Raw genomic sequence first — 57671 nt, 5'->3', positions numbered from 1 at the left:
TGGGGAAAACCCCAGGTGAAGACTGCGAAGACCCTCATGGTGCGGACGGCGTCCGTCGCGGATTCTGGACGTAGCGGCGAAAGGGCCGGCACGACGGTCGTGCGAGAACTGCGACATCAACAGCAGGAAGTGGCGCCGGAGACGGCAGAACGGACGAAGAGACGATGGATACCGGATACGCACCACAGCCCCGCGCCTCCCGCGTGCCGGTGGGGCTGCGCGCCCCCTTCTCCGGGCGCACCTGGCGGGAGTTCCTCCACCTCATCCTCAACCTCCCGATGTCCGTCGTGATGTTCGCGTACGCGATAGTGGTGATGTCGCTCGGCGCCGGTCTCCTGATCACGTTCCTGGGCATCCCGGTGCTGGCGGCCGGGCTGTCCGGCAGCCGGGCCCTGGGCGCCCTGGAGCGGGGGCGCGCTCGGGCGCTGCTGGATCTGGACGTGGCCGCCCCGGAGCCGATCCGCCCCTCCAAGCCGGGCCTGATGGGGTGGGTCGGAGCCGTGCTGAAGAGCGGCGCCTCCTGGCGCCACCTCCTCTACGGCCTGCTGCACTTCCCGTGGGCGCTCTTCTCCTTCGTCTTCTCGGTGGTCTTCTGGACCGTGGGCTGGGCGCTGCTGGCATACCCGCTGTGGCAGTGGACCTTCCCCGCCTACCTCGGCCAGCCGGGCATCCAGCTGTGGGGCGACGGCACCGGCAACGGCGTCTATGTCGACGGTTCGACGGGGATGGCGTTCGTCAGCGGCTTCGGGCTGCTGCTCACGCTGGCCGGACCGTGGGTGATCCGCGGGCTGACGTCGGTGGACCGCCTCATGATCCACGGGCTGCTGGGCCCCTCCTCCCTCGCCACCCGGGTCTCGGAGCTGGAATCGGACCGCGGAGTGGTGGTCGACACCGCGGCGGCCGATCTGCGCCGGATCGAGCGTGATCTGCACGATGGCGCACAGGCCCGGCTCGTCGCCCTCGCCATGGACCTGGGCCTGGCCAAGGAGAAGCTGACGGAGGACCCCGCGGCGGCCGCGAAGATGGTGGACGAGGCGCACGGCGAGGTGAAGGTCGCGCTCCAGGAGCTGCGCGATCTGGCCCGCGGTATCCACCCGGCGATCCTGACCGACCGGGGGCTCGGCCCGGCGCTGTCGGCGCTCGCCGCGCGGTGCACGGTGCCCGTGAAGGTGACCGTGGACCTGGGCCACCGGCCGGCCGCGGCGATCGAGGGCATCGCGTACTTCACCGTCTCCGAGCTGCTGCAGAACATCTCGAAGCACGCCCAGGCCACCAGCGCGACGGTGGACGTCTGGCACACCGCGGACCGGATCATGGTGCTGGTGACGGACGACGGCCGGGGCGGCGCGAACACGGCGACGGGCAGCGGGCTGGCCGGCCTCTCCGAGCGGCTCGACTCGGTCGACGGCCTGCTGGTCGTGGACTCCCCGGTCGGCGGCCCGACCGCGATATCCGCCGAGCTGCCCTGGCGCGGCTAGGCACACCCGGCCAGAACCTCGGGGCCTGGACTCCCCGGAGGGTTCGTGGCCCGGGGCCGCCGGCCTCCAGGCTCTGCGCCTGGGGGCCGGCGGCCCCGGGCCGCCCCGCCTCGTCTCACCCCCTGTCCGTCCCCCCGCGTCTTCCCCACCCACCGGAACCGCGTCCGCCCACCCCGAATCCCGTCGGCCCGCAGCATCCCTGTCCAGATGCTGGGATGCTGGGGGTGACAGGGTGGGGATCGACAAAGCGTGGGGATTTCGAATCGTGGAGGACAAAGTGCGGGTGGTCATCGCCGAGGACTCGGTGCTTCTCCGGGAGGGCCTGACCCGGTTGCTGACCGACCGGGGGCACGATGTCGTGGCGGGTGTGGGCGACGCCGAAGCCCTGATCAAGGTGATCGGGGAGCTGGCGGACGAGGGTGCGCTGCCGGACGTGGTGGTAGCCGACGTGCGGATGCCGCCGACCCACACCGACGAGGGGGTGCGGGCCGCGATCCGGCTGCGCCGGGACCACCCGGGCCTGGGTGTGCTGGTGCTCTCGCAGTACGTCGAGGAGCAGTACGCGACGGAGCTGCTGGCCAATTCGAGCCGGGGCATCGGCTACCTCCTCAAGGACCGGGTGGCCGAGGTCCGGGAGTTCGTGGACGCCGTGGTCCGGGTCGCCCAGGGCGGCACCGCGCTGGACCCCGAGGTCGTGGCGCAGCTGCTCGGCCGCAGCCGGAAGCAGGATGTGCTGGCCAACCTGACGCCCCGGGAGCGGGAGGTGCTGGGACTGATGGCCGAGGGCCGGACGAACTCCGCGGTCGCCCGGCAGCTGGTGGTCAGCGATGGTGCGGTCGAGAAGCACGTCAGCAACATCTTCCTGAAACTGGGCCTGTCGCAGAGTGACGGGGATCACCGCCGGGTGCTCGCGGTGCTCACCTACCTCAACTCCTGACCGCTCGGCTCCTGACCGGCTGACACCCGGTCAGGCATGCGGACCGGGGCCGCATCCGCCGAGACCCAGGGCTTTGGTCGTAGAACCAATGACGGAGGCCGGAGCGCCGCGAAGACGAGCCGACGGGGGAGCGAATTTCGTGACAAAACGGTCCAGATCAATATCTCAAGCCGCCGTCCACCATATGGCCGCCCCAGGGAAGGCCCCCCTTACCCACGTACGATGGATCGGGGACAACCGGTCGGTGCGACACGTCCCGAGCCCTGCCTCCGTAGGGCCGCCGCACGCCTCTAGGGAGGTCTGAAGCAGTGACCAGCCAGGTCAGTAGCCCAGCCGAGCAGGCCGACGCAGCGCTCGTCGGGGAACAGCGCCATACCGGTGACGGCGGCCAAGGCAAAGAAGTCCGACGCCTGGACCGGGTCATCATCCGGTTCGCGGGTGACTCCGGTGACGGTATGCAGCTCACGGGCGACCGGTTCACCTCCGAGACGGCGTCGTTCGGCAATGACCTGTCGACGCTGCCGAACTTCCCCGCCGAGATCCGTGCCCCCGCCGGCACCCTCCCCGGCGTCTCCAGCTTCCAGCTGCACTTCGCCGACCACGACATCCTCACGCCCGGTGACGCGCCCAACGTCCTGGTGGCGATGAACCCGGCCGCGCTCAAGGCGAACCTGGCCGATGTGCCGCGCGGCGCGGAGATCATCATCAACACCGATGAGTTCACCAAGCGCCCGATGGCGAAGGTCGGCTACGCGACCAGCCCGCTGGAGGACGGCTCACTGGAGGCGTACAACGTCCACCCGGTGCCGCTGACGACGCTGACGATCGAGGCGCTCAAGGAGTTCGGGCTGTCGCGAAAGGAGGCCGAGCGCAGCAAGAACATGTTCGCGCTGGGTCTGCTGTCGTGGATGTACCACCGGCCGACCGAGGGCACCGAGAAGTTCCTGCGGTCGAAGTTCGCGAAGAAGCCGCAGATCGCCGAGGCGAACGTCACGGCCTTCCGGGCCGGCTGGAACTTCGGCGAGACCACGGAGGACTTCGCGGTCTCCTACGAGGTCGCCCCCGCGACGAAGGCGTTCCCGACCGGGACGTACCGGAACATCTCCGGCAATCTGGCGCTGTCTTACGGACTGGTCGCCGCCGGGCGGCAGGCGGAGCTGCCGGTCTACCTGGGCTCGTACCCGATCACCCCGGCCTCCGACATCCTGCACGAGCTGTCCAAGCACAAGAACTTCGGCGTGCGCACGTTCCAGGCGGAGGACGAGATCGCCGGGATCGGGGCGGCGCTGGGCGCGGCGTTCGGCGGCTCGCTGGCCGTGACGACCACGTCCGGTCCCGGTGTGGCGCTGAAGTCGGAGACGATCGGACTCGCGGTCAGCCTGGAACTGCCGCTGCTGATCGTGGACATCCAGCGTGGCGGTCCCTCGACGGGCCTGCCTACCAAGACCGAGCAGGCCGATCTGCTCCAGGCGATGTACGGGCGCAACGGCGAGGCGCCGGTGCCGATCGTGGCGCCGCGGACCCCGGCCGACTGCTTCGACGCGGCACTGGAAGCGACCCGTATCGCGCTGACCTACCGCACCCCCGTCTTCCTGCTGTCCGACGGCTATCTGGCCAACGGCTCCGAGCCGTGGCGGATTCCCGAGGTCGCCGAACTCCCCGATCTGCGCGTCCAGTTCGCCACCGCCCCGAACCACCAGCTGGCCGACGGCACCGAGGCGTTCTGGCCCTACAAGCGCGATGAGCGGACCCTGGCCCGCCCCTGGGCCGTCCCGGGCACGCCGGGCCTCGAACACCGCATCGGCGGCATCGAGAAGCAGGACGGCACCGGCAACATCTCCTACGACCCCGCCAACCACGACTTCATGGTGCGCACCCGCCAGGCGAAGATCGACGGCATCGACGTCCCGGACATCGAGGTCGACGACCCCGCCGACGAGTCCGGCGCGGGCGCCGACACCCTTGTCCTGGGCTGGGGTTCGACGTACGGGCCGATCACCGCCGCGGTCCGCCGGGTCCGGGGATCGGGCGAGCGGATCGCCCAGGCGCATCTGCGCCACCTCAACCCCTTCCCGCGGAATCTCGGCGCCGTCCTGAAGCGTTACGACAAGGTGGTCGTGCCGGAGATGAACCTCGGGCAGCTCGCCACGCTGCTGCGCGCCAAGTACCTGGTGGACGCGCGCTCGCACACCCAGGTCAGCGGAATGCCGTTCAAGGCCGAGCAGCTCGCGGAGGTCTTTAAGGAGGCCATCAATGACTGAGACGATCTCGGAGCGGCCCTCGCAGATCGAGGCGCTCTCCCTGGTGCCCAAGGCCGAGGCCAAGCAGTCCATGAAGGACTTCAAGTCCGATCAGGAAGTGCGCTGGTGCCCCGGTTGCGGTGACTACGCCGTCCTCGCCGCCGTACAGGGCTTCATGCCCGAGCTCGGCCTGGCGAAGGAGAACGTCGTCTTCGTCTCCGGTATCGGCTGCTCCTCCCGCTTCCCGTACTACATGAACACCTACGGGATGCACTCCATCCACGGCCGCGCCCCGGCCATCGCCACCGGTCTGGCCACCTCCCGGCGCGACCTGTCCGTCTGGGTCGTCACCGGCGACGGCGACGCGCTCTCCATCGGCGGCAACCACCTCATCCACGCCCTGCGCCGCAACGTCAACCTCAAGATCCTGCTCTTCAACAACCGGATCTACGGTCTGACCAAGGGCCAGTACAGCCCCACCTCCGAGGTCGGCAAGATCACCAAGTCGACGCCGATGGGCTCGCTGGACGCGCCGTTCAACCCCGTCTCGCTGGCCATCGGCGCCGAGGCGTCGTTCGTGGCCCGTACGGTCGACTCCGACCGCAAGCACCTCACCTCGGTGCTGCGCGAGGCCGCCGCCCACCCCGGCACGGCGCTGGTGGAGATCTACCAGAACTGCAACATCTTCAACGACGGCGCCTTCGAGGTCCTCAAGGACAAGGAGAAGGCCGAGGAAGCCGTCATCCGACTGGAGCACGGCAAGCCCATCCGCTTCGGCACCCCGGCCGAGGACGGCCTCGGCTCCAAGGGCGTGGTCCGCGACCCGGCCACCGGCGACCTCAGGGTCATCGACGTCCGGGCGGAGGGCGCCGACGGTGTGCTGGTGCACGACGCGCACAGCCCCTCACCGACCACCGCCTTCGCCCTCTCCCGCCTCGCCGACCCCGACACCCTCCACCACACCCCCATCGGTGTGCTGCGCAACGTCGAACGGCCGGTCTACGACACCCTGATGTCCGACCAGCTCGACGCCGCCGTCGAGCAGAAGGGCAAGGGCGACCTCGCCAACCTGCTGGCCGGCAACGACACCTGGACCGTCGTGGGCTGACGGCCTCCAGGCCGCTGGTCCCCCTGTGCGGGCCGTACGCGGGTGTCCGTACGCGAGCGTCATCCGACGCGGCGTACGGGCACCCGCGGTCGTTTTTCGAAGGGGCTGCCGGGGTCGGCCGGGCGGGAGAAGACGTAGGGCGTCCTCCGCCCCCGCGTTACTGTCATGACCGTATGCCGATACGGGCATGACAGCGGAGCCGTGCGGCGTTACCTTCGCAGGGCCGGCCTAGCACCATCTGGAGGGTCCCCTTGCAGCCTCGAAGCGACCAGCGCGCAGGTCTCGCCTACGGCTTCGCCGCTTACACCATGTGGGGCCTGCTGCCGCTCTACTGGCACCTGCTGGACGCCGCCTCACCGTCCGAGATCCTGGCCCACCGCATGGCCTGGTCGCTGCCGGTCGCCGTCGTCATCCTGGCCGTGCTGCGCCGCTGGAGCTGGATAGGCCCGCTGCTGCGGCAGCCACGCAGGCTCGCACTGATCCTGGTGTGCGCCGTCGTCATCTCGGCGAACTGGTTCCTCTACATCTGGGCGGTCAACTCCGGGCACGTCCTGGAAGCCTCGCTCGGCTACTTCATCAACCCGCTGGTCAGCATCGCCTTCGGCGTGCTGGTGCTGCGCGAGCGGCTGCGGCCGATGCAGTGGACGGCGGTGGGCGTCGGCACCCTCGCCGTGATCGTGATGACCCTCGCCTACGGCAAGGTGCCCTGGATCTCGCTCGGGCTGGCCTTCTCGTTCGCGACGTACGGACTGGTCAAGAAGGGCATCAAGCTCGACGGCATCGAGGGCTTCAGCGCCGAGACGGCACTCCAGGTACTGCCCGCGCTGGGCTTCCTGATCTTCCTCGGCACCCGCGGCGAGTCCGCGTTCACCTCCGGCGGGACCGGCCAGGCTCTGCTGCTCGCGGGCTGCGGTATCGCAACCGCGCTGCCGCTGATCTGCTTCGGCGCCTCGGCCGTACGGCTGCCGCTGACGACGATCGGGATGATGCAGTATCTGGCGCCGACCTTCCAGTTCATCCTGGGGCTGACGGTCTTCCACGAGGCGATGCCGGCCGAGCGCTGGGCCGGTTTCGCGCTGGTGTGGCTCGCGCTGGTGGTGCTGACCTGGGACGCGCTGCGGACCGCCCGGCGCGGGCGGGCGGCGCTGGCCGATGCCGGGACGCGGGCGGGCGAGGCGGTCGCCTCGGGTGCCCGCGCCGCGGCGGCGACGGCGGAGGCGACTTTGGAGACCGGCCCGGAGCCGGCAGCCGGGAAGTCGCCGGCCCCGGAGACGACGCTCGAACGCTGACCAGGGCCCTGGCGGATCAGAGCCTCGTAGGGCCCCGGACCGCGGCCTCGTGGGGTCGCCCCTCAAGGGCCCGGACCCCGGCCTCGTAGGGTCGCCTCTCAAGGGCCTGGACCGCGGCGTCGTAGGGCCACGGACCACGGCCTCGTAGAACCCGTACCACGGCCCCGTAGGGTCGCCCCTCAAGGGCCCGGACCCCGGCCTCGTAGGGTCGCCCCTCAAGACCGCGGTGTCGGAGGGCCCGGATCCCAAGAGCCCGGATCACGATCTCGCAGGGCCCGGAACCCGTCCGGCGGACATCCGGGCACCCGTACGCCCCGCCCCCTCCGCCAGAGCCCTGACCTCCGGGCTGCTGAACCTCGTACGGGAAAGCCTCGGTACGGAAAGCTTCGGTACCGGAAATCCCCGGCCCGCTGCCGATGGGCGGCGGGCCGGGGCGTGTCCTGGGCGTGTCCTGAGGGCCGGCGCGAGGCGGCCCCGGGAACGTCAGGAGTGGTAGTGCTCGACGATGGCGGTGGCGATGCCGTCCTTGACGGTGACGCGGACCTCTATGGCGTTCATCTTCGCGGCCTTCTCCAGCTGCGCGTGAGTGCAGGGCGAGGTGCCGTAGCCCTGGTCGTCCACGGTGACGTTGCCGTTGGCGACGCAGATCCCGGCCGCGCCGAGCACCTTGGTCTGCGGGCCGACGTAGAACGCCTGGGCCAGGCCGCTCTTCGGGGCGACGATCAGCTTCTCCTGCGTCAGGTATTCCAGGGTGCCCAGCCAGGTGCCGCTGACGCCCTTCTGCACGGCGGGGGCCTGGTGGGCCGTGGCGGCGGCCGGGGTGTGACCGGTGACGGGCGCGGCGTTGCCGGCGGTCGCGGTGAGACCGAGAGCCGCGACGGCGACGACGGAGGCAGCGACGACGCGGCGGGCCTGGCGGCGGTGGAACAGCGCGGTGGTGAAGGGCATGGGGGCGTTCTCCCTGGGACGTGTGGTGCGAGCGGGTGGCCGGAACGCGTGGTCAGCACGTTCGGAACCAGTGGTCGGAACGGGTGGCCGGACCCGGTGGTCAGGTCCTCGGTGACACCGCCCCAGCCTCCTGCGCACCGCTGTCGCCTCGCTAACGACCGGCTAACGGCGGCGCCGTCCGGGCCCGTCGGGCCCGCCGACGACAGGCGCGCCGGCCGGGCCTGGGCGACGATGGAAGGAGCAGATGCGGGCGGCGTACCAGCGGCGCGCGGCGACGGAGGGCGGCGCGGACCGGCACGGCGCGATCCCGGCACGGAGCGGAGCGGCGCCGCAGGCCCAGGCCCCTGCCGAGCCATGTCAGGAGGCCCCTGATGGATTACCCGGAGAGCTATGAGCTGGTGTTTCAGGCAGCCGCCGTGGAGGACGACGTGGTGATCGTGCGGCGTACCGACCGGGCCGGCGCGGGCGGCTATCCGATCTACGAGGACGAGTCGGGGATCGTCCGCGCGGAGATCAGCGACCGGGCGGAGGTGCGCATGCTGGCCAGCGGCGGCCACCAGGTGCTCCTCGCGCCGACGATGGCCAGGCCGCTCAGCGGGCCGGGCGCGCGCTGAGCCCCGCCCGCCTGTCCTGTCCGCCCGTCCCGCCGCGCTATGCCGTGATGTCGCGGGTGGTGAAGCGGGCCCAGGCCGCCGAGCCGAAGACGACGGTGTACAGGGCCTGGAGGCCGAGGTTCTTCTGCAGTTGGTCCCAGTAGACGGGGTCGCGGAGCAGGTCCGCGAAGGAGAGCCAGTAGTGCGGGAAGAGATACGGCTGGAGGGTGTGCAGCTGCGGGATGGTGTCCAGGATCTGCACGGTGATCAGCAGGCCGACGGTGGTCGCCATCGCCGCGATGCCGCTGGTGGTGAGCGTCGAGACGAACAGGCCGAGGGCGGCCACCCCGGTGAGCGAGAGCGCGACCACACCCGCGATGGCCAGCGCGCGCAGCAGCCCCTCGCCGAAGGACACGGTCGTACCGGAGAGCAGCGTGACCTCGCCCAGCGGGAAGAGCAGGGCGCCGACCGTCAGCGCCGACAGAGCCACGACCAGGGTGCCGACCAGGCAGAACAGCATCGTCGTGGCGTATTTGACCAGCAGCAGGCGGGTGCGTCCCGCGGGGGCGACGAGGAGGTAGCGGAGCGTCCCGGCATGGGCCTCACCGGCGATGGCGTCGCCCGCGAGCACGCCGATGGACATCGGCAGGAAGAACGGCAGCGTGACGGCGAGGGAGGTGAAGACGAGGAAGAGGCCGTTGTTGGTGACCTGGGAGATGAACGCCGGGCCGCCCCCGCCGCCCGCCGGACCGGCGCCGCCGGTCTCGATCTTCACGGCGATGCCGACCAGGACCGGTACGCCCGCGAGCACCGCCAGCAGCGCGAGGGTGCGCCAGCGGCGGAACGTCGTACCGATCTCGTTGCGCAGCAGGCCCAGTGACCACAGGGGCCGGGGCCGGCGCGGCGCCGTGTCAGCCCGCGACATCGAAACCCTCCCCGGTCAGCCGTACGAAGGCGTCCTCCAGTGAGGCGCGCTGGGTGCCGAAGGCGCGGACCCGGACGCCGGCGTGGACGAGCGCGGCGTTCAGCTCCGCCAGGTCCGGCCCGCCAGGCCCATCGGGCCCTTCCGATGCCCCCAATGTGCCCGGTGCGCCTGGTGTGCCCGCTCTGTCCGGTGGTCCGGCGGCGGGCGGCAGATCGCCGGTCACCAGGTCGCCGGCGCTCTGGAGGTCGGTCACACCGTGCTCCTTCAGCACGCGGACCGCGTCCGCCGGGTCGGGGGTCGTCACCGTCAGCCGGCCGCGGCCGGACGAACCGAGCACGGCGGCGGAGAGGGCGGCGACCGTGCCCTGGGTGATCAGTCGGCCGCGGGCCATCACCGCGGCGTGCGTACAGACCTGCTCGATCTCGTCGAGGAGGTGGGAGGAGAGGAAGACGGTGGTGCCGTCCGCCGCCAGCTCCCGGACGAGGGTGCGGATCTCCCGCATGCCCTGCGGGTCGAGGCCGTTGGTCGGCTCGTCCAGGACCAGCAGCTCACGGGGCTGGAGCAGGGCCGCGGCCAGTCCCAGGCGCTGCTTCATACCGAGGGAGTAGGCGCGCGTCTTCTTGCCGGCCACGGCGGCCAGGCCCACCCGCTCCAGCGCGCGGCCGGCCCGCTCGGCGCGGGTGCGGGGATCGGCGGTCGGGTCGGCGGCGTCCAGGCGCAGCAGATTGCCGCGGCCGGTGAGGTGACCGTAGAGGGCCGGGCCCTCGATCAGGGCGCCGACCCGGGGCAGCACCCGGCGGCCCGCGCCGGGCATCGGCAGACCGAGCACCCGCGCACTGCCCGCGGTCGGTTCGATCAGGCCCATCAGCATGCGGATGGTGGTCGTCTTGCCGGAGCCGTTGGGGCCCAGGAAGCCGAAGACGCTGCCGCGCGGTACGACGAGGTCCAGACCGTCGACGGCGAGCTGGCCGCCGCGGTACGCCTTGGTCAGCCCACTGATCTCGATCGCCGCGTCCCCGGCGGTCAGGGGCGCTCCGGGGTGCGCGGCGGACGGCTGTGGCATCGGCTCCCCCAAACGTCGTGCGTCGGTGCGACGCCGTGTATCCATGCGACGCCGCGTGTCGGTGCGGCGTCCGGTGCCGGTGGGACGTCGCGGGTCTGGGCGACACCGCGTATGCGGCGTGACGTCGGTTGTGCGTGACGTCACGCCGCACCGCGGTCCGGCGCCGGATGCCGCCCCGGATCCGGCCGGGGCGGCGGCCTCGGCCGTTTCCTCCACGGCCTCGTTACTTCGCGGCGTTGGCCGCGTCGACCAGTGCCTGCTTGTCGACGGCGCCGACGTAGACCGTGCCGTCATCCGTCATCAGGGCGTTGACCAGGCGGGTGCTGAAGACCCGGCCGGAGCCGAAGGAGCCGGTCACCTTGTCGCCGAGGCTGTCCAGGAACTTGCCGGCGTCACCGGCCGCGCCCTTGGCATCGGCGCCCTTGGCACCGGCGGAGGGCAGACCGGAACCGGCACCCTTGATCGTGGCGATGGACGTCCAGCCCTTGCCGCTGACGGTCAGACCGCCCAGACCCTTGAAGTCCTTCAGGTCCTGGCCCGGCTTGACCTCCTTGTGCGCCTTCGCCCGCTCCTTGTCGCCGTCGACGACCTGCGCGCCCTTGGGCGGTGTGAAGGCGAACGTGTGCGCCTCGGGCTTGGCGAAGTCGACGGTGGTGAAGCCCGCGTCGATCGCGGCCGCACCGCCGCTCTTCGGCGTGAGGGTGAACTTCAGCGGGACGCCGTTGGCGGCGTCCACCGAGATCCGGATCGAGCCGACCGTCGAGGCGCTCTGCTTCGGCTTGATGACCAGCTGGTAGGCGTCCCGGCCGGCGATCTTCGCGGTGCCGTCGACGGTGACCGACGTGGTGTCGCCCGCCGCCTTCAGGGCCTCCTTGGCGAGGTCCTGCGGGGTGGCCTGCTCCAGGCCCTTGGGCAGGCCCTGCGGCGCGCCGCCCTGGTGGCCCCGCTCGCCCTGGGGCGCCTTGCTGTGCAGGGCGGTGTTGCTGCCGCTGTCGTACGCCCAGACCTCGCCGCCGTTGTGGACGATGCTGTACTCGGCGGCCTTGTCGACGATCGAGAGCCGCTGCTTGTCGGGACCGTCGACGGCGACGCGCAGCGTGTGCGCACCGGACGCCAGCTCCATCAGCTTGCTCTGCGGGGCCGCGGACGCGCCGTCCTTGCCCTGCTCGCCGCCGCCCTTGCCCTGCTCGCCGCCGAACCCGCCCGCGCCGATGCCGCCCGGCAGCGACGGCAGGCCCAGGTCCGTGGTGATCCGGACCGTGCCGGACAGCTGCTGGGTGTCCGACTTGGCGATCTTGGCTATGAGCTCCTCCGCGGAGATCTTCGGCAGATCGGGGGAACCGGAGCCGGCGAACGCCGGGACCAGCCCGATCGTCGCCGCCGCGACCCCCGCCACCGCGACCGGTACGGCGTACCGCACCGCTTTACGGCGCTTCGAAGAGCGCCCCTCGCCCCCGTCGCCGATGACCTCTGCCGGTTCGTTCCGTGACATGTGCCCTACCTCCGTCGTGAATCGGCGGTTCTGCTTCGCACTCGTCCACCCCGCGGGCTCATTGTCACCCGACCGCCGTGCTGTGGTGATTCCCATCCCACCAAATCGGCGGGCGTACGGCGTCAGCCCGGGGAAGCAACTCGTCCTACTGCTGAGGGATGAGCTCGGGGCGCCGCAAGGTGGAGTCCGTACGGCGGGAGGTTGACCGCTCCCCTGAGAAATGCCCGCGCCACGACCCCTAAGGGGCGGAGAACCACCGGACCGCCGAAGTGTCAGCCTGCACAGTCCGCCGGTGTCCCGGACCGCCGAAATGTCGGGCCGTCGAGCTGCCGGACCGTCACCTCGAAGAGACGCACCGGCCGGACCGCCGGCCCCCGAAGAGCCACCGGCCAGGCCCCTGCCGCCAAGCCTCCGCCCGCCGAAGAGGCCCCGTCAGACCCGCCCGCACGACACGGGCGGCACCTGTCGCCGCCCGTACCGTCAGGCGCACCCGTCACCCCGCCCGGTGGACCACCGCGTCGCAGAGGCTCTCCAGGGCCGACTTGGCGAGGCAGGACGGCAGCGGCGCCAGCGTGGCGCGGGCCTCCTCGGCGTAGCGCACGGTGTCCCGGCGGGCCTGTTCGAGCGCCGGGTGGGCGCGCAGCAGGGCCAGCGCCTCGGCGTGCCGGGCGTCGTCGGTGAGATCGCCGGCCAGCAGCTCGCACAGCGCGCGGTCCTCGTCCGTACCGGCCGCGCTCTCGGCCCGCGCGCGCAGATGCAGCACCGGCAGCGTCGCGACGCCCTCCCGCAGGTCCGTGCCCGGCGTCTTGCCGGACTCGTGCGAATCGCTGGCGATGTCCAGGACGTCGTCGGCCAGCTGGAACGCCGTGCCCAGCCGCTCGCCGTACTGGGTGAGGATGTTGACGGTCGACTCGTCGGCGCCCGACATCATCGCGCCCAGCCGGCACGCGACGGCGACCAGCGAGCCGGTCTTGCCCGCGAGGACATCCAGATAGTGGTCGATGGGGTCGCGGCCGGCGTCCGGTCCCGCGGTCTCCAGGATCTGGCCGGTCACCAGGCGCTCGAACGCCTCCGCCTGGATCCGGACCGCCTCCGGCCCGAGGTCGGCGAGCATGTGCGAGGCGCGGGCGAAGAGGAAATCGCCGGTCAGGACGGCGACGGAGTTGTTCCAGCGGGCGTTGGCGCTGGCCACGCCGCGGCGCACATCGGCCTCGTCCATGACGTCGTCGTGGTAGAGCGTCGCCAGATGCGTCAGCTCCACGACGACGGCCGAGGGCACCACCCCGGGGCTGTGCGGATCACCGAAATGAGCGGCCAGCATCACCAGCAGCGGACGGAACCGCTTGCCGCCCGCGCGCACGAGATGCTGCGCGGATTCGGTGATGAACGGCACGTCGCTTTTGGTGGCCTCCAGCAGGCCCTCCTCCACAGCCGCCAACCCGGCCTGGACATCGGCCTCAAGAGCCTGGTCCCGCACGCTCAGCCCGAAGGGCCCGACGACGGTCACGAGGGGTACTCCTGTCTGCTGACGATCAAACGGAATGTCGATCTGTCGCTGTCTCCACCATTGGTCAGGGTATCCGGTCGCACTTGGATCACCGTGAGCGCCTGTCCCCCGAGCCACCCCATCGGTACGCCGACCGTTGGGCCGGTATGTTCTGCATCACCTCTTGGTGGTGGTTTGCGCTGCGAAAGACGGGAGAGCAGAAGCAAGCGCATCCCCAAGAGCACCAGGAGCAACACCTGTGACCGAAGCCCCGACCCCCCGCGCGGGCCATGCCTTCTTCGGCCATCCTCGCGGGCTGCTCACCCTCTTCGGTCTGGAGATGTGGGAGCGGTTCTCGTTCCTCGGCATGCAGGCCATTCTGGTCCTCTACTTCTCCGACCAGGTCGCGAGCGGCGGCCTGGGGATGGCCCAGAACACCGCCGCCTCGGTGACCGCCGCCTACGGCACCCTCGTCTACCTCGTCTCCGTCGCCGGCGGCTGGCTCGCCGACCGAATACTCGGCAGCTACCGCGCGGTGCTGTGGGGCGGCGCCCTCATCGCGCTCGGCCACTACGCGATGGCGGTGCCCGCCGCCGCCATGACCTGGGTCGGCCTCGGTCTGATCATCGCCGGTACGGGGCTGCTCAAACCGAACGTGTCGACGATGGTCGGCAAGCTCTACGCGACGGATGACGAGCGCCGCGACGCCGGCTTCGCGCTCTACTACATGGGCATCAACATCGGCGCCTTCCTCGGCCCGCTGATCACCGGCTGGCTGGGCCAGAAACAGGGCTGGCACCTGGGCTTCTCGGCCGCCGCGGTCGGTATGACGCTCGGTCTGGTCCAGTACGTCCTGGGCCGGCGCCGGCTGGCCGGCCGCCGGGACGGCGCCGAATTCGCGCTGCTGCCCAGCACCATGCGGCGCGCGGTGTGGCTGATCGTCTGCGGCACGCTGCTGGTCGCGGCCCTCGCCACCACCCTCGCGCTGACCGGTCTGCTCACCCTGCCCCGTACCGTCGACGCGCTCACCGTCCTCTCGGTGATCGCACCGGTCGTCTACTTCGCCGTGATGTTCAAGAGCCCGCAGGTCTCCGCCGAAGAACGCGGCCGGCTGCGCCCGTACATCGTGCTCTTCGCCGCCTCGGTCGTCTTCAACTTCATCCTCTTCCAGTCGTATTCGACGATGACGCTGCTGGCCGCGGACCACGCCCGCACCGACGTCCTCGGCTGGGACTTCCCCTCGACCTGGTACAACTCCGTGCTCGGCGTCGCCGAGGTGCTGCTCGCGCCGGTCGTCGCCGCCGTCTGGGTCAAACTGGGCCGCCGCCAGCCGCACGCCTCCCGCAAGATCGCCTACGGCGTGCTCCTCGGCGGCCTCTCCTTCCTGGTGATGGTCCCGGCCACCACCGGGCGCACCGGCGACTGGACGATGGCCGCCTGGTGGCTGGTCGGTTCGTACGTCCTGCTCGGGCTCGGCGACATCCTGCTGGAGACCACCGGCATGTCCGCGACGACCAAGCTCGCACCGGCCGCCTTCGCCAGCCAGACCATGGCGCTGTGGTTCCTCTCCCTCGCCCTCGCCAACGGCATCCAGGCGCAGGCCGTCAAGCTCTTCGGCGTACTGCCCAACGACCTCTACTTCGGCCTCAACGGCGCGTTCGCCGTGGTCGTGGGCCTGGCGGTGATCGCCGCCGGGCCGTGGCTGCGCCGCACCATGCACCCCGTCCGCTGACCCGCCCGCACCCGCCGCCCGCCGCCGTCCCTGGGACCCGCCTCATGCACATCCGGACCGACTTCCCCCACCAGACCTTCCGCGAGGACGTCCGCATCCCCCTGCCGGACGGTACGCAGCTGTACGCGCGGATCTGGCGCCCCTACGGCACCGAGCCGGTGCCCGCCCTCCTGGAGTACCTGCCCTACCGCCTCGGCGACTGGACGGCGCCCCGCGACGCCCAGCGCCACCCCTGGTACGCCGGGCACGGCTACGCCTCCGTACGCGTCGATGTGCGCGGCCACGGCAACTCCGAGGGGCGGCCCACCGACGAGTACTCCGAGACCGAGCTGGCCGACGGCCTCGCCGTCATCGACTGGCTCGCCGCCCAGCCGTGGTGCTCCGGCGACGTCGGCATGTTCGGCATCTCCTGGGGCGGCTTCAACAGCCTCCAGCTCGCCGCCCTCGCACCCGAACCGCTGAAGGCGGTCGTCACGGTCTGCTCCACCGACGACCGCTACGACAACGACGTGCACTACATGGGCGGTTCGGTGCTCGCCGTCGATATGCACGCCTGGGCCGCCACGATGCTCGCGTTCGCCTCCCGGCCGCCTGACCCGGCACACGTCGGCGACGGCTGGCGGGAGCAGTGGCGGGACCGCCTGGAGGCCGTCGAACCCCTCATCCACACCTGGCTCGCCCACCAGTCCCGCGACGCCTACTGGCGGCACGGCAGCGTCTGCGAGGACTACTCCACGGTCAAGGCCGCCGTCCTGGCCGTGGGCGGCTGGCACGATCCGTACCGCGACACCGTGCTGCGGCTGATCGAGCAGCTCCCCCGGCACGGCACCGCGCCGGTACGCGGGATCATCGGCCCCTGGTCGCACCAGTACCCCGACCGCGGGCTGCCGCCGGGCCCCGCGATCGGCTTCCTCCAGGAGACGCTGCGCTGGTGGGACCGGTGGCTCAAACCCGCCGCACGCCCGGCGGACGGGGGTGCCCGCGACGCCGGTGCCCGCGACGTCATGGACGAGCCGCTGCTGCGCGCCTGGATCAGCGAATCCCATCCGCCGGCCACCGTCTATCAGGAGTTGCCGGGCCGCTGGGTGGGTGACGCCGTCTGGCCCTCGCCGCGGGTGACGCCGACCACGTACCCACTGCCGGGCGACCGGCCTCGGCCGGTGCGCTCACCGCAGCACACCGGCGTGGACGCGGGCCGGTTCTTCCCGTTCGGCAACGACGCCGATCTGCCGCCCGACCAGCGCGAGGAGGACGGCCGCTCGGTCTGCTTCGACCTGCCGGAGCTGACCGAACGGACGGAGATCCTCGGCCGGGCGCGGGTCCGGCTGCGGCTGACCTCGCAGGTGCCGCGCGGCCAGGTCATCGCCCGGCTCTGCGATGTCGCCCCCGACGGCTCCTCGACCCTGGTCACCCGCGGCGTGCTCAACCTCCTCGCCCGGCACGGCCGGGACCGCGCCGTCGAATGGCCGCCGGGCGCCACCGAGGACGTCACCTTCGAACTGAACGGCATCGGGCACGCCTTCCCGCCGGGCCACCGCATCCGCCTGGCGCTGTCCTCCGCGTACTGGCCGTGGATCTGGCCGCACCCGGACGCCTCGGGCTGGACCGTCGACCCGGCGGCCTCCACCCTCGAACTCCCGGTCCGCGCACCCGGCTCCGACGGCCCGCCGGTCACCTTCGCACCCCCCGAGCAGGCCGAGCCGCTGGGCGTCGTCTTCCCGGCGGACCCCGGCCTGCGCCCGGAGCGGCGGGTGGTGCGCGATGTCGCCGCCGGGGAGTGGACGCTGGAGGTCGATCCGCGCTACGGCGGCACCCGGATCTACCCGGACGGCCTCGAATTCACCGAGGACGCCCAGGAGACGTACCGGATCCGCACCGACGACCCGACCGGAGCCACCACCCGCTCCGACTGGTCGGTCCGGCTGCACCGCCCGGCCCTCGGCTGGGACGTCCGCATCGCCACCCACTCCGAGATCACCGCGGACGAGGACGACTTCCACACCGTGAACGAGGTCGTCTGCCACGACGGTGACGAGGAGTTCTTCCGGCGCACCTGGCACCGCCGGATCCCGCGGACGGCCGGCTGAGCGCGGCGGCGGGGCCGAACCGGACCGGCCCCGCCGCTCACCCGTACGCCCGTGCCACCGCGTGCGCCAGCCTGGGGGACGCGAACGCGGTGCCGCAGACGAAGCGCATCACCGGGCCGAACGAGGCGGCCGCCGGCAGCCCGGTGAAGTACAGGCCCGGTACGGAGGAGCCGAAGCCGGCGTCCAGCAGCGGACCGCCGGCCCCCACCGCGATCCCGGTGCGCAGCCCCTGGCCCAGGAAGTCCAGCGCCGCCAGATCCATCCGGTAGCCGGTCGCGGCCAGCACATGGTCGGCGGCCAGTTCCGACAGTGCCGACGGTGCCGAGCGGTGCCCGGCCGCGCCGCGCAGCGTCAGCACCGGGCGGCCGTCGACGATCCGGGCCCGGACGATCCGCCGCCCCTGGGTGACCCGCACCCGGCCCACGAACCGGTCCCGCAGCCACCACGCGCCCAGCGGCCCCAGCACCCGCCGCACCAGGAACCGCCGGGCCGGCGCCGGCAACTGGCGGAAGGCCCCCGCGTGATACGTCAGCGCGTACAGCGACCAGGCGTTGCCGAACGGCGTGCGCGGGCGCAGCCGCGGCTGCCGGTCCGGCGGCGCCCCGAAGCCCACCGCCGCCCGCCCGCGCGCCACCACCCGTACGGACGCCGCGCCCTGCTCCGCCAGCAGCACCGCGCTCTCCAGCGCCGACTGCCCGGCGCCGACCACCACCACGTCCCGCCCGGCCAGCGCCGACAGGTCGTGGTGCTGCGCACTGTGCGAGACGGGCCCCGTGGCGGACGGCCCGGCCGGTACCGCGGCGGCCAGTTCGGCCGGCAGATGCGCGATCTGGCTCAGGCCGGTGGCGACGACCACCGCCCGCGCGGCGGCCACCTCACCGCTGTCCAGCTTCAGCTCGAAGGCCCCGGCCCGCCGGTCCACCGACACCACCCTGACCTGTTCCAGCTCCGGCACCAGCCGCTCCTGCACCCACCGTCCGTACCGGATGAACGTCCCGACGGGGATGACGTCCCAGTCGGACACATAGCGCCCCTCCCCCGTCGCCGCGCAGAAGTCGCCGAGGGTGTGCCCGGCCTGCGGGGTGTCGATGCTGGAGGCGGCGGGCGTCGACTTGAGCAGCATGCCCGCGGGCATCTGCTCCCGCCAGCTCACCATCGGCCGCCCGAAGACCCGCACCGGCAGGCCGCGCGCCCGCAGATGCGCGGCCGTCGACAGGCCGTACGGGCCCGCCCCGATGACTGCTACCGGTGCTGTCGGAGTGCTCACTTCGGTCCCTCCCCGAGTGATGGCTCAGCGCTGCGCCGCACCGCCGCCCGCGCGGTCCGGGCCCGCCCGGCGGCCGGTCCGCCGCAGCTGCGCCAGATGCCGGACACCCGGCCCGGCGCAGCGCGCGAGCATCGTGAAGAACGGCAGCGGGTCGTCGCCCGCGAACCAGGCCAGTTCCGTGCCCGCCGCGCGCGCCGGCGCGTGCGGCGTCGTCCCCCCGCTGCGCCGGTAGGCGAGCAGCGCGGGCAGATCGATGTTCTCCACGACGAAGCGGTGCCCGGCCCGCTGTTCGCCCTCCGGGACGGCGCGCCCGGTCAGGTCCAGATGCTGCGCGCGGACGACGTCCACCCCCGCCTCGCTCTCGAAGAGCCGGAACTGCGCGCCCATCCGCGGATTGAAGTCCAGCAGTTTGTACCGGCCGTCGCGGCGGTCGAACCGCCAGTCCAGGTCGGCCGTCCCGCTGAACCCGATCCGCTTGGCGAACTGGGCGCTCAGCTCGGCGAGTTCGGGGTTGTCCACCACGTACGCGCAGGCCGTCATCCCGGCGTGCGGCGGCCAGGAACGCACCTTGACACCGGTGAACAGGGCGAGCGCCGCGCTGTCCGCGTCGAAATAGGCGTGCACGATCCAGTCCTCGGCCTCCTCCCGCGGCAGGTACTCCTGGAGGATCACGCCCGGCCGCGGCCCCCAGTCCCGCGCCAGGTCCAGCAGCTGGGCCGGTCCGCCGATCCGGGTCGTCCCGGCGACCGCGGGCCACCTGCGCCGCAGGAACGCCTCGCGGTTCTTGGCCACCACCGGAAAGCGCGCCCGCCCGGCGTACGCCTCGATGTCCGCGTACGAGCGGGGGAAGACGGCGGCCGGTGAGGGCACACCGTGTTCGGCGCAGAGCTCGTGCAGCCCCTCCTTGCTGGCCAGCCGGCGGGGCAGCCCGGCCGCCACGCGCGGCAGCAGGAACGGTCCGGTGAGGGCCGCGGCATGCTCGGCGATCAGCACCGCCGCCTCCTCGTCGGTCGGGATCAGCACCGCCGGACGGCCGATCCGCCGGCCGATCCGCAGCAGCCCGTCCACCAGGTGGGCCGGCTCCTCGCGGCCGGTGGTCGGCCAGACGAAGCGGCCGCGGAGGTAGCGGGAGGCCGCGGCGGGCGTGAACCGGTCCTCGGTGATGGCGTACATGGGCACCCCGAGCCGCCCCAGGCTGCGGATCGCGCCCACCCCGCCGTGGTGCAGCGGGTAGTCGCCGATCTTCACGATCAGCCCCGGCACACTCCGGTCGACCGCCGGCCGTCCGCCCCTGCGCGCCACCTGTCCCCCCAACAGCGGCCACCCGGCCCCGGCCGCGCCCGCAAAGGACGCTAGGCCCGGACTGCACGGTGCGCCAAGGCTTTTCCGGACATTCCGCAAGGCCGGGGCCGCCGCACCCGGCCGGCGTCCGGTTTCCCTCCCCCGCCCGGATACCTTCCCGCCGCCCATCCCGCCGCGCCGCGCCCCGCCGTACCCTGATCAGCGGACCCACCGGTCCGCGGATCACGGCCCACCGGCCGCGGGCCCAACCGGCCGGCCACCGGCCGTCCACCGGAGACGACGAACGCGAGGAGCTGTCCATGCCGCCCGTGCAGAGCCCGGAACCGAGCCCCGAGCAGAGCCCGGAAAAGAGCCCGGCGCAGGGCCCGTTCGACCTGGCGGAGGGCGATCCCTTCGGCCCGCACACCCTCCCCTACGGCGTCTTCAGCACGCCGGACGCGCCCACCCGGCGCCGGATCGGCGTCCGCTACGGCGACCACGTCCTCGATCTGAGCGACCTGCCCGCCGCCGTCCGGCCGCCGCACGCCGATCTGCTCGCCGCGCCGACGCTCAACCCGCTGCTGGCCGCCGGCCGCACGGTCTGGCGGGAGGTCCGGGCGGCCGTCCGCGCCGCCGTCACCGAGCCCGCGCACCGCACCGCCCTGACGCCGCTGTGCCACCCGCTGGCCGACGTCACCCTGCACCTCCCCTTCGAGGTCGCCGACTACGTCGACTTCTACGCCAGCGAGCACCACGCCACCAACGTCGGCCGCATCTTCCGCCCCAACGGCAGCGCCCTCCCCGCCAACTGGAAGCATTTGCCGATCGGTTACCACGGCCGGGCGGGCACCATCGTCGTCACCGGCACCCCGGTGGTACGCCCCAACGGCCAGCGCAAGGGCGGGGACGACGCCACGCCGCTCTTCGGCCCGTCCACCCGGCTGGACATCGAGGCCGAGGTCGGCTTCGTCGTCGGCGCGCCCTCCAACCACCACGAACCGGTCGCCCTGGACGCCTTCCGCGACCACGTCTTCGGCGTCTGCCTGCTCAACGACTGGTCCGCGCGCGACATCCAGGCGTGGGAGTACGTACCGCTCGGCCCCTTCCTCGGCAAGTCGTTCGCGACCTCCGTCTCCGCCTGGATCACCCCGCTCGACGCCTTCGACGAGGCCCGTACGCAGCCGCCCGCCCGGGACTTCCCGCTGCTGCCCTACCTCGACGACGCGGCCGCCGAGCCGGGCGGTATCGACCTGCGCATCGAGGTCACCGTCAACGGCGAGACGGTCTCCCGGCCGCCGTTCGCCTCGATGTACTGGACGGCCGCCCAGCAGCTCGCCCATATGACGGTCAACGGCGCCTCGCTGCGCACCGGCGATCTCTTCGCCTCCGGCACCGTCTCCGGGCCCGAACCGGACCAGCTCGGCTGCCTGCTGGAACTCACCAAGGGCCAGGGCCCCTTCCTCCAGGACGGCGACGAGGTCACCCTGACCGCCTGGGCGCCGGGCCCTGACGGCGCCCGCATCGGCCTGGGCGAGGTCACCGGCCGGGTGCTGCCCGCACCCGCCCTGGGCGGCGACCAGGCATGACCCCCGCGCCGCCGCCCTCGCTCACCCTGCCCGAGGAACTCCTGCTGCTCGCCCTCGATCCCGGCCGCGGCCGGCCCGTCGTCAGCCGCACCTCGCTGCGGTACGGCCTGGCCGGCGCGGCGCTGGCCGATCTGGCGGCGGCCGGGCGGATCACCCCCGAGGGCGGCGGCCGGTTCACGGTGGCCAGTCCGCTGCCGCTGCACGATCCGGTGCTGGACGGCGCCTTGGCCACGCTGCCCGGCCCGGCCAAGGGCGGCCGGGGCATCCGGGCACGACGCTGGGTGCACGGCGCCGGCCGCACCGTCCAGGAACTCTGCCTGGACCGCCTGGCGGAGCGCGGCGCGGTACGCCGGCGGACCGGCCGTGCCCTGGGCCTCTTCCCGTACGCCCGTTTCCCGGTCGGCCGGGTGGACCTCACCGGGCCGGCCCGGTCCCGCTTCAAGGCCGCCGCCGACGCCCACTTCCCCGACCCGCGCAGCCGCCTGCTGGGCGCCCTCGCCTCGGCGACCGGTCTGGACGCCAAGCTCCTGCCCGGCGGCGCCTTGCGCCCCCTGCGCCGCGAGCTCCGGCGCCTGGCCAAGGAGGAGTGGACGGCCCACGCGGTACGCCAGGCCATCCAGCAGGACAGGAACGCGGCGGCCCCGTAGGGGCCCGGCGCAGGGGGTGCGCCGGGGCTGCCGCCCCCCAATTCCCTTATCCCGACGGTCTGTTACGGGTCTCCGATGCACACCGACTCCCTCCGTACGGCCGCCGGGTCCCGCCCGCCCGGCTGCTAGCCTCACGTCTCCCTGTCCCCCAACGGAGGAGACGTACGTGCGCAAGGCAGCACAGGCCGTCGGGACGGCCGCCCTCGCCGCGATACTGCTCGGCGGCTGCGGCAGCGGCGACACCGGGGACGGCAAGGACGGCGGGCCGCGGCCGGAGAGCGCGCCCCCGGACCGGGGCACCGGCACACCGGCGGGCGGTTCGGCGATCGAGGGCGCCTGGGAGGCGAAGTCCGCCCACGGCAAGCTGATTCTGGCCATCACCCACGGCACCGTCGCGCTGAGCGACGGACAGAAGACGGCCTGTCTCGGCACGGTCCAGGAGCCGGCCGGGGTGACCAGCGCCGTCCTCAAGTGCACCGACGGGGACGCCACCCGCACCCGCGGCACGCTCCGGCCCGCCGCCGACGGCAGGAGTCTGAGCGTCAGCTGGCAGAGCGGCCCCGCCGAGAAGTACACCAAGTCCACCGACGGCAGTGTGCGGATGCCGGACCTGCCCAGGCTGCCCAGCGGCGTGCCCGACGGCGGCTGACCCGCCGCCCGTCCCGCACCGGCCGCACACACCGACGGCCGCCGCCCCGAGCCCCTTGCGGGGACCGGAACGGCGGCCGTCGGCGCGCCCCCGTACGGCGGCGCGTCCCCTCCGTGGAGGGGCGGATCAGCAGGTCAGCGGATGAAGACGCTCGCCTGCCCGGCCAGGTGGAGGAAGTACTGCGGCGCCAGGCCGAGCACCAGGGTGACCACGACGCCGAACGCGATGGCCGTCGTCGTCAGCGGGCTGGGCACCGCGACGGTCGGGCCCTCCGCCTTCGGCTCGTTGAAGAACATCAGCACGATCACCCGGATGTAGAAGAACGCGGCGATCGCCGACGAGAGCACACCGACCACGACCAGCCATCCGGCGCCGCTCTCCGCCGCCGCCTTGAAGACGGCGAACTTTCCGGTGAAGCCGGAGGTGAGCGGAATGCCCGCGAAGGCCAGCAGGAAGATCGCGAACACCGCGGCCACCAGGGGTGAACGGCGGCCCAGCCCGGCCCACTTGGACAGCTGGGTGGCCTCGCCGCCCGCATCGCGTACCAGCGTGACGACGGCGAACGCGCCGAGCGTCACAAAGGAGTACGCACCGAGGTAGAAGAGCACCGAGGAGATGCCGTTCTCGCTGGTGGCGATGACACCGGCGAGGATGAACCCGGCGTGCGCGATGGAGGAGTAGGCCAGCATCCGCTTGATGTCCGTCTGGGTGATGGCGACGATCGCACCGCCCAGCATCGTGAGGATCGCGACGCCCCACATCACCGGCCGCCAGTCCCAGCGCAGGCCCGGGAGCACGACATAGAGCAGGCGCAGCAGCGCGCCGAACGCCGCGACCTTGGTGGCCGCCGCCATGAAGCCCGTGACGGGGGTGGGGGCGCCCTGGTAGACGTCCGGCGTCCACATGTGGAACGGGACCGCGCCGACCTTGAACAGCAGCCCCATCACGACCAGCGCGGAACCGATCAGCAGCAGGACGTCATTGCCCATGGTGCCGGCCAGCGCCGGGTCGATCTGCTTGGCGCCGTCCGAGATGACCTCGGCGATCCCGGAGTACGTCACCGTGCCGGCGTAGCCGTACAGGAGGGCCACGCCGAACAGGAGGAAGGCCGAGGAGAACGCGCCGAGCAGGAAGTACTTCACCGCGGACTCCTGCGACAGCAGGCGCTGGCGGCGGGCCAGCGCGCACAGGATGTACAGCGGGAGGGAGAAGACCTCCAGCGCGATGAAGAGGGTCAGCAGGTCGTTGGCGGCCGGGAAGACCAGCATGCCGCCGATCGCGAAGAGCACGATCGGGAAGACCTCGGTGGTGGTGAACCCGGCCTTGACCGCGGCCTGTTCGGCCTTGCCGCCGGGGACGGCGGCGGCCTGCGCGGCGAAGGAGTCCACGCGGTTGCCGTGCGCCGCCGGGTCGAGGCGCCGCTCGGCGAAGGTGAAGACGGCGATCAGCGACACCAGCAGGATCGTGCCCTGCAGGAACAGGGCGGGGCCGTCGACGGCGATGGCGCCCATCGCCGCGATATGCGCCTTGGCCGAGCCGAAGCCGCCGGCCGCCAGGCCGATCACCGCGGCGAACGCGGCGGCCAGCGCCACCACGGACAGCAACAGCTGGGCGTAGTAGCGGCTGCGGCGCGGCAGGAACGCCTCGATCAGGACGCCGACCACCGCGGCACCGAGGACAATCAGGGTCGGCGCCAGCTGGGCGTACTCGATGTGCGGGGCCGGGATCCTGCCCGGCATATCGGCCGCCACTGTCCACAGGCTGTGGACACTCGCCACGGAACTCACTTCGCGGCCTCCACGTCTTGATCACGCACGGCGGGGCCGCGCCGGTCGCCACCGGGCACGGCGTCCACCTGCACAGCGGGTTGGGGGTCCTTCTTGTCCACGACGGACAGGGTGTGGCCGACCGCCGGGTTGACGAGGTCGGTGAGCGGTTTGGGGTACACCCCGAGGAAGATCAGCAGCGCGATCAGCGGCGCGACCACCACCAGCTCCCGCACCCGCAGATCGGGCATGGCGCGCACCTCGTCCCGCACCGGTCCGGTCATCGTCCGCTGGTAGAGGACGAGGACGTAGAGCGCGGCGAGGACGATGGCGACGGTGGCGATGACCCCGATCGCCGGATAGCGGCTGAACGTGCCGACCAGGACCAGGAATTCGCTGACGAACGGTGCCAGGCCGGGCAGCGACAGCGTCGCGAGACCGCCGACGAGGAACGTGCCGGCGAGGATCGGCGCGACCTTCTGGACCCCGCCGTAGTCCGCGATCAGACGCGAACCGCGGCGGCTGATCAGGAAGCCCGCGACCAGCATCAGCGCGGCGGTGGAGATGCCGTGGTTGACCATGTAGAGCGTCGCACCGCTCTGGCCCTGGGACGTCATCGCGAAGATGCCCAGCACGATGAACCCGAAGTGCGAGATCGAGGCGTAGGCGATCAGCCGCTTGATGTCCCGCTGGGCGACCGCGAGCAGCGCGCCGTAGAGCACGCTGATCAGCGCGAGCACCAGGATGACCGGGGTGGCCCAGCTGCTGGCCTGCGGGAAGAGCTGGAGGCAGAAGCGGAGCATCGCGAACGTGCCGACCTTGTCGACGACCGCGGTGATCAGTACGGCGACCGGGGCGGTCGATTCGCCCATGGCGCCGGGCAGCCAGGTGTGCAGCGGCCACAGCGGCGCCTTCACCGCGAAGGCGAAGAAGAAGCCGAGGAAGAGCAGCCGCTCGGTGCCGGTGGCGATGTCCAGCTTGCCGGCCGCCCGCGCCTCGACGATCTGCTGCAGCGAGAAGGTGCCCGTACCGAGCTGGTCGGCGGTGACGGCGTACAGCCCGATCACCGCGGCCAGCATGATCAGGCCGCCCGCGAGGTTGTAGAGCAGGAACTTCACCGCGGCGCGCGAGCGCTGGGCGGCGGCCTCCTCCTCGCCGTGCCCGCCGGCCCGGTCCCCGAAGCCGCCGATGAGGAAGTACATCGGGATCAGCATGGCTTCGAAGAAGAGGTAGAAGAGGAAGACGTCGGTGGCCTCGAAGGAGATCACCACCATCGCCTCGACGGCCAGGATCAGCGCGAAGAAGCCCTGGGTGGGCCGCCAGCGGCGGTTGGGCCTGGTGTCCTCCAGGACATCGGCGTCATGCCAGCCCGCCAGGATGACGAACGGGATCAGCAGGGCGGTCAGCGCGATCAGGGCGACCGCGATACCGTCCACGCCGAGTTCGTAGCGGACCCCGAAGTCCGGGATCCAGGTGTGCGATTCGGTGAGCTGGTAGGGGCCCGTGGCGCCGGGCCGGAAGCGGAACGCGATCAGCAGGGCCAGCGCGAGGGTGGCCAGCGAGAAGAGCAGCGCGAGCCATTTGGCCGCGGTACGCCGGGCGGCGGGCAGCGCGGCGGTGGCGATCGCGCCGACCGCCGGCACCGCGGCGGTCACCGTCAGCAGGGGGAACGACATGGCTCAGACACTCCTCATCAGCAGGGTCGCGGCGACGAGCACGGCCGCCCCGCCCAACATCTGGACTGCGTAGGAGCGGACGAATCCGGTCTGCAACCGGCGCAGCAGACCGGAGAGCCCGCCCATCGAGGCCGCCGTGCCGTTGACCGCGCCGTCCACCAGGGAGTGGTCGAGCTGGACGAGCGTGCGGGTGAGCTGCTCACCGCCGCGCACGAAGACGATGTGGTTGAAGTCGTCCTGGAGCAGATCGCGGCGGGCGGCCCGAGTGAGCACCGAACCGCGCGGGGCGGCCACCGGGACGGGCTTACGGCCGTACTTCAGCCAGGCCACGCCGACACCGGCGAGCAGCACCACGATCGTGGCGGCGGTGACGGCGGTGGCGCTGACCGGGGAGTTGCCGTGCGCGAAAGAGGTGACCGGCTCCAGCCATGTCACGAAGGCGTCGTCGATGCTGAACAGACCGCCCGCGAAGACCGATCCGACGGCCAGCACGATCATCGGGATCGTCATGGACTTGGGCGATTCGTGCGGATGCACCTCGGCCGGGTTCCAGCGCTTCTCGCCGAAGAACGTCATCAGCATCACCCGCGTCATGTAGAACGCGGTGATCGCGGCGCCCAGCAGGGCCGCGGCGCCCAGGATCCAGCCCTCGGCGCCGCCCTTGGCGAACGCCGCCTCGATGATCTTGTCCTTGGAGAAGAAGCCGGACAGTCCGGGGAAGCCGATGATCGCCAGATAGCCGAGCCCGAAGGTGACGAAGGTGATCGGCATGTACGAGCGCAGACCGCCGTAACGGCGCATGTCCACCTCGTCGTTCATCCCGTGCATCACGGAACCGGCGCCGAGGAAGAGGCCCGCCTTGAAGAAGCCGTGGGTGACCAGATGCATGATCGCGAAGGCGTAGCCGATGGGGCCCAGGCCGGCCGCCAGGATCATGTAGCCGATCTGCGACATCGTCGAACCGGCCAGCGCCTTCTTGATGTCGTCCTTGGCGCAACCGACGATCGCACCGAAGAGGAGCGTGACGGCGCCGACCACGACGACGGCCAGCTGCGCGGTCGGTGCGGCGTTGAAGATCGCCCCGGAACGGGTGATCAGATACACGCCCGCGGTGACCATGGTGGCGGCGTGGATGAGGGCCGAGACCGGGGTCGGGCCCTCCATCGCGTCGCCGAGCCAGGACTGCAGGGGCACCTGCGCCGACTTGCCGCAGGCGGCCAGCAGCAGCATCAGCCCGATGGCCGTGAGCCTGCCCTCGCCCGTGTCACCGGTCGCGGCGAGCACCGGGCCGAAGGCGAAGGTGCCGAAGGTCGTGAACATCACCATGATCGCGATGGACAGCCCGATGTCACCGACGCGGTTGACCAGGAACGCCTTCTTGGCGGCGGTGGCCGCGCTCGGCTTGTGCTGCCAGAAACCGATCAGCAGGTACGAGGCGAGGCCGACGCCCTCCCAACCGACGTACAGCAGGAGGTAGTTGTCGGCGAGGACGAGCAGCAGCATCGCCGCGAGGAAGAGATTGAGGTAGCCGAAGAAGCGGCGGCGCCGCTCGTCGTGCTCCATATAGCCGATCGAGTAGATGTGGATCAGGGATCCGACACCGGTGATCAGCAGGACGAACGTCATCGACAACTGGTCCAGCTGGAAGGCGACGTCGGCCCGGAAGCCGCCGACCGGGATCCAGCTGAACAGGTGCTGGTGCAGGGCGCGGTGCCCGGCGGCCTTGCCGAGCATGTCGGCGAAGAGCACCGCCGCGACGGCGAACGACGCCACCGCCAGCAGGGTGCCGATCCAGTGGCCGGCGCGGTCCAGCCGTTTGCCGCCGCACAAGAGCAGGGCCGCACCGACCAGCGGTGCCGCGACGAGCAGCGCGATCAAGTTCTCCACTTTGTGCGACCCCTTACAGCTTCATCAGGCTGGCGTCGTCGACCGAGGCCGTATGACGGGTGCGGAAGATCGACACGATGATCGCCAGGCCGACCACGACCTCGGCCGCGGCGACGACCATCGTGAAGAAGGCGATGATCTGGCCGTCGAGATTCCCGTGCATCCGCGCGAAGACCACGAAGGCGAGATTGCAGGCGTTCAGCATCAGTTCGATGCACATGAACACCACGATGGCGTTCCGCCTGATCAGCACCCCGGCCGCGCCGATGGTGAACAACAGGGCGGCGAGATAGAGGTAATTGACCGGGTTCATTTCTTCGCCTCCTCCTTCGGCGCCGCCGGGCCAGGGGCCGCCGACGACGACCGCGGCCCGGAGTCACGCTCCAGCCAGTCCTCGGAGCGCCGCTCCAGCTCCTTCACTCCGGTCAGCGCCTCACCGGAGACATCCCGGATCTGGCCGCGCGCCCGCAGGGTCGGATTGACGGTCAGCTCGGACGGGGTGCCGTCCGGCAGCAGACCGGGGATGTCCACCGCGTTGTGCCGGGCGTAGACGCCCGGAGCGGGCAGCGGCGGTACCTGCTTGCCCGCGCGGACCCGCGCCTGCGACCGCTCGCGCTGGGACGTGGCGCGCTCCGTACGCTCCCGGTGGGTGAGCACCATCGCGCCGACGGCGGCCGTGATCAGCAGGGCGCCGGTGGCCTCGAAGGCGAAGACGTACTTGGTGAAGATGAGCGCGGCCAGACCCTGCACATTGCCGCCGGCATTGGCCTGGCCCAGCCCGTCGAAGTGCCGGAGCGAGGCGTTGCCGATACCGGCGATGAGCAGGATGCCGAAGCCGAGGCCCAGCCCGGCGGCGAGCCAGCGCTGCCCCTTGAGCGTCTCCTTGAGGGAGTCCGCCGCCGTGACGCCGACCAGCATCACGACGAAGAGGAAGAGCATCATGATCGCGCCCGTGTAGACGACGATCTGGACGACGCCGAGGAAGTACGCGCCGTTGGCGAGGTAGAAGACCGCCAGGACGATCATGGTCCCGGCGAGCGAGAGGGCGCTGTGCACGGCCCGCTTCATCAGGATCGTGCAGAGCGCGCCGATGACGGCGACGGTGCCCAGGATCCAGAACTGCACAGCCTCCCCCAGGGAGGTCGTGGAGGCCGCGGCGGCGAGACCGGTCATGCCGACACCCCCTCGTCCTCGGGCCGTTCGCCCTGGGAGACGGCGGCCTGGCGGACGGTGCCGGGGGCGGCGCCCGTCACCAGGCCGTTGTAGTAGTCCTTCTCCGTCATCCCGGGGAAGATCGCGTGCGGGGTGTCGACCATCGTCTCCGTCAGGCCCGCGAGCAGCTCCTCCTTGGTGTAGATGAGCGATTCGCGGGACCGGTCGGCGAGTTCGTACTCATTGGTCATCGTCAGCGCGCGGGTCGGGCACGCCTCCACGCACAGACCGCACAGGATGCAGCGGAGGTAGTTGATCTGGTAGACGCGGCCGTAGCGCTCGCCCGGGGAGTAGCGCTCCTCGTCGGTGTTGTCCGCGCCCTCGACGTAGATCGCGTCCGCCGGACAGGCCCAGGCGCACAGCTCGCAGCCGATGCATTTCTCCAGGCCGTCCGGGTGGCGGTTGAGCTGATGACGGCCGTGGAAGCGCGGCGCCGTCGGCTTCTTCTCCTCCGGATACTGCTCGGTCAGCCGCTTCTTGAACATGGCCTTGAAGGTCACGCCGAAGCCGGCCACGGGGTTCTGGAAGTCAGGCACCGTCGCCCCCCTTTCCGTCGATTCCGTTTCCGTCACTGACAGTGTCCACCCCGCCACTGACAATCAACTCGCGCTCGTGGCGCGGCCGTCGGCGTGGCACGGGCGGCAGGCTCTGGCCGGGCAACGGCGGTACGGGGAAGCCGCCGGCCATCGGGTCGAAGGCGGGCGTACCGTCCGTGTCCTCCTCCTTCTCGGCCCGCCGGAAGAAGTCCACGACCAGGGAGATCAGCAGCAGCACGATCGCGGCCCCGGCGACGTAGAGCACGATCTGCTGGAAGTCGTAGCCCTCGTTCTTCAGCGCCCGGACGGTCGCGACCAGCATCAGCCAGACCAGCGAGATCGGGATGAGGACCTTCCAGCCCAGTTTCATGAACTGGTCGTAGCGCACCCGTGGCAGCGTGCCGCGCAGCCAGATGAAGAAGAACAGCAGCAACTGGACCTTGATGATGAACCAGAGCATCGGCCACCAGCCGTGGTTCGCGCCCTCCCAGAAAGCACTGATCGGGTACGGCGCCCGCCAGCCGCCCAGGAAGAGGGTGACCGCGACCGACGAGACGGTGACCATGTTGACGTACTCGGCGAGCATGAACATCGCGAACTTGATGGACGAGTACTCGGTGTTGAAACCGCCGACGAGGTCGCCCTCGGACTCCGGCATGTCGAACGGCGCGCGGTTGGTCTCGCCCACCATCGCGATGATGTAGATGATGAAGGAGACCGGCAACAGCAGGACGTACCACTTGCCCTGCTGGGACTCCACGATCGCCGAGGTCGACATCGACCCGGAGTAGAGGAAGACCGCCGCGAAGGACATGCCCATCGCGATCTCGTAGGAGATCATCTGGGCGCACGAGCGCAGACCGCCGAGCAGCGGGTACGTCGAGCCGGAGGACCAGCCCGCCAGCACGATGCCGTAGATGCCGACCGAGGCGGTGGCCAGGATGTAGAGGACGCCGATCGGCAGGTCGGTCAGCTGCATCGTGGTGCGCTGGCCGAAGATCGAGACCTCGTTGCCGGCGGGGCCGAAGGGGATCACCGCGATGGCCATGAAGGCCGGTACGGCCGCCACCACCGGCGCGAGGAGATAGACCGCCTTGTCGGCCCGCTTGACGATCAGGTCTTCCTTGAGCATCAGCTTGATGCCGTCGGCGAGCGACTGGAGCATGCCCCAGGGGCCGTGCCGGTTGGGACCGATGCGCAGCTGCATCCAGGCGACGACCTTGCGCTCCCAGACGATGGAGAACAGCACGGTCAGCATCAGGAACGCGAAGCAGAAGACCGCCTTGACGACGACGAGCCACCACGGGTCGCGGCCGAACATCGACAGGTCTTCCTGGGCGAGCGCGGTGCCCGCGGCGGTCAGCTGATCGAGCGGCCGCATCATGCGTCCACCTCCTTGGCCGGCTCGGGAGTGCCGGGGACGGCGAAGACCTGCACCAGCTCACCGAGGCGCGCCCCGGTGTCGGCGGCGACGCCACCGCCCGTGGAGTTCAGCGGCAGCCACACCACCCGGTCGGGCATCGGCGTGATCTGGAGCGGCAGTTGGACCGCGCCGGCCGGTCCGGCGACCGCCAGCAGATCGCCGTCCTTGACGCCGGTCTCCCGCGCGGTGGTCTCCGACAGCCGGGCGACCGCGGGGTGCCGGGTACCGGCCAGCGCATCGTCGCCCTCCTGGAGCCGCCCCTGGTCCAGCAGCAGCCGGTGCCCGGCGAGCACCGCCTGACCGGCGTCGGGACGCGGCATCGGGCGCCCGGCGGCCGGCGGATCCGCGGCGTACGGACCGGTCCAGGCGCCGAGCCGGCGCAGCTCGTCGCGGGCCGCGCGGATGTCCGGCAGCGCCAGCGGGACGTCCAGGGCGTCGGCGAGCATGTGCAGCACCCGGGTGTCCGGGAGCAGATGCCGGCCCGCCAGCTGGTCCGGCTTGAGCGCCGCCTCGAACAGCCGCGCCCGGCCCTCCCAGTTGAGGAACGTCCCGGACTTCTCGACCACGGCCGCCACCGGGAGGACCACATCCGCCCGGCGGGTCACCTCCGAGGGCCGCAGCTCCAGGCTCACCAGGAACCCGACCGCGTCCAGAGCCGCGGCCGCGCCGACCGGGTCCGGCAGGTCGGCCAGTTCGACACCGGCCACCAGCAGCGCGCCCAGTTCGCCGGTCGCCGCGGCCTCGATGATCTGGCCGGTGTCCCGGCCGTGCCGCTGCGGGAGCGCGTCCACGCCCCAGACGGCGGCGACCTCCGCACGGGCCCGCGGGTCGGTGGCCGGCCGGCCACCGGGCAGCAGCCCCGGCAGCGCGCCCGCCTCGACGGCGCCGCGTTCCCCGGCCCGGCGCGGAATCCAGACCAGCCGGGCGCCGGTCGCGGCGGCGGTACGGATCGCGGCGGTCAGCGCGCCGGGGACCGTCGCCAGCCGCTCGCCGACGATGATCACCGCGCCGTCCGCGCGCAGCGCCTCGGCCGCCGCCTGCCCCTCGCCCTCCGGACCGGCGCCGCCCGCGAGCGCGTCCAGCCATTCGGTCTCGGTGCCCGGCGCGGCCGGCAGCAGCGTGCCGCCGGCCTTGATCAGCCCACGCGAGGCGTAGGCGGCCAGCCCGTAGGTGCGCTGGCCGCTCTTGCGGTGGGCCTTGCGCAGCCGCAGGAAGACGCCCGGGGCCTCCTCCTCCGCCTCGATACCGGCCAGCAGCACGGCCGGCGCCTGCTCCAGCGAGGTGTACGTCACCGCGTCCCCGCCGGCCAGGTCACGGCCGCGGCCGGCGACCCGGGCCGCCAGGAAACCGGCCTCCTCGGCGCTGTGTGCCCGCGCCCGGAAGTCGATGTCGTCGGTGTCCAGCACGGTGCGGGCGAACTTGGCGTAGGCGTAGGCGTCCTCGACGGTCAGCCGGCCGCCGGTCAGCACGCCGGTGCGCCCCTTGGCGGCGGCCAGCCCGCGGGCCGCGGCCGCCAGCGCCTCGGGCCAGCTCGCCGGCTCCAGTTCGCCGGACTCCGCGTTACGGACCAGCGGATGCTCCAGCCGGTCGCGCTGCTGCGCGTAGCGGAAGCCGAACCGCCCCTTGTCGCAGAGCCACTCCTCGTTGACCTCGGGGTCGTTCTCCGCCAGCCGCCGCAGCACCTTGCCGCGGCGGTGGTCCGTACGGGTCGCGCAGCCGCCCGCGCAGTGCTCGCACACCGACGGCGAGGAGACCAGGTCGAAGGGGCGGGAGCGGAAGCGGTACGCGGCGGAGGTGAGCGCGCCGACCGGGCAGATCTGGATGGTGTTGCCGGAGAAGTACGACCTGAACGGGTCGCCCTCGCCGATGCCGACCTGCTGGAGGGCGCCGCGCTCCAGCAGCTCGATCATCGGGTCGCCGGCGATCTGGTTGCTGAAGCGGGTGCAGCGCGCGCACAGTACGCACCGTTCGCGGTCCAGCAGTACCTGTGTCGAGATCGGCACCGGCTTCGCGAACGTCCGCTTCTTGCCCTCGAAGCGGCTGTCCGGGTCGCCGACCTGCATCGCCTGGTTCTGGAGCGGGCATTCGCCGCCCTTGTCGCAGACCGGGCAGTCCAGCGGATGGTTGATCAGCAGCAGCTCCATCACGCCGCGCTGCGCCTTCTCGGCCACCGGGGAGGTGAGCTGTGAGCGGACGACCATCCCGTCCGTGCAGGTGATGGTGCACGAGGCCATCGGCTTGCGCTGGCCCTCGACCTCGACGATGCACTGCCGGCAGGCACCGACCGGGTCCAGCAGCGGGTGGTCGCAGAAGCGCGGGATCGCGATGCCGAGGAGTTCGGCGGCCCGGATGACCAGGGTCCCCTTGGGGACGGAGATCTCGATGCCGTCGATCGTCAGCGAGACGAGGTCTTCCGGCGGGACCGCCGCGGCGCCGCCCCCGGAGGGGCCCGCGGCGGAGCCGCTGTCCGATCCGGTAGTGGTGACGGTCATGCGTTCACCCCCAGGTGAGCGTCGTTGTCGGCCCAGACGGTCGACTTGGCCGGATCGAAGGGGCAGCCCTTGCCGGTGATGTGCTGCTCGTACTCCTCGCGGAAGTACTTGAGCGAGGAGAAGATCGGCGAGGCGGCGCCGTCGCCCAGCGCGCAGAAGGACTTGCCGTTGATGTTGTCGGCGATGTCGTTGAGCTTGTCGAGATCGTCCATCCGGCCCTTGCCGGCCTCGATGTCGCGCAGCAACTGCACCAGCCAGTAGGTGCCTTCGCGGCAGGGCGTGCACTTCCCGCAGGACTCGTGCGCGTAGAACTCGGTCCAGCGGGTCACCGCGCGCACCACGCAGGTGGTCTCGTCGAAGCACTGGAGCGCCTTGGTGCCGAGCATCGAGCCGGCCGCGCCGACGCCCTCGTAGTCCAGCGGGACGTCGAGGTGTTCGTCGGTGAAGAGCGGTGTCGAGGAGCCGCCCGGTGTCCAGAACTTGAGCCGGTGGCCGCGCCGGATGCCGCCGCTGATGTCCAGCAGCTGGCGCAGCGTGATGCCCAACGGGGCCTCGTACTGGCCGGGGTGGGTGACGTGGCCGCTGAGCGAGTAGAGCGTGAAGCCCGGGGACTTCTCGCTGCCCATCGAACGGAACCAGTCCTTGCCCCGGTTCATGATGGCGGGAACCGAGGCGATGGACTCGACGTTGTTCACGACAGTGGGGCAGGCGTAGAGGCCGGCCACCGCCGGGAAGGGAGGACGCAGCCGGGGCTGTCCACGACGGCCCTCCAGGGAGTCCAGCAGCGCGGTCTCCTCACCGCAGATGTACGCGCCCGCACCCGCGTGCACGACGACATCCAGGTCGAGCCCCGAGCCGAGGATGTTCTTCCCGAGGTAGCCCGCCGCGTACGCCTCCCGGACGGCCTCGTGCAGCCGCCGCAGGACGGGCACGACCTCACCGCGCAGATAGATGAAGGCGAGCTGGGAGCGGATCGCATGGCAGGCGATGACGATGCCCTCGATGAGGGAATGCGGATTCGCGAAGAGGAGCGGGATGTCCTTGCAGGTCCCGGGCTCCGATTCGTCGGCGTTGACCACCAGATAGTGCGGTTTGCCGTCGCCCTGCGGGATGAACTGCCACTTCATCCCGGTCGGGAAGCCGGCCCCGCCGCGGCCGCGCAGCCCGGACTCCTTGACGTACGCGATGACGTCGTCCGGCGCCATCGCGAGGGCCTTGCGCAGGCCCGCGTAGCCCTCGTGCCGCTGGTAGGTCTCCAGCGTCCAGGATTCGGGCTGGTCCCAGAAGGCGGACAGGACGGGCGAGAGGAGCTTCTCGGGGCTCGCCTCGCCGCCGGTCGCCGGCCTGGAGGTGCCCCCGTTCTCGGCTGCCACCGTCATCACTCCCCCTCCTTGGCCGCCGGTCCGGCCGGGTTGTCCGGACCGGCCGTGCGCGGCGCGATGACGTGGTCGGCGCCGCGGCCCGGGAGGGCCTCGCCCTTGGCGAGCCGCAGTCCGGCCAGTGAGGCGGCCCCGGCGCTGCCGGTGGCCTCGACGGCGCCCGGCCGCTGGTCCGGGAAGCCCGCGAGCACCCGGGCCGTCTCCTTGTACGTGCACAGCGGCGCACCGCGGGTGGGCGCGACGGTCCGGCCGGCCCGCAGGTCGTCGACCAGCCGTTTGGCGCTCTCCGGCGTCTGGTTGTCGAAGAATTCCCAGTTCACCATCACGACGGGCGCGAAATCGCAGGCGGCGTTGCACTCGATGTGTTCGAGGGTGATGGCGCCGTCCTCGGTGGTCTCGTCGTTGCCGACGCCGAGGTGTTCCTTCAGCTCCTCGAAGATGGCGTCGCCGCCCATCACCGCGCACAGCGTGTTGGTGCAGACGCCGACCTGGTAGTCACCGCCCGCCCTGCGGCGGTACATCGAGTAGAAGGTGGAGACCGCCGTGACCTCGGCCGTGGTCAGCCCGAGCTGTCCGGCGCAGAAGCGGATGCCGGTGCGGGTGACATGGCCCTCCTCCGCCTGGACGAGATGCAGCAGCGGCAGCAGCGCGGAGCGGGAGTCGGGGTAGCGGGCGATCACCTCCTTGGCGTCGGCCTCCAGCCGGGCCCGGATCTCGGCCGGGTAGTCGGGGGCGGGGAGTTCGGGCATGCCCAAGTGAGTCGCGGGGGTACCGGTCACCGGTCGACGCCTCCCATCACGGGGTCGATGGACGCGACGGCGACGATGACGTCGGCGACCTGGCCGCCCTCGCACATCGCCGCCATGGCCTGGAGATTGGTGAAGGACGGGTCGCGGAAGTGCACCCGGTAGGGGCGGGTGCCGCCGTCGCTGACCACGTGCACGCCCAGTTCGCCCTTGGGCGACTCCACGGCCGTGTAGGTCTGTCCCGGCGGGACGCGGAAGCCCTCCGTCACCAGCTTGAAGTGGTGGATCAGGGCCTCCATCGAGGTGCCCATGATCTTCTTGATGTGGTCGAGGGAGTTGCCCAGACCGTCCGGGCCCATGGCCAGCTGGGCGGGCCAGGCGATCTTCTTGTCCGCGACCATCACCGGCCCCGGCTCCAGCCGGTCCAGGCACTGTTCGACGATCCGCAGCGACTGGCGCATCTCCTCCAGCCGGATCAGGAACCGGCCGTAGGCGTCGCAGGTGTCGGCGGTCGGCACCTCGAAGTCGTAGTTCTCGTAGCCGCAGTACGGCTGCGCCTTGCGCAGATCGTGCGGCAGCCCGGCGGCGCGCAGCATGGGACCGGTGGCGCCGGTGGCCAGGCAGCCCGCCAGGTCGAGGTAGCCGATGTCCTGCAGGCGGGCCTTGAAGACGGGGTTCCCGGTGGCGAGCTTGTCGTACTCGGGGATGTTCTTGCGCATCTTCTTGATGAAGCCGCGCACCTGGTCGACGGTGCCGGGGGGCAGGTCCTGGGCGAGGCCGCCGGGCCGGACGAAGGCGTGGTTCATCCGCAGGCCGGTGATCAACTCGTAGATGTCGAGGACGAGTTCGCGGTCCCGGAAGCCGTAGATCATGATCGTGGTGGCGCCCAGTTCCATCCCGCCGGTGGCGATGGCCACCAGGTGGGAGGAGATCCGGTTGAGCTCCATCAGCAGTACGCGGATGACGGTGGCGCGGTCCGGGATCTGGTCGGTGATGCCGAGCAGCTTCTCCACGCCCAGGCAGTACGCCGTCTCGTTGAAGAACGGGGTGAGGTAGTCCATCCGCGTGACGAAGGTGGTGCCCTGCGTCCAGGTCCGGTATTCGAGGTTCTTCTCGATGCCGGTGTGCAGATAGCCGATACCGCAGCGGGCCTCGGTGACGGTCTCGCCGTCGATCTCCAGGATGATCCGGAGCACGCCGTGCGTGGAGGGGTGCTGCGGCCCCATGTTGACGATGATCCGCTCGTCGTCGGACTTGGCGGCCGCCGCCACGACCTCGTCCCAGTCGCCGCCGGTGACGGTGTAGACGGTGCCCTCGGTCGTCTCGCGCGCGGGCGAGGCTTCGGAGGAAGTAGGGGAAGGAGTCATCAGCTGTACGACCTCCGCTGGTCGGGAGCCGGGATCCGGGCGCCCTTGTACTCGACGGGAATGCCGCCGAGCGGGTAGTCCTTGCGCTGCGGGAAGCCCTGCCAGTCGTCCGGCATTATGATCCGCGTCAGCGCGGGGTGGCCGTCGAAGACCAGGCCGAAGAAGTCGTACGTCTCGCGCTCGTGCCAGTCGTTGGTCGGATAGACCTCCACCAGCGAGGGCACATGCGGGTCGGCGTCGGGGGCGGAGACCTCCAGCCGGATGAGCCGGTTGTGGGTGATCGAGCGCAGGTGGTAGACCGCGTGCAGCTCGCGCCCCTTGTCTCCGGGGAAGTGCACCCCGCTCACGCCCGTGCAGAGCTCGAAGCGGAGCGCCGGGTCGTCGCGCAGCGTCCGGGCGACGGCCGGCAGGTACTCCCGCTCGATGTGGAAGGTCAGCTCGTCGCGGTCGACGACCGTTTTGCCGATGACGTTCTCGGGGACCAGGCCCTGCTCGTCGAGGGCGCCCTCCAGTTCGTCGGCGACCTCGTCGAACCAGCCGCCGTACGGCCGCGGGGTGGCGCCCGGCAGCCGGACGGAGCGGACGAGTCCGCCGTAACCGGAGGTGTCGCCGCCGTTGTTGGCGCCGAACATGCCGCGGCGGGTGGCGATCAGATCACCGGCGTCGTCGTGCTGCGCCGGGAGGTCGTCCCGGGCCTCCGGGCTCTCGGGGTTATTCGGCTCGCTCACCGCAGCCCTTTCTTCACGGACGAGAGGGGCATGTTGATCAGGGGAAGCGCCTTGAGCGCCGCCTCCTCCGCCTCCTGGGCCGCCTGCTGCTGATTGACGCCGAGCTTGCTGCTCTGAATCTTCCGGTGCAGCTTGACAATGGCGTCCAGCAGCATTTCGGGGCGCGGCGGGCAGCCCGGCAAATAAATATCGACCGGGATAATGTGGTCAACGCCCTGCACAATTGCGTAATTGTTGAACATTCCGCCGGACGAGGCGCAGACCCCCATGGAGATCACCCATTTCGGGTTCGGCATCTGGTCGTAGACCTGCCGCAGCACGGGCGCCATCTTCTGGCTCACCCGGCCGGCGACGATCATCAGGTCCGCCTGCCGGGGCGAACCGCGGAAGACCTCCATGCCGAAGCGGGCCATGTCGTACCGCCCGGCGCCGGTCGTCATCATCTCGATGGCGCAGCAGGCCAGCCCGAACGTCGCGGGGAAGACCGACGATTTGCGCACCCAGCCGGCGGCCTGTTCGACGGTGGTCAGCAAAAAGCCGCTCGGCAGCTTCTCTTCAAGTCCCATTGGTGGCCCCTAATCCCATTCCAGGCCGCCCCGACGCCAGACATAGGCGTAGGCGACGAAGACGGTGAGCGCGAAGAGGAGCATCTCGACGAGCCCGAAAATCCCCAGGGCGTCGAAGGTGACGGCCCAGGGATAGAGGAAGACGATCTCGATGTCGAAGACGATGAAGAGCATCGCCGTCAGGTAGTACTTGATCGGGAAACGGCCGCCGCCGGACGGCTGCGGGGTCGGCTCGATTCCGCATTCGTACGCCTCTTGCTTGGCCCGGTTGTAACGCTTGGGCCCGACGAGCATGCCCGTGACGACAGAGAAGATCGCAAACCCTGCCCCGAGGGCTCCCAGTACGAGGATGGGCGCGTAAGCGTTCACCGTCCCGGCTCCCTTCAGTCGACGATGACTGGATGGCGGTCCGCTCGGGCCGGCCGGCCGCCCCATGAAGATCGTGCCTATGTGAGGCAGTTCACAAGCCCGAACCGCCTGCATCCTATGCCCGCCGGTCTGTGATCTGCGACACGGGTAACGCCAACGTCTTTGTGATCTCCACCACCTGACGAAGGATCATGAAGTCGGATGAGCGGTGATCTTCGTACGCGAAGCGCGCGAGTGATCACGAGAGGTGACATTCATGCCCGTTTTTGCTGGTCAGAGGCGCGTCGCCACTATCAAGCCATGGCCGATAAAAGCAAATTGGTGCTGGACTCAGCCAACTGCTATAAGAGGCGCCGCCGCAGACGTGACCCACCCGTGATCCGACCGTGATCGTCGGTACGTGCTTCCGTTCACGAGCGGCCGGATCACGGGAACATAACGGGCACTCACGAGTGACCTATCCCACGCGGTTTCACGCCGCGAGCCCTTGACGGGCGAGAAGCCTTGGCGTGGCGGATGTGGAGGTGATAAGCACCTTCTGACTCGCCGTCGGACCGCAAATGCCATGCGTAGGAACATGATCACGAAATCCGGGCGGTCCGTTTCCGACCCGACGGTCGGTCAAAAGTCCGTTTTATTCAGCGCGTACGCGTCAAGTGTGGTGTAGACCACCTTTGTTGGCAGCAACCAGCGGCGCCTGATAGCCGTGGTCCATGTCCTCGAACGCACTCATACCCAGCCACCGGAAGCCCCGCCGTTCCGCGTCCTCGCGGGCACTGCGTGCGGGAGTGACCGGTGGCATCCTCACTCTCGCGGTGACCGGCGCCGCCGTGCCGGCGAACGCCGCCGAGAAGCCGGTCGCCGAGACCCAGGAAATGCCGACCATCACCTCGGCGCTGGCCACCCTCAGCGCCAAGAGCGTCGACACCGTGCAGCAGGTCGCGCTCGACTACGAGCGGCAGGCCCTCCAGGACAGCACCGTCGTCAAGGCTGCCAAGGACGCGGAGAAGGACAAGGCCGCCGCCGAGAAGCAGGCGAAGGCCGATGCCGAGGCCAAGAAGAAGGCCGATGCCGAGGCCAAGAAGGCGAAGGAGGCCGAACAGGCCCGCGCCTCGCGCTCCGCCGAGCGCACCACGCTCGTCGGCTCGTCCACGCCGTCCGGCGGTTCCAGCACCACCGCCACCTCGACCTCCAGCTCCACCGGCAGCGGCAACACCGCCTCGCTCGTGAGCTTCCTCAAGGCCCAGGTCGGCAAGGCATACGTGAGCGGCGCCACGGGCTCCTCCGCGTACGACTGCTCCGGTCTGGTGAAGGCCGCGTACAAGCAGCTCAACATCGACCTGCCGCGCGTCTCGCAGGACCAGTCGACCGCGGGCACCCAGGTCGGCCTGAGCAACCTTCAGGTCGGCGACATCCTGTACTGGGGCAGCGCGGGCAGCGCCTACCACGTCGCCATCTACATCGGCGGCGGCAAGTTCATCGGCGCCCAGAACTCCAGCACCGGCGTCGTCGAGCGCCCGCTCAGCTACAGCCAGCCCACCGGCGCGGTCCGCGTCCTCTGAGACCGCCCGCCCCGAAAGGACCGTCCCTCCCGCCGCCTCGGGAGGGACGGTCCTTTTGCGTACTCGCGCCGCGTACGCTGCCGCGGTCCTGCCCTGGCCTGCCCCGCGCTTCGGCCCGGGGGACTCCGCAGGGCCGCCTGACGGCCCGTCCGTACGTCTGACGGCCGGCCTTCCGCAGTGGAAGGCTGAGCGTTCTCACCGAACCTTGCGCGAGGCTGCGGTGTACCGCCGCCATGGGGCAGGAGCGACTGAGGGTCTCGAATCCGTGATTCTGCGGTCTGCTCGGAACACTTGGGGCGTACGCGCGAACGACGTGGGCGGCATCCGCACACTGCCGCTCTCCCGCTAGCGTCGCGCTCTTGTCCCGCTGCCCGGCGGTCCCACAGACTGACGGCACTGCGGCAGAGGCTCTGGTGGGGGGAATCAGTGGTCAGGGAAGCTGAGCGCGCTCTGGGTGTTTTCGTCAGCAACCATCCGACGGACAACGCACGTCGCGGGCGCGTCGCGATCGGCGTGCTGCTGGTCGGCCTGGCGTTCGCGGCGGCCGCGACTCCGATGACCTTCGCCATCTTCGCCGAGCGCGCTCATGCCGTGCGGTTGACCGGGCTGCTGTGGGGTGCCGCGCTCATCGGGATCTACGGCGGAGTCTCCAACGGCCTGCGGACCCTGCGACGGCATGGCGAAATCTTCGTGCTGCGCGAGCAAGGACTGGTCTACCGGCGGACCGGGGAGACCCGGGTGCTGCCCTGGACGGCGATCCGCGGCGTGGTCGAGCGCGGACAGGACCACGCCCTGGGCCGGCTCATGGGCTGGGACGTCCACACGGTCATCCGCATCCGGGACGGCGGACGGCTGCTGCTGACCGGCTACACCGAAGACGCGGCCCGGCTCGCCATTACGATCCGGACCGCCGTGGCGGCCAACACCCCGTAGGGCAGTGCTCAGCCTTCGGTGAGAACGCCCGGCCTTCGGTGAGAGTGCCCGGCCTTCGCCGCGACAGATCAACGGCTCTGGCTCACGGCTGAAAACTTGTACCTGAAGGCTCGTCACACCCGGCCGTTACGGGGTGGCCATCGCGCGTAACGGGAGAACTCGGCGGACGGCGGCGGACGGCAGGAGCCCCCGCGCCCCGGGAACTCCTGAAGCCGAAGGCCGTCAGCCCGCGCCTTCCGCCGTCGGAAGTCTTCAGAGGATCAGCGCGATGGCCGCGCCGATACCGCCGAGACCGAGTGCGAAGGCGCCCGCGCGCCAGCCGCCCTGACCCCAGCGGAACGGCCGGTCCAGGGCGAGCCGTCCGGGGCCGATGGCGGCGACGGCGAGTGCGACGACCGCGATGCACACGCTGTACTCCACACCGCCCTCGCTCTCCCACAGACCGTGTGCCCCGGTGACGGTCGCCATGGCGTTGATCATGACGCCGATCAGCGCGGCCGCTGCCAGTGGAGTGAACAACCCCAGGGCCAGTCCGATGCCGCCGAGAAACTCGGAAGCGCCGCCGATGGCGGCGAAGACCGTGCCGGGGCGGTACCCCAGGGCGGTGAATTCCCGGCCGGTGGCGGTCAGCCCCTGGCCACCCAAGATCCCGAACAGCTTCTGGGCGCCGTGCCCCGCCATCAGCAGGCCGAACGTGAGCCGGAGCAGGAGCAGACCGCAATCCCCGGCCGACACCAACGGTCGCGCCCGTCCGGCGGCCACAGATTCTGGAGCGGCGCGCAGCCGCTCAGGTATGCCACGCATCGGGATTCTCTCCCCGTATCTCCTTCTCCGCTACTCAGCATAGGTGCAACATGTGACACACGCCACACCTCAAACAGGTTTCGCCGCTCCCCCGGAACCCGCGCCGGCGCCTCGATAGCCGATCAATGGCGCGCGCGCCAGCGTTGCCGGGGGCGCCGAGGGAAGTGGTTACGCCGACACGCCGAAGGGGAATCCCTGGTTTCGGCGCGGATCCGCACATTCCGAGCGGCGAGCGAGACGAGGCAGCGCAGACGGGACGGAACGGGGCCGCGCAGAACGGCGGGGCCGAGCGGCGAGACCGGGACAACGTCCGTCCCGCCAGGCCCGCCCCTCTCTCCTTCCCCCACCCGCATCCCCTCCCCCCCATTCACCCACCCACCCGAACCGTGGAGGACCTATGTCCATAACGCGAACCACCGCCCGTTTCAGCGCAGTCTGCGCCACGACGCTCTGCCTCGCGGGCGCGGCGGCCGGAGCCGCCCTCGTATCGCCCGGAACGGCCCTCGCGGCATCGCCCTCCCCGTCGTCGTCACGGGTCTCCGCGCTGGACAAGGAGTTGCTCACCGCCGCCCACCAGGGCAACCTCTGGGAGATCGAGACGGGACAGGCCGCCCAGACGGACGCCACCAGCTCCTGCGTCAAGAAGGTCGGCGCCGAATTCGTCCGGGACCACCGCACCCTCGACGCGGGCGTCACCAAGACGGCCGCCCAGGTGGGCGTGAAGCTCCCCTCCGGGCAGACGGCCGATCAGCGCAAGCAGGCCGCCGCCCTCAAGGCCATGGCCAAGAAGCCCTCGTACGACGGCGCTTGGCTCAAGGCGCAGTACGCGGCCCACACGCAGACCCTGGCCCTCATCGACAAGGTGATCGCCTCGGGCGCCAACGCCAAGGTCAGGGAACTGGCCAAGACCGCACGTCCGGTGGTCGCGCAGCACACGCAAATGGTCAGCCACGACAGGTGCCGCCCTCCTCAGGCCCACAGTTCCCAGGCCCACGGCTCCCAGACCCACAGTTCCCAGACCCCCGGTTCCCACCGGTGATTCCGGCCTCGCGCCACGGAACCGCTACAGCGCCGTCGCCGCCCGGGTCAGCGGTCCGCCCGCGTCACCGGTGTTCACCACCCCGGCCGGTTCCAGCAGCAGGATCGCGGTCTCCTCCGTCGCCCGCGGGCAGTGCTCCACACCCCGCGGCACGACGAACAACTCCCCCGGCCCGAGGACGACATCCCCGTCCCGCAGCTGAATGGTCAGCCGTCCGCTGATGACGAGGAACAGCTTGTCGGTGTCCTCGTGGGTGTGCCAGACGAACTCCCCTTGCACCTTGACGACTTTGACCTCGTAGTCGTTGAGCGCGGCGACCTTCCTCGGTCCCCAGTGGTCGCTGAACAGGGCGAGCTTCTCGGCGAGATTGACGGACGCCGCGACGGAGGTCGAGAGGGAAGCCGCGACGGAGGCTATGGAAGGAGCCACGGCGGGACGGGACACCTGGTCAGACATAACGGACTTGCCACCTTTCCGGATACGCGAGCCGACGAGCCGGCCGAGTCGACCGGCTGGCTGGCTGCTGGCCGGCCGAAGTCCAGCCTGCCACCCCCGTCTGACATTCCCCCCGGCCTGCCCGCAACCTCCCGCCCGGACCCCGCTCCTGACGCCCCATTCCCCCTGGTCAGGACAGCTCCGCACATCGCTCACCGGATCGCGCCCCCCGCGACCTGGTGAGCGACGTCGTGGTGCGGCCCGACGCCCCATAAGGAAGCGGGAGAAGGAACACCCAAACCACTCCCCTCCGCACTCCCCGGCTCCCCGCCGCCCGGCCTCGCGCCAACTCCCCTTGTCAGCAGGTGGGATCACCTGATCAGGTGACTGAGTCGCATATGCGGGTCCGAAGCCGGTACGTTCACGGCACATCCCGGGAATCCGCCCGGGAAAAAAATCGGCCCCCGGCGGGACTGGCATCCCAACACCGAGGGCCTGATCAACGGAAGTAAGAGCCTTCCAGATGATCCTCACTAGGAAGAAAGCCCTTCCCAATGACACCCGTTGAGTCTACCGCCCGCGCCGCGACGCCGTCTCGGCATCCGTCGGCCGCCGGTGTGACCCATGTCCGTCACCGCCACACCACCCACTTCACGGTGGTCGGCAATCACCTCGCCCAGCACCCCACCCTCTCCTCCACCGCCATCGGCATCGCCGTACGCATCCAATCCCTTCCGGACGGCACCAGGGTCGGCATCAGGGCACTGGCCGAGCGCCTCCCGGAGAGCGAGTACAAGATCGCCGCCGCGCTCAAGGAGCTTGAGGCGGCCGGGTACTTGCGGCGCAGCAGAGAGCGGGCCGCGGGGCAGCGGATCGTGACGCGTACGACGTACTACGAGTGCCCGGACACCGAGCGCCGCCCCGAGCGTCCGGCCCGCCCTGCACGTCCGCCCCGCCCCGGCCACCGGGCTCACCCCGCCCACTCCACCCATCCACAGCCTGTGGATAACCCCGCACCACCGCCCCGCCCTCCGGCCGCTCCACCGACACCCGAGCAATCACCTCCGGCATCGCCTCCGCCGCCGTCCGGGGAACGCACACCCGCCGCCGATCTTCTCGCCGGACTGCGGCGCTCGGACGCCCGACTGGCCTTGTCCGTAAGGGAGATCACCCAACTGACCCCGGCCGTGGAGACCTGGCTGGCGCGCGGCGTACCGGCCGAGCAGGTGTCCCGTACGCTCACCGCCACACTGCCCGGCGGCATCATCGTGAGAGCGAGCGCCCTCCTCGCCCACCGTCTCACCGAGTGGCTGCCACCCGTCCTGCCCCCGGCTCCACCCGCGAAGGCAGCGGCTCCACCGCCCGCACCCTTCCAGGAATGCCCGCACTGCGAGCGGGTGTTCCGGTCACCATCCCCCGGCCGCTGCCGCGACTGCCGGACCCCGGCCGGTACGGAGGGGCACAGCGGGACCGCCCCTGGCTGCACCTAGGGGCGGGCGGCGAAGCCCGCCGGGGGACTCACGAGAGGCCGGACCGAAGAAGAGCGCGACCGAGGCTGTGACGCAGACCCAGGTGCAGGCCCGAACTCCCCTACGGGCGGCGGCAGTCGCTTACCGTACGGGAACGACGTGTCCGCCGCCGGACGGGATCACGCCTTCGGCGTGCACTGGTGCGCGCCTCCTTTACGGCCTTCGGGCCATAAAGGAGGCACTTGGCACTTCACAAACCTGGCGCCCGGCGAATTTCGCGGCGGCGCCACCACTCGTGCCGCCTCTCAGGCAGTACGCAAAGACCGAAGCATGACCGCATAAAGTGGGGAGTCGGCGAAGGGCTGCCGCTGCCCGATCTTCCGGTAGCCCCAGGACTCATACAAGGCTTGCAGCCTTGGACGCCGGGTATCGACAGTGAGGGTTGCATGTGCCTCCGCACGCGGGCTGAGCAGAGCCTCGTGGAGGCGCTCGGACAATCCCTGCTTTCGCCACTTCACTCGGAGCATGAGCTCGGAGACCGCGAAGGTGGAGGCCTCAGCGGGTTCGGTGATGTACTCACGCCACCATTCGGTACCGGGGTCGTTCGGAGCCCCGTAGGAAAAGCCGGCTGGCTCCCCGGCGCTGTAGACGATCACACACGAGAAACCGGGCTTATTGCCCCAGTGATCAACGAACCACGGGAAACGCTGCACAAATTCCTCGTCCATGCGGTCCGCGTAGGCATCGGCATGCACGTCCAAGAGCGTTGGCCGGATCTGCGCGAGATCGCCCTGAGTGTAATGACGCAGGTCGATATCAGCTGTCACGCTGGGCTCCATTCGGATCGATATCGGTCGCCCCACTCCCGCGTCACAGCGGCGGTTGGTGCGAGGGTAAGCAGGTCGCGGTGAAAGTCACCCAACACGACGCGCAGCCGCCCCGGGAGGGGGTGCCCGACCATCAGGGCGAAGGCGTCAGCAGTGGTGGCACATCCCCTGTCGATATCGCCTTGATGGAGTTGCGCCAGGGCGAGTCGGACAATGGTCATGGCCCGGTTGCGCCGGTACTTCTCGGGAAGCGCTGACAGCGCACGGTATGACGCTGCCTCCGCCTCCGCGGGAGATCCGACCTGGTCATGGAGAATTGCCGCCAGGGCATGCAGCTCGGCAGGTCCGTAGAACGCCACCCATCCTGGACGTGGACGCTCATCTGCCTTGGCCAGGGCGTCTTCGGCGTGACCGAGAGAGCGCAAGGCCGACTGTCGGTCGTCGCAGTTGGCGTGACCGACAGCGGCACGAGCATGCGCGAGAGAGCCGAAGAACGGATCGCGCCGCGTAATGGAAGTTGCTTGCGCTGCTTGCGCTGCGGCGACTGCCTCGCCATACTCACGCCGCTGGTGGGCAAGGAGCGCGGTGGCATTCCACACCCGCATCTGTGCCGTGATGTCCTGTGCCATTCCGGCCAGCCGTAGGGCTTCATTCAAGTGCTGCTGTGCGCGGTCGAGTTGCCGAGCATCGACGCATGACCATGCGGCGGCGGCAGTGTAGTCGGCGGCCACGCTGAACAGGCGCTGTCGAATCCGCTGCGTTGCCGCCCGCTGCTGCAATTCGAGGGTGTCGCACGCGCCGGCGAGGGCGACCTTTTCCAGCGCTGCATGCCCTCCTCTGGCCTGATCAAGACTGGTGAGGTTCTCCAGCCCCTTACGGGCGCGTAGTACGTCGGAGCTACCTACGGCCCGGCGGGCGGCCGGGAGGGGTACGGCGACAGCGGCGCCGGTGACCGCGCCGCAGAACTTCCGGCGGTGCACGTCCTCCTCCGTTCGCTCGGCGAGCGGGCGAATGAAGCCCAGCTCTTCGGCGGTACAGCCGAATACTGCCTCCAAGGCGCGCCTCTTGGCGGGATGGGGCCAGCAGGATTTTCCGGTCAGCCACGTCCTGACCGTCCGGTCTCCGACGGTGGGATGTTCGCCGGCCTCACGCAGCTTGCCGTTCACTGCATCGACTAACTCCCGCTGCGTGAACCCGGCTTCGTCCATCTTGGCCTTCAGGCCGAAGTTTCCGGTCACTCGACTCACAGTAGCCAGAGGCCCGGCTGCCGGCTGCTCCGGAACCGGAAATTTCCGGGTGCCTACGAGCAGAAGCAGCCCCATATTTCCTCCCGCTCACCGCCCCGCAGTCGTTCAACTGGGCGTAAGCCGTTGCGGCCTCCCAGCCCACGGCTCCCGCTGTCCGGGAGCCATACGTCAGGTGGGGACCGAGCGTCGTAGCGGATCGTGGGCGGGCCCGCTCCCCTCTGGGCCGCCCTCCATTCAGCAGCGATCCGTCTGGAGGATTCCTGATGCTCCCTGCATCACCCCCGCGCTGTACGTCCACCGTTGGCCCACGCTTCCCGTCGGCGGGCGCACCACGGACGGCCAAGGCCAAGCCCGTACCCAAGGAGGCGAAGGAGTTCCACGCTCGGAGTGGCGACCCCCGCACCTGGAGCACCAGCACCTGGGATACGTGGCTCAGTCTCGGCGGTATGGCATGACCACCCCGGCTGATCCGCCGGAGGGTGGCACGGAGCCGCCCGGAGTCGGTGACGTGGTCGAGTACGCCCCCGGGCGTACCGCCATCGTGACGGACGTCCGTGCAGGCGTCCCCTGGCTCCGCAACCGCTACAGCTTCACGGGGGAATGGCCGGCGGACGCCCCTGCCGAGATCCGGGTGGTGCGGAGGCGGGCCGAGCGGGAGCGGGAGTGGCAGTGGGAGGGGCGCGCCGGTGAGCAGTGACACGCCGCCCGCCGGCACCCCCGACGAGCAGGAGCCGCCGACACCGCGCCCCACCATCGAAGACCTCCTGGCACAGGCCGAAACGTTGAACAGAACGATCAACCTGCACGTGGAGAGTCTGGGAGGCGGGTCGGAATGAACTACCCGCCTCGGCCGGCTTGGGCGGCGGCCGTCACATCGCACCACACCCATGGCGACCATCCGGGTCAGGGTCGCACCAGAACTCCCGCTCCGGGAGGCGGTTCGTCGCCGCTCCCCGGAGCGGGGCACCACCTCGGCCCGGCCTGGTCGCCGAGCTGAGGAGGACGCACCTGACTCCGTCGCACCGTGCCCTCATCTCTTCCAAGCCTGTGTGCCGAAAAAAGATCGAGTAATAGTCAAGACCTGTGGATCGGTGGAGCTATCGCCTGATACTTCGGCGCCATCGAATCTCGCCGTCGTACCGGTCCTCGGTGGGTGTGAGCCCGGCTGCGGTGGCGACGGCAGCGGATGCGTGATGTCCGGGGTGGATGTGGGCGATGACGGTATGCACCGGCTGCCGGCCGAGCCAGGTTGCGAGTGCCTGGGCGGCTTCGGTGGCGATGCCTCTTCCCTGCCACGGCGTCCCTACCACCCAAGCGATCTCGGCGACGGGGCCGTGGCCGGAGGGACTGATCGTCGCCTGGACGGTGCCCGTCAGGCAGTCCTCGTCGCGGAGCTGGATCACCCAGTTCAGCCAGGAGACGGCGGGATCGGGAGAGCCTGCGGTGATGCGCTGGTAGCGCGAGCGCAGGGCTTGCGGGGTGTCCGGGGTGCCGCCGATGAAGGTGTGAAGAGCCGGGTCGGACAGCATCGTGGCCATCTCCTCGGCGTGCTCGACGAGAAGAGGCAGCAGGTCCAGTCGCCCGGTGCTGATGGCTTCGGCTTCGATGGTGTTCACGCCGCGACCGCCTCGGGGCGTTCGACGAGGTGGCCGCGTTCGAAGCGGGCTCCGGCCCTCACGAGGGCGACGAGGTCACGCTGATCAGCCAACTCGGCTATGCAGGCATCGACTTCGACCTCCAGAGCGGCGGCGAGCATCCGCCGGGCGCCCTCGCGGACGAACTCGTCCATCAAGGAGGCGTTCGAGGTGCTGCCATCGGCATTGACCACGCTCAGCACGGGCGTGCCTTCCCGACCGACGCGCCAACGTCGGCCTACTCGGTGACCTTCAATCGATCACTCGGGAAGGTACGCCCTTCGCGTCCAACCCGAGCCCGATCCACAGATCTTGAGCATTGCTCCCGAAGGCGTGGACCGCTCAACCTGTGGACCGCCATCGAGGACTCGCTCATGCAGTGGCAGAGCCACGGCTCACCACATCTGACCGGCTTCGGAATGACGATCACGCCGGACGGTCAGAGGGTCTGGCTCGGTGTGCCTCACGGGCCGAGCTGGGCGCTCCCCGTCCAGCGCCCTCGTGACTCCGCCCGTCGGCACAGTGCGCGCCGGCGGGCGGAGTGGTGTCCACGGTGCAACGTTCCTTGCACCGTAGGCAGACATCGGCCGAGGTCAGCGGGGTGCAGCGGATGAGTGTTGAAGGATCACGCCTTCGGCGCGACCTTGCTCAGCCCGTTGATGATGCGGTCCATCGCGTCGCCGCCCGTGGGGTCGGTGAGGTTGGCGAGCATCTTGAGGGTGAAGCGCATCAGGAGGGGGTGGGTCAGGCCGCGCTGGGTGGCGATCTGCATGACCTTGGGGTTGCCGATGAGCTTCACGAAGGCGCGGCCGAGGTTGTAGTAGCCGCCGTAGGTGTCCTTGAGGATCTTCGGGTAGCGGTGCAGGGCCAGCTCGCGCTGGGCGTAGGTCTGGCGGGCCTGGGCCTGGACGATGACCTCGGCGGCGATGCTGCCGGACTCCATGGCGTACGCGATGCCCTCGCCGTTGAAGGGGTTCACCAGGCCACCGGCGTCGCCGACCAGGAGGAGGCCCTTGGTGTAGTGCGGCTGGCGGTTGAAGGCCATGGGGAGGGCGGCGCCGCGGATCGGGCCGGTCATGTTCTCGGGGGTGTAGCCCCAGTCGGCGGGCATCGAGGCGCACCACGCCTTGAGGATCTCGCGCCAGTCCAGCTCCTTGAAGGAACTGGAGGTGTTCAGGACGCCGAGGCCGACGTTGCTGGTGCCGTCGCCCATACCGAAGATCCAGCCGTAACCGGGGAGGAGACGGTCCTGGGCGCCGCGGCGGTCCCACAGCTCCAGCCAGGATTCGAGGTAGTCGTCGTCGTGCCGGGGCGAGGTGAAGTAGGTGCGTACGGCGACGCCCATCGGGCGGTCCTCGCGGCGGTGCAGGCCCATGGCGAGGGAGAGCCGGGTGGAGTTGCCGTCGGCGGCGACGACGATCGGGGCGTGGAAGGTGACCGGGGTCTTCTCCTCGCCGAGCTTCGCCTGCACGCCGGTGATGTGGCCGGTCAGCTCGTGGATGACCGGGGCGCCGACGTTGCAGCGCTCGTAGAGCCGCGCGCCGGCCTTCTGCGCCTGCCTCGCCAGCTGCTCGTCGAAGTCGTCGCGCCGGCGGACGAGGCCGTAGTCCGGGTAGCTCGCCAGGTCCGGCCAGTCGAGCTGGAGGCGGGAGCCGCCGCCGATGATGCGCAGGCCCTTGTTGCGCAGCCAGCCCGCTTCCTCGGAGATGTCGATGCCCATGGCGACGAGCTGCTTGGTCGCGCGCGGGGTCAGACCGTCACCGCAGACCTTCTCGCGGGGGAAGGCGGTCTTCTCCAGGAGGAGGACGTCCAGACCGGACTTGGCGAGGTGGTAGGCGGTCGCCGAACCTGCGGGCCCGGCGCCGACGACGATCACATCCGCGCTGTACTCCGAGCGGGGCGTGGTCGCCGACTCTGCCACGGGCTGTGTCACGGACGCGGACTCGGTCACGGCGGTTCTCCCGGAAGTCGATATATGGATATCTGGGTGCCGTTAGGCACCGGGCACATGCAGTCTATGGGGGCGTTGGTGATCACTTCCTGAAGGGTTGGCTCATGAACAACACACCGCTACCCGCCGTCGAGCTGCGCGTGCCCACCGAGGAGGACGCGCTGAACTGGCACCGGGCCTTCAACGACCCGGACGTCATGGAGTTCCACGGCGGCGCGCCGGCCGAGCTGTCGGTGTACGAGGAACTGACCGCGCGCCAGCGCCGGCACCACGCGGAGCGGGGCTTCTGCCTCTACACGCTGCTCGACCCTGCCGACGGCGCGGTCATCGGCTTCACCGGGGCGCAGCCGTGGCCGCGGGAGTGGGGCCCGGCGGGCGAGATCGAGATCGGCTGGCGGCTCGGCCGCGCGTACTGGGGCAAGGGGTACGCCACGGTCGCGGCGCAGAGGGCGCTGGACGCCGTACGGGAGGCCGGGGTCCAGCAGGTCGTCGCGATGGTGGACGCCCGCAACGAGCGGTCGATAGCCGTGACCCGGCGCCTGGGCATGCGGCACGCGGAGACGCTGCACTCGCCGACGTCACAGCGGGAGGCGTACTGCTTCCGGCTGGATGTGTGAGGGCTTACTGCTTCCGGCTGGACGTGTGAGACGGGGGTGAAGCGGGGGGAGGTGGGAGTGGGGCGGCTGTGGTGGGGCGGGCGCACGTGGGAATCACGCGTTCCGTCTCGGCAGCCGCCTCACTCCTTCACCCCCTCGCTCACGTCTCACGCCGTCCGCTCGCGGCCTACTCGGCCGGCTTGGTACCCCGGTGCAGCGCCACCACACCGCCGGTCAGATTGCGCCAGGCGACCCGGTCCCAGCCCACGCCCTGCATCCGGGCGGCGAGTTCGGGCTGGTTGGGCCAGGTGCGGATGGACTCGGCGAGATAGACGTACGCGTCCGGGTTGCTGCTGACCGCGCGGGCGACCGGGGGCAGCGCGCGCATCAGGTACTCGGTGTAGACGGTCCGGAACGGCGCCCAGGTCGGCTCGCTGAACTCGCAGATCACGACCCGGCCACCGGGCTTGGTGACGCGGTACAGCTCGGCCAGCGCGGCGTCGGTGTCCTGGATGTTGCGCAGTCCGAAGGAGATGGTGACGGCGTCGAACACCCCGTCGGCGAACGGCAGACGCGTGCCGTCGCCCGCGGTGAAGGGCAGCCACGAGTGCCGCCGCTTGCCCTCCTTGAGCATGCCCACCGAGAAATCGCAGGGCACGACGTACGCGCCGGTCCGGGCGAACGGGAGCGAGGACGTACCGGTACCGGCCGCGAGGTCGAGCACCCGCTCGGCGGGCCGCGCGGCCACCGCCCGCTGCACCTCCTTGCGCCACAGTCGCGCCTGCCCCAGGGAGAGCACGTCATTGGTGAGGTCGTACCGCGCCGCCACGTCGTCGAACATCGCGGCGACTTCGTGCGGCTGCTTGTCCAGGGATGCTCGGGTCACCTGGCCATTGTCCACCGTGCGGCGGATCGCCCCCGCACCGGGCACGCCCTTGGGGCGGCGGGCGCGGAGTCTGGACGGGGGCGGCCGCATGCCCCCTCGGAACATCCGGGCGGTCCAGCGGTGCAGCGCATCGTGAGCGGCCGAATCGGCCGCCCCCGCACCCAGGATCCTGCCGGGTGGCAGCGGCCGTTCCGCTTCCGTTGACACCGCCCTGACGTGCGACGACGCGGCATTGACGGTTCCTTGACGAAGATCATCGAGGAGTCGGGGGAAAAGCGGGAGGACGAAGGACCGGGGACGGGCCGGGCAGCGAGAAGGCGGACGAACCCCCCGCAAGGCCCTCAGCGGCGGCGGAACACCAGGCGGCCGCCGAGCGCGGTGGCGAGGCAGCTGCCGTCCGCGGCGAAGACGGCGAAATCGGCCGGGCCGCCGACGGCCAGCGTGCGCGGGCGGCGCTCCGGCAGGTCCCGCAGGCCGGACCGCTGAACGGCCGTACGGACCGCAGGCCGGGTGAAAGGGCCGGTCAGCGCGGTCGTCCCGGTCGCCAGCAGGCGCTGCAGCCCGCGCCGGGCACTGGCACCCCAGCGGGTCTCGGTCATACCGAGGGCGGCGAGCGCCTCGCCCCTGATCGGCTCGCTGCCCAGTTCATCGGCCTCGCGCGGGTCGGGGTGGTAGGCGGCCTCCAGCAGCGCGGCACCGTCCGGTTCGTAGCGGCCCGGCGTCAGTACGCCGTCCCACTCCCGCGACCGCGCCCGCTCGCCGTACGCCGCGAGCAGCTCCGTATACGGCCCGACAGCCGCGAAGCGGTCACCATCGACGACCACCGCGTACCCATCGGCGTACTCGCTTGCGAACCCGTCGGCGTACTCGTCACCCGGGCGCGCGTCGTCCGGCCGCTCGGCGGGCGGGCCGTCCACCACGAGCCGGACCCCGCGCACCCGGTGAAGCGTCAGCACGGCAGCCGGACCTCCGAAGACAGCCCGCGTGCCCGCACCGGGTCAGTCCCCTCCGGCAACGGGCCACTCTCCGGCCACATGGTCAACTCCCGCCCGTCGGCGTTCAGTTGGCCTCGATGAGCTTCAGCTCCGGGTGGGCCGTACCGCCCTCGATGGCGGTCGAGGAGAGATGCGAGACGACCTTGTCGTCGACCGGGTCGTTGGCCGGGTCGTCGTGCACGATCAGGTGCTCATAGGTGGTCGCGCGCTGCGCCGGGACCCGGCCCGCCTTGCGGATCAGGTCGATGATCTCCGTGCGGTTGGAGCGGTGCTTGGCGCCGGCCGAGGAGACGACGTTCTCCTCCAGCATGATCGAGCCGAGGTCGTCCGCGCCGTAGTGCAGCGAGAGCTGGCCGACCTCCTTGCCGGTGGTCAGCCAGGAGCCCTGGATGTGCGCGACGTTGTCGAGGAAGATCCGGCCGATGGCGATCATGCGCAGGTACTCGAAGAGGGTGGCCTGCGTCTGGCCCTTGAGGTGATTGTTCTCCGGCTGGTAGGTGTACGGGATGAAGGCGCGGAAGCCGCCCGTACGGTCCTGGACATCGCGGATCATGCGCAGGTGCTCGATGCGCTCGGCGTTGGTCTCGCCGGTGCCCATGAGCATGGTGGAGGTGGACTCGACGCCCAGGTTGTGCGCCGTCTCCATGATCTCCAGCCACCGCTCGCCGGACTCCTTCAGCGGCGCGATCGCCTTGCGCGGCCGGGCCGGCAGCAGCTCGGCGCCGGCGCCCGCGAAGGAGTCGAGGCCGGCGGCGTGGATCCGGCGGATCGCCTCCTCGGGCGTCACCTTGGAGATCCGCGCCATGTGCTCGACCTCGGAGGCGCCGAGGGAGTGGATGACCAGCTGCGGGTACGCCTGCTTGATCGCCGAGAAGTGCTTCTCGTAGTACTCGACGCCGTAGTCCGGGTGGTGGCCGCCCTGGAACATGATCTGGGTGCCGCCCAGCTCGACGGTCTCCGCGCAGCGGCGCAGGATGTCGTCGAGATCGCGGGTCCAGCCCTTGGCGGTGTCCTTGGGCGCGGCGTAGAAGGCGCAGAACTTGCAGGCCGTCACGCAGACATTGGTGTAGTTGATGTTGCGCTCGATGATGTACGTCGCGATGTGCTCGGTGCCGGCGTAGCGGCGGCGGCGCGCGGCGTCGGCGGCGGCCCCCAGGGCGTGCAGCGGAGCGGAGCGGTACAGGTCGAGTGCTTCCTCCGGCGTGATGCGGCCGCCCTGCGCGGCGCGGTCGAGTACGGACTGGAGGTCGGCGTTCTCGGTCACCGGGGCGTCCCTTTCGGAGGCGGGCATAACGACCGAACCAGCCTACGCCAGGGGTATGACAGCCCCGACAGCCCCGGTCACGGCCGGGTGGATGCCGCCCGGCCGGGCCCCTGGCGCGTACGGATACCGCCCCGGTGAGTACGGATACCGTCCCGCCGGCCCCCGGTGCGTACGAGTACCGCTCGGCCGGTTCCGGGCCTGGCTCGGACGTTTGACGACGTCGGACGCTTTATGACGCATGACGACGTCGGACGCTTTTATGACGCACGTCATGTCCGGCCCCGGCAAACCCGCGGCCCGCTTTCCGCATCAAACAGGGCGTAAGTCGTCCATCCTGCCCGTCGGGGCAGCGCGATCATCCGGAGTACGCCCGTGCCTCACTCCCCCGATGACCAGCCCCCGTACGGCCCGCACCAGGAGTACCGTCCCGCGCGCCGCGGACCGAGGAAGCGGCTGTTCCTGATCGGCGCGCTCATCGCGGTCCTGGGGCTCGGTTCGGTCCCCGTGCTGAACCATTTCGGCGTCTTCTCCGACAACGGCGACCCGATGTCGTTCAACCAGCCGACCCCGGACGGCGGCGGCGGGAACATGATGCAGAGCTCCGCCCACGACCCGTCGGCACGGATGCCGACCGGGCCGCAGGCGGAGTTCGTCACCGCGAACACCCTCGACGACGGCACCAAGATCGGGGTGGCCACGCTCCACGGGCAGAAGTCCGGGTTCACCGGCAAGGTGTGGGTGTGGGCGCCGAAGGAGTACTACGAGGAGCGGTACCGGGACAGCGCGTTCCCGGTCCTGATCGCGCTGCCCGGCGGCCGCGGCTACCCGATGAACTACTGGATGGGCACCGATCTCAAGCTCCAGGAAACGGTCAGCGAACTGGCCGAGCAGGGCAGGAGCAAACCGTTCATCGTGGTGATGCCGGTACTGAATCCGGACAAGAAGTACTACTACGACGGCAGTGACATACCGGGGCAGCCGAAGATGGGCACCTGGATGTCCGACGACGTCCCCGACTTCGTGAAGGCCAACTTCCGGACCTTCACCACGCGCGACGGCTGGGCCTTCATGGGCTCCTCCTCCGGCGGGTTCGTCGGCCTCAAGCAGGTGCTGCAGCACCCGGACCGGTTCAAGGCCGTGATCGCCAGCGGTCCGGACACCCGGCCGGACTCGCCGCTGTGGCGCGGCCACCCCAAGGAGAAGCAGGCCAACAACCCGGAGCGGCTGGCCAAGCAGCTCGCCGCCCGGCGCGGCGCCCCGGACGTGTACATCCAGTTCCAGATCGGCACCAAGGAGGGCGGCCGGGCGAATCTGGAGCGCTTCATCCAGCAGTACGGCAAGGGCCCGGTGCACGCCTCGCTCCGGGTCATCCAGGGTGGCGGCCACAACGCCAAGGGCTACATCCAGGGCATGCGCGAGGGCTCCCTGGAGGCGATCAGCAAGGTCCTGCGCGGCCCGACACCGTCGGGCGGATAGCCGACGGGGGACCGCCGGCCCGGCGTCGAGGGGAGCCCCCGGTAGGTGGCGGGGACGTCCCCTTACGGGGCCGGAGGATCGCGGGGACCGCGGGATCACCGGGCTGCGGGAGCAAGCCGGGCCCCGGCACCGGTCCTGGCGCCCGAGTACGCCGGGCCCCCGGCCCCTGGCCCTTCTAGGCCCCGAGCAGCTTCACGTTCACATCCGCCGGGAAGCCGGTCGTCGGGCCGACCCGGCGGGCGAATTCGGTGACGCCGCGCAGTTGGTCGGCGCCGAAGCGGAAGTCCAGCGTGGTGAAGTAGCGCGCCAGCACCGTCTCGTCGAAGGTCTCCCAGCGGGCCGCCTGCTCGGCGACCTTGGTGACCTCTTCGAGCGAGAGATCGCGGGAGGCGAGGAACGCCTCGTGGACCTTCTCCACGACCCGCGGCTCGCGCTCCAGGTAGTCACGCCGGGCGGCCCAGACGGCGAAGACGAACGGCAGGCCCGTCCAGTCCTTCCACATCTGACCCAGGTCGTGCACCTCCAGGCCCAGCCGCGGGGCGTCGTGCAGATTGGCCCGCAGCGCGGCATCGCCGATCAGCACCGCCGCGTCCGCCTCCTGCATCATCAGGCCGAGGTCGGGCGGGCAGGTGTAGTAGTCGGGGCGGACGCCGATCTTCTCGGCGAGCAGCAGCTGGGCCAGCCGGACGGACGTCCGCGAGGTCGACCCGAGGGCGACCCGGGCGCCGTCCAGCCGGTCCAGCGGCTTCTGCGAAACGATCACGCAGGACATCACCGGACCGTCGCAGCCGACCGCGAGATCGGGGAAGGCGACGAGGTCGTCGGCGGCGCGCAGGAACTCCACGAGGGTGATCGGCGCGATGTCGAGTTCCCCGCGCACCAGCTGTTCGCTGAGCTTTTCCGGGGTGTCCTTGGTGAGCTCCAGATCGAGCAGGGTGCCCGTACGGGCGAGGCCCCAGTAAAGGGGCAGGCAGTTCAGGAACTGGATGTGGCCCACCCGCGGCCGGCTGCGACGGTGGTCGGCCGCGGCTCCCGCGGGTGCGTCTCCGAAGGTTGAATTGTCCACATGCGGAGGCTAGACCCGCGCGCGGTGATCCGATGCGGCGGGGGCCGCTGTGGCCGGTGCGGCGGGCCGTAGATGGCCCCGCAGGCTCCCCGTTAAACGTGATCTTTGGCTCTTCCACCTCAGGAGTGCCACATGCTACGCTCAGCGCAAGTTGCAGTTTGGTTTCCCTTGCAGTACAGAGCCTGCGGAGCATGTGACCCGCAGGCTTTTGTAGTTTTCAGACTTGTTTGCAGGTTCTGGAGCAGGGCAACCCTTTGGCCCAAGGAGGGCTTATGGCTACCGGAACCGTCAAGTGGTTCAACGCTGAAAAGGGCTTCGGCTTCATCGCCCAGGACGGCGGCGGCCCGGATGTCTTCGTCCACTACTCAGCGATCAACGCTGCTGGTTTCCGCTCCCTGGAGGAGAACCAGCAGGTGAACTTCGACGTCACGCAGGGTCCGAAGGGCCCGCAGGCGGAGAACGTCACGCCGGTCTGAGTTGCCCGGTCCGACCTTTCCAGGTCGACTTAGCAATACCTAAGGAGCCCCGCTCC

The 57671-nt window shown here is 70.7% G+C and carries 51 protein-coding genes and 1 pseudogene; 20 read left to right on the top strand and 32 right to left on the bottom strand.

Going from position 1 to position 57671, the window contains the following annotated elements:
- Window positions 1–164: 164 nt before the first annotated feature.
- From IH09_RS12310 to rarD, 5 genes are all read left to right on the top strand, one after another.
- A complete protein-coding gene (locus tag IH09_RS12310; protein WP_052856217.1) occupies window positions 165–1478 on the top strand; it encodes a sensor histidine kinase in 1314 nt (437 codons plus the stop codon).
- A 277-nt stretch (window positions 1479–1755) separates the two neighbouring features.
- Window positions 1756–2415: a response regulator transcription factor gene (locus IH09_RS12305; protein WP_052856283.1), complete on the top strand. Its 660-nt coding sequence runs from the start codon at window positions 1756–1758 to the stop codon at window positions 2413–2415.
- 308 nt (window positions 2416–2723) lie between these two features.
- The gene (locus IH09_RS12300; RefSeq protein ID WP_052856216.1) at window positions 2724–4676 is read left to right on the top strand and encodes a 2-oxoacid:acceptor oxidoreductase subunit alpha; all 1953 of its coding nucleotides are present in this window, start codon (window positions 2724–2726) and stop codon (window positions 4674–4676) included.
- Complete coding sequence (locus IH09_RS12295) at window positions 4669–5763, top strand: 2-oxoacid:ferredoxin oxidoreductase subunit beta (protein WP_052856215.1); 1095 nt, start codon at window positions 4669–4671, stop codon at window positions 5761–5763. Before IH09_RS12300 ends, IH09_RS12295 begins: the two co-directional genes overlap by 8 nt.
- A gap of 251 nt (window positions 5764–6014) precedes the next feature.
- Window positions 6015–7052, top strand: coding sequence for an EamA family transporter RarD (gene rarD / locus IH09_RS12290; protein ID WP_052856214.1), 1038 nt, complete (start codon window positions 6015–6017; stop codon window positions 7050–7052).
- Window positions 7053–7535: 483 nt separating this feature from the next.
- Here rarD and IH09_RS12285 read toward each other — a convergent pair whose 3' ends face one another.
- Complete coding sequence (locus IH09_RS12285) at window positions 7536–8000, bottom strand: hypothetical protein (protein ID WP_052856213.1); 465 nt, start codon at window positions 7998–8000, stop codon at window positions 7536–7538.
- 371 nt (window positions 8001–8371) lie between these two features.
- Here IH09_RS12285 and IH09_RS12280 point away from each other — a divergent pair, with 371 nt between their 5' ends.
- Window positions 8372–8614, top strand: coding sequence for a DUF6296 family protein (locus tag IH09_RS12280; protein ID WP_052856212.1), 243 nt, complete (start codon window positions 8372–8374; stop codon window positions 8612–8614).
- A 37-nt stretch (window positions 8615–8651) separates the two neighbouring features.
- Here IH09_RS12280 and IH09_RS12275 read toward each other — a convergent pair whose 3' ends face one another.
- From IH09_RS12275 to IH09_RS12260, 4 genes are all read right to left on the bottom strand, one after another.
- A complete protein-coding gene (locus IH09_RS12275; RefSeq protein ID WP_052856211.1) occupies window positions 8652–9518 on the bottom strand; it encodes an ABC transporter permease in 867 nt (288 codons plus the stop codon).
- Complete coding sequence (locus IH09_RS12270; RefSeq protein ID WP_052856210.1) at window positions 9505–10581, bottom strand: ABC transporter ATP-binding protein; 1077 nt, start codon at window positions 10579–10581, stop codon at window positions 9505–9507. The genes IH09_RS12275 and IH09_RS12270 overlap by 14 nt, the downstream gene beginning before the upstream one ends.
- Before the next feature lie 223 nt (window positions 10582–10804).
- Entirely contained in the window at window positions 10805–12073 is a 1269-nt protein-coding gene (locus tag IH09_RS12265) for a LolA family protein (protein ID WP_052856209.1), read from the bottom strand.
- A 493-nt stretch (window positions 12074–12566) separates the two neighbouring features.
- On the bottom strand, window positions 12567–13580 hold the full coding sequence (locus tag IH09_RS12260) for a polyprenyl synthetase family protein (protein ID WP_052856208.1): 1014 nt from the start codon (window positions 13578–13580) through the stop codon (window positions 12567–12569).
- A 238-nt stretch (window positions 13581–13818) separates the two neighbouring features.
- Between IH09_RS12260 and IH09_RS12255 the strand changes: the two genes are divergently transcribed.
- Together IH09_RS12255 and IH09_RS12250 are read left to right on the top strand one after the other, a co-directional pair.
- Window positions 13819–15291, top strand: a complete 1473-nt coding sequence (locus IH09_RS12255; RefSeq protein WP_052856207.1) for an oligopeptide:H+ symporter — start codon at window positions 13819–13821, stop codon at window positions 15289–15291.
- 44 nt (window positions 15292–15335) lie between these two features.
- Complete coding sequence (locus tag IH09_RS12250; protein ID WP_052856206.1) at window positions 15336–17378, top strand: CocE/NonD family hydrolase; 2043 nt, start codon at window positions 15336–15338, stop codon at window positions 17376–17378.
- Between the two features lie 37 nt (window positions 17379–17415).
- On the opposite strand, the gene IH09_RS12245 is transcribed toward IH09_RS12250, so the two are convergent.
- Together IH09_RS12245 and IH09_RS12240 are read right to left on the bottom strand one after the other, a co-directional pair.
- A complete protein-coding gene (locus IH09_RS12245; RefSeq protein WP_052856205.1) occupies window positions 17416–18645 on the bottom strand; it encodes an FAD-dependent oxidoreductase in 1230 nt (409 codons plus the stop codon).
- A 24-nt stretch (window positions 18646–18669) separates the two neighbouring features.
- Window positions 18670–19959 (bottom strand): carboxylate--amine ligase, encoded by a 1290-nt coding sequence (locus IH09_RS12240; RefSeq protein ID WP_052856204.1) that lies wholly within the window; start codon window positions 19957–19959, stop codon window positions 18670–18672.
- A gap of 287 nt (window positions 19960–20246) precedes the next feature.
- Between IH09_RS12240 and fahA the strand changes: the two genes are divergently transcribed.
- From fahA to IH09_RS12225, 3 genes are all read left to right on the top strand, one after another.
- Complete coding sequence (gene fahA / locus IH09_RS12235; RefSeq protein WP_052856203.1) at window positions 20247–21512, top strand: fumarylacetoacetase; 1266 nt, start codon at window positions 20247–20249, stop codon at window positions 21510–21512.
- Window positions 21509–22159 (top strand): GOLPH3/VPS74 family protein, encoded by a 651-nt coding sequence (locus IH09_RS12230; RefSeq protein WP_052856202.1) that lies wholly within the window; start codon window positions 21509–21511, stop codon window positions 22157–22159. Before fahA ends, IH09_RS12230 begins: the two co-directional genes overlap by 4 nt.
- 166 nt (window positions 22160–22325) lie before the next feature.
- A complete protein-coding gene (locus IH09_RS12225; protein WP_052856201.1) occupies window positions 22326–22808 on the top strand; it encodes a hypothetical protein in 483 nt (160 codons plus the stop codon).
- A 134-nt stretch (window positions 22809–22942) separates the two neighbouring features.
- Here the strand turns inward: IH09_RS12225 and nuoN are convergent, their stop codons facing one another.
- Genes nuoN through IH09_RS12155 form a run of 14 tightly spaced genes read right to left on the bottom strand, consistent with a single transcriptional unit; the run spans window position 22943 to window position 38955 of the window.
- A complete protein-coding gene (nuoN, locus tag IH09_RS12220; RefSeq protein ID WP_205380353.1) occupies window positions 22943–24547 on the bottom strand; it encodes an NADH-quinone oxidoreductase subunit NuoN in 1605 nt (534 codons plus the stop codon).
- A 44-nt stretch (window positions 24548–24591) separates the two neighbouring features.
- Entirely contained in the window at window positions 24592–26250 is a 1659-nt protein-coding gene (locus IH09_RS12215; RefSeq protein ID WP_052856199.1) for an NADH-quinone oxidoreductase subunit M, read from the bottom strand.
- Between the two features lie 3 nt (window positions 26251–26253).
- On the bottom strand, window positions 26254–28137 hold the full coding sequence (gene nuoL, locus IH09_RS12210) for an NADH-quinone oxidoreductase subunit L (RefSeq protein ID WP_052856198.1): 1884 nt from the start codon (window positions 28135–28137) through the stop codon (window positions 26254–26256).
- Window positions 28138–28150: 13 nt separating this feature from the next.
- Complete coding sequence (nuoK, locus tag IH09_RS12205; protein WP_052856197.1) at window positions 28151–28450, bottom strand: NADH-quinone oxidoreductase subunit NuoK; 300 nt, start codon at window positions 28448–28450, stop codon at window positions 28151–28153.
- The gene (locus IH09_RS12200; protein WP_052856196.1) at window positions 28447–29310 is read right to left on the bottom strand and encodes an NADH-quinone oxidoreductase subunit J; all 864 of its coding nucleotides are present in this window, start codon (window positions 29308–29310) and stop codon (window positions 28447–28449) included. Before IH09_RS12200 ends, nuoK begins: the two co-directional genes overlap by 4 nt.
- Window positions 29307–29885, bottom strand: a complete 579-nt coding sequence (nuoI, locus tag IH09_RS12195) for an NADH-quinone oxidoreductase subunit NuoI (RefSeq protein WP_052856195.1) — start codon at window positions 29883–29885, stop codon at window positions 29307–29309. The genes IH09_RS12200 and nuoI overlap by 4 nt, the downstream gene beginning before the upstream one ends.
- The gene (gene nuoH, locus IH09_RS12190) at window positions 29878–31269 is read right to left on the bottom strand and encodes an NADH-quinone oxidoreductase subunit NuoH (RefSeq protein WP_110952241.1); all 1392 of its coding nucleotides are present in this window, start codon (window positions 31267–31269) and stop codon (window positions 29878–29880) included. The genes nuoI and nuoH overlap by 8 nt, the downstream gene beginning before the upstream one ends.
- Window positions 31266–33800 carry an NADH-quinone oxidoreductase subunit G gene (locus IH09_RS12185; RefSeq protein ID WP_052856194.1) on the bottom strand — a complete coding sequence of 845 codons (2535 nt, stop codon included), beginning with the start codon at window positions 33798–33800 and terminating at the stop codon, window positions 31266–31268. Before IH09_RS12185 ends, nuoH begins: the two co-directional genes overlap by 4 nt.
- Complete coding sequence (gene nuoF, locus IH09_RS12180) at window positions 33797–35179, bottom strand: NADH-quinone oxidoreductase subunit NuoF (RefSeq protein WP_052856193.1); 1383 nt, start codon at window positions 35177–35179, stop codon at window positions 33797–33799. Before nuoF ends, IH09_RS12185 begins: the two co-directional genes overlap by 4 nt.
- The gene (gene nuoE / locus IH09_RS12175; RefSeq protein ID WP_052856192.1) at window positions 35179–35928 is read right to left on the bottom strand and encodes an NADH-quinone oxidoreductase subunit NuoE; all 750 of its coding nucleotides are present in this window, start codon (window positions 35926–35928) and stop codon (window positions 35179–35181) included. Before nuoE ends, nuoF begins: the two co-directional genes overlap by 1 nt.
- Window positions 35929–35954: 26 nt before the next feature.
- Complete coding sequence (locus tag IH09_RS12170) at window positions 35955–37292, bottom strand: NADH-quinone oxidoreductase subunit D (protein ID WP_052856191.1); 1338 nt, start codon at window positions 37290–37292, stop codon at window positions 35955–35957.
- On the bottom strand, window positions 37292–38020 hold the full coding sequence (locus IH09_RS12165) for an NADH-quinone oxidoreductase subunit C (protein ID WP_052856190.1): 729 nt from the start codon (window positions 38018–38020) through the stop codon (window positions 37292–37294). Before IH09_RS12165 ends, IH09_RS12170 begins: the two co-directional genes overlap by 1 nt.
- Window positions 38017–38586, bottom strand: a complete 570-nt coding sequence (locus IH09_RS12160) for a NuoB/complex I 20 kDa subunit family protein (protein WP_052856189.1) — start codon at window positions 38584–38586, stop codon at window positions 38017–38019. The genes IH09_RS12165 and IH09_RS12160 overlap by 4 nt, the downstream gene beginning before the upstream one ends.
- Before the next feature lie 9 nt (window positions 38587–38595).
- Window positions 38596–38955, bottom strand: coding sequence for an NADH-quinone oxidoreductase subunit A (locus tag IH09_RS12155; RefSeq protein WP_052856188.1), 360 nt, complete (start codon window positions 38953–38955; stop codon window positions 38596–38598).
- Between the two features lie 713 nt (window positions 38956–39668).
- Here IH09_RS12155 and IH09_RS12150 point away from each other — a divergent pair.
- Both IH09_RS12150 and IH09_RS12145 read left to right on the top strand, forming a co-directional pair.
- The gene (locus IH09_RS12150) at window positions 39669–40517 is read left to right on the top strand and encodes a C40 family peptidase (RefSeq protein WP_052856187.1); all 849 of its coding nucleotides are present in this window, start codon (window positions 39669–39671) and stop codon (window positions 40515–40517) included.
- A gap of 426 nt (window positions 40518–40943) precedes the next feature.
- Complete coding sequence (locus tag IH09_RS12145; RefSeq protein WP_052856186.1) at window positions 40944–41450, top strand: PH domain-containing protein; 507 nt, start codon at window positions 40944–40946, stop codon at window positions 41448–41450.
- 252 nt (window positions 41451–41702) lie between these two features.
- Here the strand turns inward: IH09_RS12145 and IH09_RS12140 are convergent, their stop codons facing one another.
- Complete coding sequence (locus IH09_RS12140) at window positions 41703–42254, bottom strand: DoxX family protein (protein ID WP_172450441.1); 552 nt, start codon at window positions 42252–42254, stop codon at window positions 41703–41705.
- 397 nt (window positions 42255–42651) lie between these two features.
- Between IH09_RS12140 and IH09_RS12135 the strand changes: the two genes are divergently transcribed.
- Complete coding sequence (locus tag IH09_RS12135; RefSeq protein ID WP_110952240.1) at window positions 42652–43293, top strand: DUF4142 domain-containing protein; 642 nt, start codon at window positions 42652–42654, stop codon at window positions 43291–43293.
- 24 nt (window positions 43294–43317) lie between these two features.
- Here the strand turns inward: IH09_RS12135 and IH09_RS12130 are convergent, their stop codons facing one another.
- On the bottom strand, window positions 43318–43722 hold the full coding sequence (locus tag IH09_RS12130; RefSeq protein WP_244933832.1) for a cupin domain-containing protein: 405 nt from the start codon (window positions 43720–43722) through the stop codon (window positions 43318–43320).
- A 623-nt stretch (window positions 43723–44345) separates the two neighbouring features.
- On the opposite strand from IH09_RS12130, the gene IH09_RS37030 reads away from it, so the two are divergent.
- Entirely contained in the window at window positions 44346–45218 is an 873-nt protein-coding gene (locus tag IH09_RS37030) for a hypothetical protein (RefSeq protein WP_190233268.1), read from the top strand.
- A gap of 284 nt (window positions 45219–45502) precedes the next feature.
- Here the strand turns inward: IH09_RS37030 and IH09_RS12125 are convergent, their stop codons facing one another.
- Both IH09_RS12125 and IH09_RS12120 read right to left on the bottom strand, forming a co-directional pair.
- Window positions 45503–46036 (bottom strand): GNAT family N-acetyltransferase, encoded by a 534-nt coding sequence (locus IH09_RS12125; RefSeq protein ID WP_052856183.1) that lies wholly within the window; start codon window positions 46034–46036, stop codon window positions 45503–45505.
- Window positions 46021–47262 (bottom strand): XRE family transcriptional regulator, encoded by a 1242-nt coding sequence (locus IH09_RS12120; protein ID WP_318279440.1) that lies wholly within the window; start codon window positions 47260–47262, stop codon window positions 46021–46023. Before IH09_RS12120 ends, IH09_RS12125 begins: the two co-directional genes overlap by 16 nt.
- 460 nt (window positions 47263–47722) lie before the next feature.
- Between IH09_RS12120 and IH09_RS12115 the strand changes: the two genes are divergently transcribed.
- Window positions 47723–47968: a hypothetical protein gene (locus IH09_RS12115; RefSeq protein WP_052856182.1), complete on the top strand. Its 246-nt coding sequence runs from the start codon at window positions 47723–47725 to the stop codon at window positions 47966–47968.
- Window positions 47958–48107, top strand: a complete 150-nt coding sequence (locus tag IH09_RS38975; protein ID WP_172450439.1) for a hypothetical protein — start codon at window positions 47958–47960, stop codon at window positions 48105–48107. Before IH09_RS12115 ends, IH09_RS38975 begins: the two co-directional genes overlap by 11 nt.
- Before the next feature lie 261 nt (window positions 48108–48368).
- Here the strand turns inward: IH09_RS38975 and IH09_RS12110 are convergent, their stop codons facing one another.
- The 3 genes and pseudogenes from IH09_RS12110 to IH09_RS12100 form a co-directional block, all read right to left on the bottom strand.
- Window positions 48369–48887: a GNAT family N-acetyltransferase gene (locus tag IH09_RS12110; RefSeq protein ID WP_052856181.1), complete on the bottom strand. Its 519-nt coding sequence runs from the start codon at window positions 48885–48887 to the stop codon at window positions 48369–48371.
- 74 nt (window positions 48888–48961) lie between these two features.
- Window positions 48962–49108, bottom strand: a pseudogene (locus IH09_RS40835) (IS256 family transposase); the annotation flags it as partial.
- A 422-nt stretch (window positions 49109–49530) separates the two neighbouring features.
- Window positions 49531–50856 (bottom strand): geranylgeranyl reductase family protein, encoded by a 1326-nt coding sequence (locus IH09_RS12100; protein WP_052856179.1) that lies wholly within the window; start codon window positions 50854–50856, stop codon window positions 49531–49533.
- A gap of 104 nt (window positions 50857–50960) precedes the next feature.
- On the opposite strand from IH09_RS12100, the gene IH09_RS12095 reads away from it, so the two are divergent.
- A complete protein-coding gene (locus IH09_RS12095) occupies window positions 50961–51473 on the top strand; it encodes a GNAT family N-acetyltransferase (protein ID WP_052856178.1) in 513 nt (170 codons plus the stop codon).
- Between the two features lie 166 nt (window positions 51474–51639).
- Here the strand turns inward: IH09_RS12095 and IH09_RS12090 are convergent, their stop codons facing one another.
- The 3 genes from IH09_RS12090 to mqnC form a co-directional block, all read right to left on the bottom strand.
- Window positions 51640–52338: a demethylmenaquinone methyltransferase gene (locus IH09_RS12090; RefSeq protein ID WP_052856279.1), complete on the bottom strand. Its 699-nt coding sequence runs from the start codon at window positions 52336–52338 to the stop codon at window positions 51640–51642.
- 341 nt (window positions 52339–52679) lie between these two features.
- Window positions 52680–53294 (bottom strand): imidazolonepropionase-like domain-containing protein, encoded by a 615-nt coding sequence (locus IH09_RS12085; protein ID WP_110952238.1) that lies wholly within the window; start codon window positions 53292–53294, stop codon window positions 52680–52682.
- A gap of 103 nt (window positions 53295–53397) precedes the next feature.
- Window positions 53398–54597, bottom strand: coding sequence for a cyclic dehypoxanthinyl futalosine synthase (gene mqnC / locus IH09_RS12080; RefSeq protein ID WP_052856177.1), 1200 nt, complete (start codon window positions 54595–54597; stop codon window positions 53398–53400).
- A 372-nt stretch (window positions 54598–54969) separates the two neighbouring features.
- On the opposite strand from mqnC, the gene IH09_RS12075 reads away from it, so the two are divergent.
- On the top strand, window positions 54970–56073 hold the full coding sequence (locus tag IH09_RS12075) for an alpha/beta hydrolase (protein ID WP_318279439.1): 1104 nt from the start codon (window positions 54970–54972) through the stop codon (window positions 56071–56073).
- 175 nt (window positions 56074–56248) lie between these two features.
- Here IH09_RS12075 and IH09_RS12070 read toward each other — a convergent pair whose 3' ends face one another.
- Window positions 56249–57139: an MqnA/MqnD/SBP family protein gene (locus IH09_RS12070; protein WP_052856176.1), complete on the bottom strand. Its 891-nt coding sequence runs from the start codon at window positions 57137–57139 to the stop codon at window positions 56249–56251.
- A gap of 272 nt (window positions 57140–57411) precedes the next feature.
- On the opposite strand from IH09_RS12070, the gene IH09_RS12065 reads away from it, so the two are divergent.
- The gene (locus IH09_RS12065) at window positions 57412–57615 is read left to right on the top strand and encodes a cold-shock protein (RefSeq protein ID WP_014144190.1); all 204 of its coding nucleotides are present in this window, start codon (window positions 57412–57414) and stop codon (window positions 57613–57615) included.
- Window positions 57616–57671 lie beyond the last annotated feature (56 nt).

Origin of the sequence: Streptomyces celluloflavus (genome assembly GCA_000720995.1) — a bacterium.
Classification (GTDB): Bacteria; Actinomycetota; Actinomycetes; order Streptomycetales; family Streptomycetaceae; genus Streptomyces; species Streptomyces celluloflavus.
Note: the sequence above shows the minus strand (reverse complement) of the source record. Positions and strands in the feature narration are given on the sequence as shown.

Coding starts and splice junctions, on each gene's coding strand:
- IH09_RS12275 (WP_052856211.1), bottom strand. CDS start 9,518: ATGTCGCGGGCTGACACGGCGCCGCGCCGGCCCCGGCCCCTGTGGTCA.
- IH09_RS12135 (WP_110952240.1), top strand. CDS start 42,652: ATGTCCATAACGCGAACCACCGCCCGTTTCAGCGCAGTCTGCGCCACG.
- fahA (WP_052856203.1), top strand. CDS start 20,247: ATGCCGCCCGTGCAGAGCCCGGAACCGAGCCCCGAGCAGAGCCCGGAA.
- IH09_RS12065 (WP_014144190.1), top strand. CDS start 57,412: ATGGCTACCGGAACCGTCAAGTGGTTCAACGCTGAAAAGGGCTTCGGC.
- nuoF (WP_052856193.1), bottom strand. CDS start 35,179: ATGACGGTGGCAGCCGAGAACGGGGGCACCTCCAGGCCGGCGACCGGC.
- nuoE (WP_052856192.1), bottom strand. CDS start 35,928: ATGCCCGAACTCCCCGCCCCCGACTACCCGGCCGAGATCCGGGCCCGG.
- IH09_RS12295 (WP_052856215.1), top strand. CDS start 4,669: ATGACTGAGACGATCTCGGAGCGGCCCTCGCAGATCGAGGCGCTCTCC.
- IH09_RS12125 (WP_052856183.1), bottom strand. CDS start 46,036: ATGGAGCCCAGCGTGACAGCTGATATCGACCTGCGTCATTACACTCAG.
- IH09_RS12280 (WP_052856212.1), top strand. CDS start 8,372: ATGGATTACCCGGAGAGCTATGAGCTGGTGTTTCAGGCAGCCGCCGTG.
- IH09_RS12140 (WP_172450441.1), bottom strand. CDS start 42,254: ATGCGTGGCATACCTGAGCGGCTGCGCGCCGCTCCAGAATCTGTGGCC.
- IH09_RS12285 (WP_052856213.1), bottom strand. CDS start 8,000: ATGCCCTTCACCACCGCGCTGTTCCACCGCCGCCAGGCCCGCCGCGTC.
- IH09_RS12095 (WP_052856178.1), top strand. CDS start 50,961: ATGAACAACACACCGCTACCCGCCGTCGAGCTGCGCGTGCCCACCGAG.
- IH09_RS12270 (WP_052856210.1), bottom strand. CDS start 10,581: ATGCCACAGCCGTCCGCCGCGCACCCCGGAGCGCCCCTGACCGCCGGG.
- IH09_RS12115 (WP_052856182.1), top strand. CDS start 47,723: ATGACCACCCCGGCTGATCCGCCGGAGGGTGGCACGGAGCCGCCCGGA.
- IH09_RS12215 (WP_052856199.1), bottom strand. CDS start 26,250: ATGTCGTTCCCCCTGCTGACGGTGACCGCCGCGGTGCCGGCGGTCGGC.
- nuoK (WP_052856197.1), bottom strand. CDS start 28,450: ATGAACCCGGTCAATTACCTCTATCTCGCCGCCCTGTTGTTCACCATC.
- IH09_RS12150 (WP_052856187.1), top strand. CDS start 39,669: ATGTCCTCGAACGCACTCATACCCAGCCACCGGAAGCCCCGCCGTTCC.
- nuoN (WP_205380353.1), bottom strand. CDS start 24,547: ATGCCGGGCAGGATCCCGGCCCCGCACATCGAGTACGCCCAGCTGGCG.
- nuoH (WP_110952241.1), bottom strand. CDS start 31,269: ATGATGCGGCCGCTCGATCAGCTGACCGCCGCGGGCACCGCGCTCGCC.
- IH09_RS12200 (WP_052856196.1), bottom strand. CDS start 29,310: ATGACCGGTCTCGCCGCCGCGGCCTCCACGACCTCCCTGGGGGAGGCT.
- IH09_RS12265 (WP_052856209.1), bottom strand. CDS start 12,073: ATGTCACGGAACGAACCGGCAGAGGTCATCGGCGACGGGGGCGAGGGG.
- IH09_RS12230 (WP_052856202.1), top strand. CDS start 21,509: ATGACCCCCGCGCCGCCGCCCTCGCTCACCCTGCCCGAGGAACTCCTG.
- IH09_RS12160 (WP_052856189.1), bottom strand. CDS start 38,586: ATGGGACTTGAAGAGAAGCTGCCGAGCGGCTTTTTGCTGACCACCGTC.
- IH09_RS12250 (WP_052856206.1), top strand. CDS start 15,336: ATGCACATCCGGACCGACTTCCCCCACCAGACCTTCCGCGAGGACGTC.
- IH09_RS12310 (WP_052856217.1), top strand. CDS start 165: ATGGATACCGGATACGCACCACAGCCCCGCGCCTCCCGCGTGCCGGTG.
- IH09_RS12170 (WP_052856191.1), bottom strand. CDS start 37,292: ATGACTCCTTCCCCTACTTCCTCCGAAGCCTCGCCCGCGCGCGAGACG.
- IH09_RS12185 (WP_052856194.1), bottom strand. CDS start 33,800: ATGACCGTCACCACTACCGGATCGGACAGCGGCTCCGCCGCGGGCCCC.